Below are 53,619 nucleotides of genomic sequence, written 5' to 3'. Positions count from 1 at the left end.
CAAAACCGATTGACTCTGAATAATTGGTTTATCCATCGCTTTCGAAAATCCAGTAGATCAAAGAACAACAAATACTTAGCTATTTATCCCGGAAGATCAAATCCTTCGTACAGTACTGATGTAGAATGATGAATGCCAAATGTAAAAGTGGTTTCTGGCCCCGCCCTTTTACATTTAACATTCATCATTCTACATTTATTATTTATTATGAACAACCCGCCCCCGGTTTCGCACTTTCGCCAGCAGGGGCGCAAAGGTTCTCCGCTCAATCACCAGCATCGTGCCGACGTATAAAACAAAGAGTACGAGGTGATACGGTACGGAAATCCAGAGGTTGGAAATTTCGATTTGGGAAGCCAGATAGATCAATAGTCCCCCGCTGAACAGATAAATCAACGCCGACGACACATCGTAGGGAACCGGATAATGCTTTTCGCCCAGCAGGTAGCAGGTAACGCACATCACCACGCTCGATGCCAGATACGCTACGGCACAGCCCATGTAGCCCATCACCGGAATCAGCAACACATTGAGCAGCACCGTAATAGCCGCGCCCAGGGCAGTAATGAAAGTGCCGTAGGCGGTTTTATCGCTCAGCTTAAACCAGAATGAAATGTTGTAATAGACGCCCAGAACCAGATTGGCCAGCAGCAAAAGGGGTACGACGCTCAGCCCCTGCCGGTAGGTTTTCCCGATAAACAGCCCAATCCAGTCCAGATTCAAACTGATGCCAACCCAGATGATGACGCAGACAATGACAAACCATTTGTTGACGTCGGCCAGCAAACCGGGGGCGTTTTTGTCTTCGGCGCGGGAGAAAAAGAACGGGTCAGCCGCAAACTTGAACGATTGAATGGCGAGCGCCATAAAAACGGAGAGTTTATAACAGTTCCCGTAAATACCGAGGGCATCTTCCGACGTCAGGCCCGGATAAAAACCGTCTGGCAAAAGCGGGCGCAAAAACCAGCGATCCGTCAGCATATTGACATTACCGGCTAGCGCGGTCAGCATTAGTGGAAATGAATAAGCCAGTAAAAGCCGCACCTGCGGCTTGTCGAGCTGAAAACGAAACCCCGCAAACGTTTTCCACAACAGCGGAAAATACACCAGATTGGCGATCAGATTCGCCAGAAAAATGTAACCGGGTCCAACGGAAGGGTCGTAGAACAGATCAACGACGGGTTGCAGAAAAAGCAAATACTCGCCGTTGTAAATCTGCGGGCAGATCACCAGAAAGAAGACATTCAGCACGACATTGATCGCAATATTGATCAGTTTCGCTTTTACAAACTGCCGGGCCTGGTTTTCGACGCGAAGCCGGGCAAACGGAATCGATACAATCGCGTCCGTCGCCACAATCATCGCCACCCAGATAATGAACTTCTGCTGACCGGGGTAATTCAGTGCAGTAGCAATTTGGGGAGAGAAAAGCGCAATCAGGGCCGTTGCCACCAGGCTGACGGCCAGCACAATGCTCAAGGTTTCGTTAAAGACCTTCTGCTTGTCCTCTTTCTGGCGGGAAGCATACCGGAAAAAGGCGGTTTCGAGACTTAATGTATACACCAGCAGCAAGACTGGTACGTACGAAAACAATTCAACATTCGAAGACAGTTCGCCAGGACGCGGAAACACCCGCGTATGCAATGGAACCATCAACCAATACAGCATCCGCCCCAAGATGGTACTGACCCCATACAGAGCGGTATCGCTCGCCAATTTTTTAAATGCACTCATACGATTTCGTTCCCGCAAAGATAGGCGTTCCGGTAATACACTTTTGGTTTTTATACGAAGCTGGACCCAGGCGGTTTTTCTATCCCTAAATCCAGAACCAGCAGCCTTGCTTGAAAGGATTTTTGCAAAGAGAAATTCGGGTCAAACAGGCCTTTTTACAGAATTTAGGGCAGAAAATAAAACCTGAGCATTATTCTGAAAAATAATGCATCAATTTTTCATACCATAAACTATTTGCCCGACTCCGCCGTTTACTATTCAATTGCGTCTTTCAACAAAATCCTGCTGGCTTCCGGCGGGATTTTTCATTTCCTCAAATCCCCCTTTTTCCACCCCGATTTTGCCCCAATAAATTCAACTTCTCTTCGTTAAAATGTATAGCCAAGTGATAAATCGTTAACTTGGCGGCAATCACAGCATATTGTTACAGGATTTATATGAAAATCAGTACCTCCTATTCCCTGCTGGTGGCGCTGGGGTTGGCCATAGGGCTGGCTGGATGCAACTCTGCCATGCAGGTGTATAAAAAAGGCGTTCGACAATTCGAACAAGGGGAATACAACCTGGCCATTGAGAATTTGCAGAAAGCCGCCAACGGCAAAGGCGTCACCGACGTCGCCCGGCTGAATTATCTACTGGCGGAATCCTACCGCCTGTCGAACCGTTTCCCGCAAGCGGCACCGTTTTACCAGAAAGCCATCGAAGCCGGTATTCCGGAGATCAACGCCAAAATGTATTATGCCTACGCGCTCAAGGCGCAGGGCCGGTATCCGGAAGCGTTGGTGCAACTGGATCAGTATGTAGCCACCAAACCGTCCAGTAAAGTCAATCTGGAAAAAGCCCGGCGCGAAGCCGAAACCCTGCGGGCCATCGACCTCATCAGCCAGAAAAAAATTGCTTTCCAGCCTAAAAACATTGGTGCGCTGAACTCTCCGGGTTCCGAATATGCGCCGGTGGTTCGCGGAGACGAGCTGATTTTCACCTCATCGCGGAAAGAGAAGATTTACAAAAACAACGGCCAGCCGATGACCGGGCTTTATAAAATCAAGCTGGCACAGAAACCGGACGAAACCGGAAACAACCCGCAACTGTTCAGTTCCAACATTTTCAAAGACGACGCCAACGAAGGCACACCCGCGTTTTCGAAAGACGGAAAAATCATGATTTTTGCGCGGGGCAACAACGGAAAACGCAAAGGCGGTTTGGACGTCGACTTGTTTATCAGTCGGTTATCAACCGACAACGCCTGGAGCGAACCCCTGCGACTGCCCATCAGCGACTCAACCGCCTGGGACGGCAGCCCGGCGTTTTCGGCCGACGGCAAAACGCTCTATTTTGCTTCCAACCGCGCCGGAACTGTGGGCGGTATTGATCTGTATCGCACGAACATGGATGCGTCGGGCCGGTTCAGCCGCCCGGTCAACATGGGCCGTGACATCAATACGCCGGGTGACGAAATGTTTCCATATGTGGCCGAAGATGGCAAATTGTATTTTGCGTCCGATGGTCATCCCGGTTTAGGCAAGCTTGATATTTTCGTCGCAACCCGCTCGCAGGGCATCATTTCGGTGGAGAACCTGGGCGTACCAATCAATTCACCGGCGGATGATTTCGGGCTGTTTCTGGTCGAAGCCGACAAAGGCTATTTTGCCTCGAACCGCGAGGGCGGAAAGGGCGACGATGACATTTATTATTTCGACGACTCCGAATCGACCACCGAAAAACCGCCATTGGCTTCCACCCCACCGACCGAAGCGCCGAAACGGGTGCGCTATTTCATTGCAGGTACGGTTTCGGAAAACGCGTCTCCTCAGGCCCCCCTGGATTCCGCGACGGTTCGAATCATTGAAGAAGGCGTTGAAGCACCGATTGGCGAAGCGCTGACGGGCAACCCCGGTACGTATGGAAAATATCCGCTGAAGGAAGGAAAGGACTACACGATTCTGGTTGAACGGCCCGGTTATCTGACCAAGCGCGAACAGTTTACGATGCAGGGCCGGAGCATTCCGCCGATTTTCCTGAAAAAAGCCGAAACCGACACCACTTTTGAAGTACCGATTTTGCTCGACAAGGTAACGCTGGGCAAAACGTTTGTGCTCGAAAATATTTACTACGATCTGGATAAATACGCCATCCGCCCCGACGCGGCCGAGGAACTCGACAAGCTGGTGACCATTCTGAAAGACAATCCGACGCTGAAAATTGAGCTGAGTTCGCACACCGACGTTCGGGCCGCCGATGCCTACAACATCCGGCTGTCGCAAAACCGGGCCAAAGCCGCCGTCGATTACATCGTTTCCAAAGGAATTGAGGCCGAACGGATGATTGCCAAAGGCTACGGCGAAACGCAGCTCATTGTCAAAAACGCCAAAACGGAAGACGAACACCAGCGCAACCGCCGAACGGAGTTTAAGATCCTGAGTTTCTAAGTTTCAGGCCATTCCAAACAACGGGTTAAATTTCAAGTTTACGGTTTACGGTTTTTAGTTTACGGTGGCTGACGCATTCACATTTTGCTCGCGTCAGCCACCGTAAACCAAAAACCGTAAACCGTAAACTTTTTTGCTATGAAAAACGATAAGCTCCGGCAGTTCCTGGTTGTCTTCGTCATTATTTCGACCATCATCATGAACTACCTGTCGAACGCGTTGCCGTTTGGCGGACAGACCAACGCCCAGGTTTCCAATAAATACTTTACGGACTTCACACCCGCCGGTTTTGCCTTTGCCATCTGGGGGGTCATTTATCTGGGTTTACTGGGCTTTGCGGTTTATCAGGCCCTGCCGTCGCAACGGACCAATCCGCGTTTTCGAGCCATCGGCCCGCTGGTCATCCTGAATGGCGTGTTCAACAGCTTGTGGTTACCCATTTTCCAAAATGAGTGGCTTTTTGTTTCCGTTCTGTTCATTTCCGGTATTCTCTTTACGCTCTACGGCATCAACTTCGGCCTTCGGCTGAACGCAGCCGACGTGCCGACTGCCGAAAAATGGCTGGCCCGGGTTCCGTTTGGCCTGTATTTTGGATGGGTAACGGTCGCTACCATTGCCAACATCTGTGTCTGGCTGAAATCGACCGGCTGGGATGGTGGCGGTCTGGGCGGACCGGTCTGGGCGCAGATCCTGATTGCCGTTGGTCTGGCCATCGGGTTATTCGTCTTCAGCCGGTTGCGGAGTTTTTCGTACCTGCTGGTGTTCGTCTGGGCGTTTGCCGCCATTTCCGCCGGGCAACAGGGCAACGGTTCCGTATCGCTGGTCGCCGGAATTGGGGCCGGAATTGCCGCTCTTGTGTGGCTGGTCAGCTTTTTCCAACGGCCCAAAACGCCCGCGCACTCGTTTGGCTGAAACCTTCGAAACTTCGGACGGAACCTGTCAGGTTTTAGAAACCTGACAGGTTCCGTCCGAAGTTTCGAAGGTTTCAGCCGGTTTTTTTGCACGTTTGCGGCTATTGAACGATTTTTACAGCATGTCATGGAAACTACCCGCCGACCAGTTTAAATTTTCGCCCGACGACGACGATTTTCCCAACGTTTATTACTTCGTTCAGCAGTTTGGTATCTTCCCCAATCAGCTTATTTGCCGTCATCAGTTTGAAATAACCCTGCCTGATTTCCTGACCCAACAGCGATTCATCAAGGTTCACGAGCGCACGGATTTGTTTACCAAACAGGAGGAACATTCGTTCTGGTCACATCCCGAGGGGCTTTTGTTACGGTTGCACTACCTGCCCGCCATGAAGGCCTACTCGATGCTGGGTGGCTACAGCAGCCGCGAAGTGCTCGACCGGGTTCTGACTGGCCTGGATGCCTACAAGATTCCGGACCCGGACAATTCGCTGGGCAAGGTGGGGCTCATTACGCAACAGTACAACGAACTGATTGTGGAAGAAACCCAGTTGAAGCTGCTGCCGCTCGATCTGGAAAAACACTACAACGATGATTTGCAGCCCGTTTACGACAAGTTGATTCAACGGCTGAATACCAACAGCGAAAAAGGGCTGATCATCCTGCACGGCAAACCGGGAACGGGCAAAACCAACCTCATCCGCCACCTAACCACGCAGCTTTCCAAGCAGGTGCTGGTGTTGCCGCCCCAGTTGGTCGAAGTGATGACCCAACCCGGTTTTATTCCGTTTTTGCTCGAACAGCGCAACTCGATTCTGGTCATCGAAGAAGCAGAACAGGTGCTGATGGACCGTGAATCGGATGTTCGGAATGCCGCCGTTTCCAACCTGCTCAACCTGACCGACGGCTTGCTGGCCGACTGCCTGGCCATCCAGATCATCTGTACGTTCAATACCGACATCAAACGACTCGATCCGGCGCTGCTTCGGAAAGGGCGGCTCATTGCCCGCTACGAATTTGGCGAGCTGGCCGTCGACAAAGCCAACCGGCTGCTCGAAGAACGGGAACTGGCGTTCCGGACGGAACAACCCATGACCCTGGCCGATATTTATCACCTGGAAGAAGAAGTTCATTTCGCTAAAAAAACGAACCGGTCCATTGGTTTTTAACCCATGACGACGCACACGGTTTTTCTGCTGCTGGGCGCCAACCTGGGCGACCGGGCCGCGACCCTGCAACGGGCGCAGGAAGCGATTCAGATCGATCTGGGGCCGGTTTTAAAGCAATCAGCGCTCTACGAAACCGCAGCCTGGGGTGTTACAGACCAACCGGCTTTTCTGAATCAGGTGCTGAAAGTTCTGAGCGTGTTGCCGCCGGAAGAAATCCTGGAAAAAACCCAGGCCATCGAAACCCGTTTGGGCCGGGTTCGGCGCGAAAAGTGGGGCAGCCGCACCATCGACATCGATCTGTTGTATGTGGATGATGTGGTAATGACCACTGAAAAGCTGACCCTTCCTCACCCCTTCCTGTACGAAAGGCGGTTTACGCTGGTTCCGCTAGCGGAAATTGAACCCGAGTTTGTTCACCCGGTTTTTCAAAAAACCAATCGGCAGTTGCTGACGGAATGTGCAGACGAAGGCGAAGTTAAAGAATGGAAGTCCTAGCCTGTACCAATCCGGCAGTTACAAAAACCGCTTCGTTTACTCAATTACTTTAGGTACCTGAAAATAACTATCGGTCTTGTCGGGAGCGTTTTCCAGCGCCTGTTCGCGCGGAAGCTGATGACCGACGATGTCTTCGCGCAGAACGTTGATTTCGGCCGAAATGTGGGTCAATGGCTCAACACCGGTCGTATCGATTTCGTTGAGTTGCTCCATCCAGGTCAGCACCTCGTTCAGGCTGTCAATCAGGGGCTGCTCTTCTTCGGGCCGCACGTCAAGCCGGGCGAGGTGAGCGATTTTGTGCAGGGTTTCGTGATCGACTTTCATAGGCTATTCGTTTAATTCATAGCAACCCGGGCCGACTGGTTCATCAACGATTCGTCGATCACCCGGAAGGTTTCTTCTTTCAACCGTTCTACGTCGGTCTGGGTCAGTCCTTTCGTTTCGATGGGCGGATGAACCACCGCCCGGATGGGCCGCCAGTACATCCGCAGTTTCTTCTTTTCGGGGAAAACTTCGTGGTTATTCAGCAACGAAATCGGCACAATCGGCACCTGTTGCTGAACAGCCATCGTAAATGCACCATCCTTGAACGGATGGTGCATTTTGGGTGGTTGTTTGGACTTGATGCCGCCTTCCGGAAAAATCATGATGCTGCGGCCGCTTTTCAGCGTTCGGATGCCTTTCGACAGCGAATAGGCGCGGCTGTTGGCCTGACTCCGGTCAACCTGAATGTGCAGTTTGGCGAACATATACCCAAACAGCGGCACCCGTTTTACCTCGCTTTTTCCGATGAATGCGTAGAAATTCCGGATGATGACGCCCATCACCGCGATGTCCAGGTACGAAAAATGGTTGGCGCAAAACACGTACGTTTGCTTCGGATCAGGACGAAACCGGTAGTCGACCTGAATCGGCATGCCAATGATCCAGAAAAATAACCGCCCCCAGACGTAGTTGACTTTATGGGCGTACGGTTTCCATTCTTCCCGTTGCAGGAAGAGGAACATAAACGGAAACAGAACCAGAAACAGGGTCAGAAACCAGAAACCGCACCAGATCGTGTACAACATAGATCAATGCTTGAAATGCCGGACACCGGTGGTCACCATCGCCATCCCGCGCTGATTGCAGGCATCGATACTGTCCTTGTCGCGGATCGAACCGCCAGGCTGTACCACCGCCGAAATACCCGCTTCACCGGCAATCTCAACGCAGTCGGAAAACGGAAAAAACGCGTCTGACGCCATCACGGCCCCTTTCAGTTCGAAACCGAACGTTCGGGCTTTTTCAATCGCTTGCCGAAGTGCATCGACGCGACTGGTTTGGCCGACACCACTTGCCAGCAGTTGACCGTCATTCGCCAGGACAATTGTGTTCGATTTGGTGTGTTTGCAGATTTTCAGGGCAAATTCCAACGCCCGGAGTTCAGCTTCCGTGGGTGCTTTTTCCGTAACGGTTTTGAACTGGTCAGCTACTTCGGTCTGGCTGTCTTTGTCCTGTTCCAATACGCCGTTCAGCAGGGTCTTGAACATTTTTGGGCTGAATTCCACCGGTTTGCGTTTCAGCAGAATCCGGTTTTTCTTCGAACCGAGCAGTTTCAAGGCATCGTCATCGAATTCCGGCGCAATCAGGATTTCCATGAACAGTTTATTCAGTTCTTCCGCCGTTTCCAGGTCTACTTTGGCGTTGGTAATAATCACTCCACCAAACGCCGAAACCGGGTCGCAGGCCAGTGCGTTGAGATACGCTTCCTTCGCCGTGGGGGCCGTTGCAACACCGCAGGCGTTGGTGTGTTTGATGATCGCAAACGTTGTATCCGTAAATTCATCGATCAGGCTGACGCAGGCATCGACGTCCACCAGGTTATTGTACGATAATTCTTTGCCGTTTAACTGGTCGAACAGGGCGTTGAGATCGCCGTAAAAAGTAGCTTGCTGGTGCGGATTTTCACCGTAGCGCAGCGACTGCGCGGGAAGCTGGCGGAAATCATCGCTAGCCGTCGAACCCGCAAAATAGTGGTGAATGGCCGTGTCATACGACGACGTCATGGCAAAAGCTTCTTTGGCAAACCGCCGTCGGTCTTCCAGCTCCGTCGCGCCTTCCTTCTCCGTCAGCAGACTGACCACATCGGCGTACTGCCCGCGCGACGAGACGATCAGCACATCTTCGTAATTTTTGGCCGCAGCCCGAATCAGCGAAATACCGCCAATGTCGATCTTCTCGATGATGTCTTCGTCCGAAGCACCCGACGCAACGGTTTCTTCAAAGGGATAGAGATCAACCACCACCAGATCGATCGGGTTGATGTCGTGGCGGCTGGCCTGGGCCACGTCCTCGGCCAGATTCCGGCGGTAAAGAATACCGCCAAACACAACCGGATGGAGCGTTTTAACGCGACCACCGAAAATCGACGGATAGCCCGTAATGTCTTCCACGGCGGTTACGGGAATGCCCAGTTGTTCGATAAACGTCTGGGTTCCCCCCGTTGAATAGAGCAGCACGCCGTTCTGGTGCAGCAACCGAACCAGTGGCTCCAGCCCGTCTTTGTAATAAACTGAAATAAGCGCAGATTGAATGGTCTTCGACATAAAAAGAACTGTTTCTCTGATTACCTCTGGTGTTCTCTGATCAACTCTGTGGAACAGTTATCGAAGTTATTTCACAGAGTTGATCAGAGAACACCAGAGGTAATCAGAGTGTTAAATGTCCGCAAAGATAACCGAAAGGTTCGGAACGGAGACTTTTGATTGGAAAGGAGTTTGTAACTTTATAAAATTCTTTAGCGAAATCAGGTATGGTCACCGATGAAAAACCGCCGAAACCCATTCCGAAACTGAAGGGCATTCCTTTCGTGGGAAGCACCTTTGATTTTGCCCGCGATCCGCTGGGATTTTTGACGGGTTTGCAACGGCAATACGACCGGCTGGTACAATTCAAGGCCGTCGGCCGACTGATTACCCTCACCCTGACGCCCGAAGACGCCAAACACATTTTACAGGAAAATAATAAAAATTACGTCAAAAGCGCAGCTTACGACGTGCTGAAGATGTTTTTGGGCAACGGTTTGCTCAACAGCGAAGGGGATTTCTGGCGACGCCAACGGCGGCTAGCCCAACCGGCTTTTCATAAACAGCGGCTGGCGTTGCTGGTAGACGGTATGAACCACGAAACCACCGGGCTAATTTCGCAGTGGAAAAACCGGGATCTGACCGGGCCGATGCTGGTTTCGGAAGAAATGATGCACCTGGCGCTGGCTGTCGTGACCCGTTCGCTGTTCAGTTCGGACGTCAAAAACCACCTGGAAAACGTCTCGGAATCCATCACGATCATCATTCAAACCGCCTACAAGGAGCTTTTCAATTTCTTCCCGTTTACACGAAACTGGCCCACGCCCCGCACGATCCGCTACCGCCGGGCGGTTCGAAAAACAGAGGCCATTATCTATGAAATCATCGAAAGCCGCCGACGCCAACCGGCCGAAACCCGGCACGACGACCTGCTGGGCATGTTGATGGAAACCCGCGACGAAGACACCGGCGAACAAATGACCAACCAGCAATTGCGCGACGAAGTGACGACCATTTTTATGGCCGGTCACGAAACCACCGCCAACGCCCTGTCCTGGACATTTTACCTGCTGGCCACTCATCCGCATATTACCGAAAAATTACGTGAGGAAATAAACCGGGTTCTGGGACCCGACAATCTGCCGACCGTCGAGACCCTGCGCGAACTGACCTACACCACGCAGGTGATTCAGGAAACGATGCGGCTGTATCCACCGGCCTGGATTTTCGGCCGGCAACCACTGCATTCCGACCAGTTTGGCGACTACCGGGTCGAGGTTCCGGGGGCCGATGGAATGTTGATTTGCCCGTATCTCCTCCATCGCGATCCGCGTTACTGGGAAAACCCGGAAACGTTTGATCCGGAACACTTTCTTCCTGAGCAGGTTAAACTCCGGCCCACCTATGCCTATCTGCCATTTGGTGGAGGGCCGAGACTCTGCATTGGGAATAATTTTGCGATGATGGAGATGCAGATTGTGCTGACGTTGCTGATCCGCGACTTTGATTTTCAGCCGGTCGATCAGAAAATCGTGGAGCCGGAACCGGGCATAACGCTGCGTCCCAAAGGCGGTTTGCGGCTTCGGGTTCAGCCCCGCCCGAACACCGAATTGCCTGTGTCGTGAGATCGAATTGTACTTTTAGCCTGTTTTCCCTATTTTTGACCGTTTATTAGAAGCTGACAATCATTAACTCACACACGATGAGAGAAATACAATTCCGCGAAGCCCTTCGCGAAGCCATGGTAGAAGAAATGCGCCGGGACGAGAAGGTCTTTCTAATGGGTGAAGAAGTGGCTGAATACAATGGTGCTTACAAGGTCAGTCAGGGAATGCTCGACGAGTTTGGCCCGACGCGGGTCATCGATACGCCCATCGCTGAATTGGGTTTTGCGGGTATTGGCGTCGGTGCGGCCATGAACGGTTTGCGCCCCATCATCGAATTCATGACGTTCAACTTTTCGCTCGTTGCCATCGACCAGATCATCAACGGCTCGGCCAAAATCATGTCGATGTCGGGTGGTCAATATTCCAACCCCATCGTGTTCCGCGGACCGACGGGCAACGCCGGGATGCTGTCGTCGCAACACTCGCAAAACTTCGAAAACTGGTTTGCCAACACCTCCGGCTTGAAAGTGGTGGTTCCCTCGAATCCCTACGATGCCAAAGGACTGCTGAAAACAGCGATCCGCGACAACGATCCGGTTATTTTCATGGAGTCGGAACTGATGTACGGCGACAAAGGCCAGGTGCCGGAAGAAGAATACCTGATTCCGATTGGCAAAGCCGATATCAAGCGGGAAGGCAACGACGTCACCATCGTGTCGTTTGGTAAATTCATGAAAGTGGCACTGCAAGCCGCCGATGAACTGGCCGAGAAAGGCATTTCTGCGGAAGTGATCGACCTGCGTTCCGTTCGCCCGATCGATTACGCCACAATCATCAACTCCGTCAAGAAAACGAACCGGTGTGTGGTGGTGGAAGAAGCGTGGCCACTGGCGGCTATTTCGTCGGAACTGACCTACAACATTCAGCGAAACGCCTTCGATTACCTGGACGCGCCGGTGATTCGGGTCAACAGCCTGGATTTGCCGCTGCCGTATGCCCCCACACTGATCGAAGTGATTCTGCCCAACGTGAAACGGACGTTACAGGCCGTCGATGCAGTGATGTATAAGAAGTAATTTTCATTTGTTTAGATACAAAAAAACCGGAAGTTTCCTTCCGGTTTTTTTGTTGAATGGATAGTTCTACTGTTTATCCCACCAAACCCGGCTATCCTGGTTATCAGGACCCTGACGGGAAAGTGCCTCAGCCTGGTTTGCTTTATTCACCGATAGCTCGGAATCAGGATACGTGATGCGGTTGATAAAGTTCCCTTTGATCTCCTTGCCGGGATACGGATTGGGCGTCAGCTTTGGAAAACCGCTCCGCCGGAAATTAGCAAACACCTCCGGGCCATTCAGAAGCGACGCTACCCAGTATTGCGTGTTGATCTGTTCCAGACCATTGGCGGCCACATACGGGTTTTTCTGGAGATAAGCGGTAATGGCAGCCGCCGGAACTGCCGAGGTTGCATCGGCATCGCCCAACTGCTGCATGTGGGCCGTCACGCCAGCCGCGTAGTAATCGGCCGCGCTGCCGGTGATCCAGCCACGTTGGGCGGCTTCCGCCAGGAGCAAATTCGTTTGAGCGGCAGTCACCATAAACGTAGGCGCATCCAGCCTGCCCAGGCGCGTACGATCTAACTGCGAATAATCGTAGAAACTCGCCAGTTTGTCGGCAACAGCCTGCGCCGGAATCGTACCATTATCAAATCCCATCGGCATACCGATTTGCACCGCCGGATCGCGGTTAATCCGGGCTGCGGTTTGCTCGGCACCACTTTTGGCGCCAACATACCGCGCAGCAATCGACGCTAACCGGGGATCTTCGTTCGTCCGCAGGTAGTTTACAAAATACCGGGTCAGGTACAAATTGGCAGCCTCCGTCGAATTGAGCATCGTTCCTACCGGATTCTGGTAGTTGGCATTGTTGCGAATAAGTCCGTTATCGGCATTGGTCAGGATCACACCACCCGCTAAGGCTTTTACTGCCGTGGCCTGCGCCAGGGTCGGGTTCACTTTCGTAAGCCGCATCCCGGCCCGCAACAGAACGGAATTACCGAATTTCTTCCATTTCACGATGTTCCCACCATACACGATGTCTCCGGCTTCCGTAGGCTTGGCGGCATCCAGCGCTGCGGTTGCCTCCGTTAATTCCTTGATAATGTCGTCATAAATACTTTGCTGGGTATCGTATTTCGGTGTAATGTTGGCCTGCAGGAATCCCAGACCTGCTTCCTTGTAAGGAATGTCGCCGTAGGTGTCGGTCAGCACCATGAAAGCGTAAGCTTTCCAGATGCGGGCCATGTGGTAGAGATTCGTCCGGTTGGCATCATCTTTTGTTTTGGCAATAACATCCACCAGATACCGGATGACATCCCGGTAATACCGCTGCCAGATCCCCGTGTTGGGACCCGTGGGCCCCCGGTTGTCGACGTTAAAGTTTCCACCTGCCAAAACCCCGGAGTTGGGCGAAAAAATCTGCTGCACGATGGGATGCTCAAATACCATCGTCGATCCGGGGAAGGTGGTGTTGATCATCGCATTGTTAAACGTAAAAAGCGGATTGAGGGCCGTTGCTGCGGTCGGATTGACATTCAGTTCGTCGAACCCTTCCTCGCACCCGCTTGTGGTAAGTAGCAGGGCAATCAACGGGATGTATAAAGCTGTCTTTTTCATAATTTTCAGATTGAGGTATTCGGTTTACGGTTTTCAGTTTACGGTGGCTGGCGCACGCAAAGGTCGCTTGCGCCAGCCACCGTAAACTGAAAACCGAATACCGTAAACCGATTTAGAATCTTACATTAAGGTTGAAACCAATACTTCGGGTCGTGGGCAAGCCTGTTGATTCCAGACCAACCAGGTTATCCGAACTGAATCCGAACTGTTCGGGGTCGATGTTGGGAACCCATTTTTTCAGCAGCGCGACGTTGTTGGCCACTGCGCTCAACCGAACGCCTTTGATGAACAATTTGCTGGGTAACATTTTTGTAAAATCATAGCCCAGCGTGATCTGACGCAGTTTCCAGAAACCGGCATCGTAGACCACCTGCTCGCCCAGACTCTTCGAACGCCCGACCGAATAATAGTCCTGCACAAAAGCCCGAACCGTGTTGACCTCGCCCCTTTCGTTGACGCCAGCGCCCACCATCTTGTTGTCGGCTTCGCCCCGGCCCACCAGCGATTCTTTCTGCAAACCGTGCCGGTAGGTGTTGAGGTTGGTGCCCGAAATCATTTTCCCACCCAGTTTGAAATCGATCAGGAACGACAGATTGATGCCTTTATAGGTAAACGAGTTATTAATCCCGCCGATGTATTTGGGCAGGGCCGAACCAAACGAAATTGGGGCCGGCGTCCGAACCGGCAAGCCATCGCCCCCGTGCACAATCCGCCCCTGCGCATCGCGCACATACCCAAACGTGTACAATTGACCCAGCGGCTGACCGACGACATGGCGCAGGTCGCCCACGTAAATCCCGTTACCCACTACGATTTGCTCATTCGGAATGGTATCCGATAACAGCCGGAGCAGTTTGGTCTCGTTATATGAACCGTTTAGGGAAATATCCCAGGAGAAATCTTTCGTCCGGACCGGTGACACATTTAATAACACTTCAACCCCCCGGTTCCGGCTTTTCCCGCTGTTGATCAGTGTGTTGGTATAGCCGGATGCATCCGACGACTGGGCCGCCACGATCTGATCACTGGTGATTTTGTTGTAGTAAGCCAAATCCAGCCCCACGCGGTTATTGAACAGTTTCAGTTCAAGCCCCACTTCGGTTTCTGCCGTCCGGCTGGGCCGCAGCGTCGCACTCGGAACGGTGTTCGAGGTGATGTTGCCCACCGGCTGGCCTAAGCCCGCAGGATTGGGGAACAGGTTGGCACCCACGCTGTAGAACAGATTGTTGGAATACGGAGCCACGTCGCCATCGCTCCCCACTTCGGCATAAGCAGCCCGGACTTTCCCAAAATTAAGCCAGTTTGGCAGGTTGCTGAAAGCTTGGGAAAACACGAAACTACCCGTAATGGATGGGTATAAAACACTGCGGTTGGCCGGTGCCAGCGTCGAAAACCAGTCGTTCCGCGCCGTTACGTTCAGGTACAGAAAATCATTGAACGAAAATTCGGCCGCTCCGTAAAGCGAATTCACTTTCCGCTCGCTCAAACCGTAGGTCGGATCTTTTACCCGGCCGTTTTGCGGAATATAAAGCCCCCGAACGATAAAGTCGGTGACCAGTACGCTGTTCAGGTCACTCCGGCGGTACAACTGGTTCCCCCCCACGGTAAGATCGACACCAAACTTGCCAAAGGTTTTATTCGCTCCAATCAGGAAGTCAGCATTGATTTCGCGAAACCGGCGGGCTTCCTGTACGTAGGCCCCGTTCACAAAACCGGCGGGCGCGGCTGCCAGCGAAGCCTGACCTGTCGGGAAATTGTAGTCCTGATCCCGCGACCAGAAATCCTGCCCAACCCGGCCCTGCAGATACAACCAGTCCGTAAAGTTGTACCGGGCCGTCAGGTTACCCAGCAGCCGGTCGCGCCGAATGTTCTCAAATTTCTGTCCCAGCACAAAATACGGGTTGGTTCGGTTCTGAAACCGCGACCAGATGAATTCGTTGCCCGTTGCCGGATTGATCTGGTTGGCTTCCAACACATCGAGGGGCATCGAGTTCGACATGGTGTAAATCACCGTCGGCGTACTGTTGTCCTGCTGGGCAATCTGGGGCGGGTTTTTGTTGTACTCGTTGGAATAGTTGAGCGATCCCGTTACCGTCAGCTTCGGCGACAAGTTGTAGCTGAATCCGAGGTTGATGGTTTTGCGGTTGAACGAGTTGTTCGGAGTAATTCCCTTGTTGTCCATGTTGGAAACCGACAGGTTGAAACCGCCCCGGTCGCTGCCCGACGAAACGGAAACGGAGTTGGTCCAGGTGGAGCCGGTGCGGTAGAATTTCTTGATCCGGTCGCGAACGGGTACGTAGGGAACCGTAACACCGCCGAAAAGAACCTGCGTCTGTCCGTTGAATTTCTCGCCAAAACTCCACACCCCGGAAGTTGGGTTGGCCGCCGTGGGCCGGACCCCGTATTCTCCCTGCCCGTATTCATACTGAAAATCCGTAAAATCCAGGGGCGTGTCGGTCGTAAAGTTGGTATTATACACGACACCAATGCCCTGCCCGCTGCCCTTGGTTTTGGTCGTGATCATGATGACCCCGTCTTTGGCCCGCGAACCGTACAGAGCGGCTGCCGTACCTCCTTTCAGAACGGTCATGCCCTCGATGTCGTCCGGGTTGATGGACGAAAGTCCGTCGCCCCCGTCGGAGTAGTTCCGGTCGCGGCCAGCAATGGAGCCGTCGCTGCCCGTGTTGCCGTTGTTCTGGCCGAAGTTCGTGTTGTCGATGGGGACCCCATTGACCACGATCAGGGGTGAGTTCTGTCCGGAAAAAGAGGATTGGCCGCGAATCCGGATTTTGCTGGTACCGGCGGCACCTGTGCCTAAACTGGAGATGTTGACCCCGGCGACTTTGCCTTGCAGGGCGTTCATGAAATTAACGGTTCGGTTGGTCGTGATCTGTTCCGAGTTCACGTTGGCCGTGGCATACCCCAGCCGTTTGGATTCTTTTTTGATCCCGAGGGCCGTCACAACCACTTCGTTGAGGCTCTGGGAGCCTTCTTCGAGGGTCACGGTCAGAACCGTTTGATTGCCGACCGGAACCTCCCGGCCCTGGAAACCGATGGAACTGAAGACCAGAACCGCATTGGCCGGTACATTTAGAGCAAATTTTCCCGTGGCATCAGTCGTGGTTCCGAGGGTTGAGTTTTTGATCAGAACCGAAACCCCCGCGACGGGCTGCTGGTCTTTTCCGGAAAGCACCGTTCCGGTCACCCGCTGGTCTTGTGCCTGAGCGCCTGCTACCAACAGGACTCCCAGCCACACCATTAGCAAACTTCGTAGGAAAGTAGAATACTGCATAGGAAATGGTTTTTAAAATAAAGATGGGAAAGGCGTAAAATGGTAAAAGAGCAAGATTATATTGAATATACCCGCAATTCAGCCCAGATTATCGGTTTTTCTAAATTGCAGTAACTTTTAGGATATTACAAGGCATTTTTTAGATATTTTTCGCCAGCCAGTCAAAATTATACCGTTAGAATCCCTAATTTTCCTATGATTTTGTCCGGCAATTGCACTGATCGGCAAGCTCTGGGTGGATCGGGAATCCTTTTCTATCGCTGTTTGTTCGATTCCTCTAAAAAAAAAGACATAACCTTGTTTATTGAAATCTCTTTCTATTACTTTCCACCTGAATTCGCTTGCGAAAAAGTTAGTTTTCGGACAAGTTACCAGGTTATTTTATTAAGTAACATTGATTTATGGCGAGATTAATCATCATTGATGATGAAAAAAGCATCCGGGATGCGCTCCGTGACATTCTGGAATATGAAGGCTATGAAGTTGACGAGGCCAAAGACGGTGAGGAGGGACTGGATTTGATTAAACAGAATAGCTACGATGTAGCGCTTTGCGACATCAAGATGCCCAAAATGGACGGTCTTGAGTTGTTGCTGAAAGCCGCCGACGTTGGCAAAGGAACCCAGTTTATCATGATTTCGGCTTACGGCAACGTTGAAAATGCCGTCGAAGCCACCAAACGGGGGGCTTTTGACTTCATCATCAAACCGCCCGATTTGAATCGTCTGCTGGTCACGGTTCGCAATGCCATCGAAAAAGCCAAACTGGTGATGGAGACCAAAACCCTGAAACGGCGGATCTATAAACTCAACGAGATCGTGGGCGATTCCGACCCGATTCGCCGGGTTAAAGACACCATCGACCGCGTTGCTCCCACCGAAGCCCGGGTTCTGATTACCGGGGCCAACGGCTCCGGGAAAGAAATGGTCGCCAAGCAAATCCACGAAAAAGGAAGCCGTTCGGCCATGCCGCTAATCGAAGTCAATTGCGCTGCCATTCCGAGCGAACTCATTGAAAGTGAATTGTTTGGCCACGAAAAGGGAGCCTTTACCGGTGCCTCGGCCCGGCGTACCGGCAAATTTGAGCAGGCCGACGGTGGCACGCTGTTTCTGGACGAAATCGGGGATATGAGCCTCTCCGCTCAGGCCAAAGTGCTGCGGGCTCTGCAGGAAAGTAAAATTACCCGTGTGGGTGGGGATAAAGAAATCAAAATCAATGTCCGCGTGATTGCGGCCACCAACAAAGACCTCCGCAAAGAGATTCAGGAAGGCATGTTCCGCGAAGACCTTTTCCACCGGCTGAGCGTCATTCGCATCCACGTTCCTCCGCTGGCCGACCGGCGGGAAGACATTCCGCTGCTGGCCGATAAGTTTCTGCACGACATCGCGGAAGAGTACGGCGCGCAAGCCAAGGAAATCACACCGGATGCCATGGCCTATCTTCAGTCCCTGTCCTGGACCGGAAATGTCCGGGAATTACGCAATGTAGTCGAACGGCTGGTCATTCTGTGTGGTGACGAAATCAGCCGGAATGATGTCGAAATGTACGCCTGAAGCGGATCAAATCACCATCAAATTACAGCCCCGAATATCCGAATTATCAAACCGGCCGATGACCCGAAAGCCATCGGACACGCCTTTTTCATACTGACCCAAATCCTGGGTTTCAATAAAACTACAGGAATCCAGATTAGCCAGGTCGATTACGTTGATTCCTCCCGTCAGGCGTGTTGCGGAGGCTGATTGATCGTCTGGCAAAAGCTGAATGGAAAACGGGTCGTTCACATCCCGAAGCAGAACGCGGAGGGTGGATGACATTTGAAAAACCCCGTCCCCGGCCGAATAGGCCTGCGACAGTAATTCAGTCATTCCGTATTCCGAATGAACCGTCGATATGCCCAGCCGGGCCGTCAGCAGATCGTGGACTTCTTCGCGGAGCAACTCCTGCCGCCGGCCTTTCATCCCACCGGTTTCCATGACTACCAACTGGGGCAGGGACTTCAGAAACGAAAAATCCGTATCAGATTCGGCCCAGTCGAGTAGGGCAAACGTAACACCAATGAGCAGGATGTTGCGATCCGGCTCCGGATGGGCGGCCAGTTCCTGCAATGTAGCGGTCAGATCGGCGGTATTGTGCAGAAAAAAACCCGAAAATGCCGAGTCTGATTTCTGAATAAACCGCTGAACCATATACACTAACGACGAGTTATTTCGTTCAAGATAAGAAGGTAACAGGGCCAGAATGTGGAAGCGATCGAGCGGCCCGTAGCGGTTTTCAAAGATTTGCTGGCTGATGGTATCGTACAACGCCGGATCAGCAACAAAATGGCGACTGGTCACCACTCCCGTCGTACCGCTGCTTTCAAAGGCTAGCAAGTCTTCCAAAGACGGTTTTGCTGCGTCAGACAAGCGCGTCAGAACCGGGTGCTGTTTGAAAAAACCGATGGGGAGAAACGGAATTTGAGCGATGGTTCGTATCTTTTCAGGCTGAACGTTCAGGTGCTTCAGATACAAACTGTAAATGGGATTGAAAACAGCCTGATAGCGAAAAACCGCCAGTGCGAGCGAATCGAACCCGGAACGGTCGGTTGCAGCAAGCCGGATGATGCGGTTTCGGAGTTCCTGACGAATGCTTGAAGGCGACAAAGTAATGGTAGAAAGGGGCTTATTCATGAAAGGTAAGCCTGATAAATACAAATCTGGTAACGATTAGTTTATTAACACGATGTCTACGCGATTTATTCGGCAAGGCCTGTTTTTTTTAGGATTTTCAGCCCTTTTGATTGGCTGTCTGGAGCCCCCTGATTTTGACAACACGCCTAAAATAAGCTCCCCGTCGGTTACATCGTATCCGGCCTTCGACGATTTTTCCCAAATTCCCAAAGATTCACTGGTGATTACGGTTCAGTTTCAGGACGGTGACGGTGATCTGGGACTATCCGTGGATGAGCGAACCAAAGATTCTCTGAACTATCTGGAATGGGGAAATTATGAACTAAAAACCTACCGGTTTGTCAATGGCAAGTTCGAATACGTCGATCTACCGGTTCTCAACAAACTGTTTTTTCCCCGTTTGAAACCCGACAACAAGAACAGTCCGCTGGAGGGCAAACTGGATTTCTCCCAAAGCTTTCTGCGGTCGCGCAATACCCGCATGACGCCGGTCAAATTTGCCATCCGCATTCGGGACCGCCAGTTGCGCGTTAGTAACGTCGTGGAAACCGATACCATTTCTGTTCCCCTGAATTAAAACTATACGATTCGCAGTGCGTAACAACCGGTTCTACGCACTGCGAATCGTTTTGTGGCTCTCCAGGGCCGGTTCTTCGCCCACCACGGTTTCCCGCAGCAAAATCCGGAAGGTGGTTCCCTTGCCCACCTCGGAGTTTTTGACATACAGCCTGCCGTTGTGGTATTCTTCAATAATCCGTTTCGCCAGCGTCAGACCCAGGCCCCACCCCCGTTTTTTGGTGCTGTAACCGGGATTAAACACTTTTTGCATATTCGCTTTACTGATTCCTTTTCCCGTATCGGTGATGTCGATGGCAATTTCGTTGCGGGGCAGCGGCAACAACCGGATCGTCAGACTACCGATCCCGCCCATCGCATCAACGGCATTCTTACAGATGTTTTCAATGACCCACTCAAACAGCAACTTGTTGATTTTCACCTCCCGGCCATCGACCAGATAGTTTTCAACGTGCATTTTGACCTTCGTTGAAATCCGCTTTTCGAGGTAGGAAATAAATTGGTGGACGGTTTCGTACAGATCCTCCCGCTTCAGCGTCGGAATGGAGCCAATGCTGGAAAACCGGGTCGCAATCGTCTCCAGCCGGTTGACATCTTTCTCAATTTCATCGGCAATCGACTGATCCATTGCGGGATCGGTGCGAAAGTATTCGACCCAGGCCATCAGCGACGACAGCGGGGTACCCAACTGGTGAGCGGTTTCCTTCGCCAAACCCACCCAGACGCGGTTTTGCTCCGCCCTCCGGGCCGAACTGAACGCCAGATAAGCCAGAAAACCAAGGGCGATCATCACCGCAAGCTGAACGTACGGAAAAAACCGGAGTTGGGTCAGTAGAGAGGAATTGTGGTAATAAATGTAGCCGCGTTTCTTGTTGCCCATCTCAACCACAATGGGTCGATGCTCTTCTTTCATTTCCGCCAGATTTTCTTCCAATTCCAGTTCGATTTCATCGTCGGGAGTGCCCGGAAGAAAAGTAAAATTGTGAACGATAATTTTATCGTTCTCATCTACATAAATCGTCGGGACCTGGTTTTTTTCGTTAACAAAAATAATCTCCTGGGTAATGAACGTCATATCCTCGTTCGAATTCTCATCATAAGCCTTGACCAGGGCTTTGGCATACAGCCTAACGTAATTCTCCTCCCGTTCTTCCAGCCGTTCCACCAGTCGGTTGGTATAGAGCAGGGAAGCTGTACCGACTAAAAGCAGATTCAGGGCAACGACAATCTTCAGCGTGTTTCGCTGACCATAAATATCCAGTGACTTCAACATAGATTTCGGTTTGAAGCAACCTGACGCCGGTTTTCGGCGTATCGGGTGAAAATTATCATTTTATGGGCTGATTCTCATCATCAAATCACAACCGCTTCAGGTGGTAACTTCGCAACAGACTTACGTCATAACGCTCATTTTCAGCAATTCAATGTCCTTATTGCCCGTCTCACCGGAATAATATTGCAAATAGGATATAAAGAAGAGAACTTTGCAATAGTTTATAGAGGTTCTAAATAAGTAACTAGTAAACTGAATCTGTACCAACAGTGTTTTCTGTAAGAGAATTGTATCGTAATTTTGAGCATATTTTGAAAAGTAGCAATGCACGATTTCTTTCAATCAATTAGCCTTTCACATAAAACCGCCCCCCTGGCTGTCCGGGAGCTAATTGCATTAAATGAAGACGAGTCCAAGCAATTTCTGATCAAGCTTCGGGAGTTTTTTGGAGCCTCGGAATCGCTGGTTATTTCTACCTGCAACCGCACGGAGGTTTATTACACTTCCCCGCAAAATCTGAACCGGGAAATTGCCCGGTTGCTACTCACCGAAAAAGGAATAACCTCGACGGAAGATTACCTTCCCTATTTTCATTTTTTTGATACGCAGGCCGAATCCGTTCGGCATTTGTTCGAAGTCTGCACCGGCTTGCACTCGCAGGTCGTGGGCGACATGCAAATTCCGAATCAGGTCAAGCAAGCCTATCAATGGTCGGCCGACCTCGATATGGCGGGTCCTTTCCTGCACCGGCTGATGCACACCATCTTCTTTACCAACAAACGGGTAGCGCAGGAAACCAGTTTCCGCGACGGAGCCGCTTCGGTTTCGTATGCCGCCGTTGAATTGATTGAAGAACTGGTGGGAACCACCGGCTGCCCGGCAGGGCACGGCCCGGCTACGCCCTCGGTGTTGGTAGTTGGTCTGGGTGAAATTGGCGCGGACATCTGCGAAAACCTGGCCGCCCGCAAATTAAACCGCATTACACTCTGCAACCGCACCCGTTCCAAAGCCGATGCCCTGGCGGAGAAACACGCGTTCCGGGTGGCCGATATGGCCAATCTGACGGAGGAAATTGCCAAAGCGGACGTGATCATTGCGTCGGTTCTGGTTGAAAAACCGCTCATCACCACCGATTTGCTGGCCGGCTTAAACTCGCTGACGTTCAAATACTTCATTGATTTATCAGTTCCCCGGAGCATCGATACCAACATCGAGCAGATTCCGGGCGTGCTTTTGTATAACATCGACCACATCCGCAACCGGGCCGACGAAGCCCTGAGCCGCCGGATGGCGTCGATTCCGCAGGTTGAAGCCATCATCGATCAGTCAATTGCCGATTTCAACGACTGGTCGCGGGAAATGGTCGTTTCACCCACGATCAATAAATTCAAAAATGCGCTGGAGCAGATTCGAAAAGAAGAAATTGCCCGCCATTTGAAAAACATGACTGCCGAGGAATCCGAAAAAGTGGATAAGATTACGCGCAGCATCATGCAAAAAATCATGAAGTCACCGGTATTGCAACTCAAAGCCGCCTGCAAACGGGGCGAAGCCGATACCTTGATCGATGTGTTAACGGATTTGTTCGATCTGGAAAAACAACCCGCCGATGCATCCCAGAATTTTCACTAACCTATGATGAGCGTTCCTTAAGATCCCAAACGAAGCAATTGGTTTGGGATTTTTCGTTCACAGTATTCGGTTTACGGTTTTCAGTTTACGCCGGGCCGTCGTAAACTGAAAACCATAAACCGACCAACTATGTCCCGCTTTATCAATACGATTCTCCGCCTGTTTCTGATCGTCCTGCTGGTCGTTGGCCTGGTGGTGCTGTGGGAACAACTGCGGGGCTGGTCGGTTTTCAGCGGGTTGACGAAGAAAGAAGCTACCGTTCAGACGGTGGTTTTGCAGGAAGTGACTGAGTTAGGAAAACTCGAACTGGTTCAATACCGCTTCAAAGACATTGTCGAACACCAGTTTGTCCGGGAGTGGCTGCCCAACCCGAAAGCCGTGCTGATTGTGGAAGGCGAAGCGGTCGGTTGCCTGGATCTGACCAAAATAACCGCCGACGATATTACCGCTCAGGGCGACAGTTTGATCGTTCATCTACCCGACCCGGAAATCTGTTCCTACAAGATCAACCATAACCGCTCGCGGGTTTTCAATACGGAATACGCGTTTTTTGAGGAAGCCCAGTTGGTCAACGAAGCCTACCAGCGGGCCGAAACCCAAATCCGGCAGTCGGCACTGAACAGCGGTATTCTGGAACAAACCCGGCAGAACGCCGACAAAATTCTCAAACCGATGCTGGAGCGGATTTCAGGCAAAAAAGTGTTTCTGACGACCCGCATGAAAGCCACATTGCAGCCCCTTCGCTAAGACGTCAACAAATTGTCGTCAAATTCGTCTTTCAACAGTACCCCCGACAACCGCCGGGTTTTCATTTCGGTGAGCAGGTAAAGCAACTTTTGTACGGCGGCTTCGTACGGAAAGCCCTCGGGCCGGATGTTGGAGATGCAATTGCGCGATTCGTCGGTTAAACCGGGTTGCGGATGGAACGTCAGGTAGGCTCCCATGCTGTCGGGCGAGGTCAGGCCAGGCCGTTCGCCAATCAGCACCACAACGGTTTCGGCTTTGAGCGCATGGGCAATTTCGTCGCCAATCGCCACCCGCCCCTGTTCCACCAGACACAAAGGCGCCAGTGACCAGCCTAACGCCCGAACTTCTTCCGCTAATCGCGAAACGACCGCTCCTGCGTGCCGATTGATCGCCGTGGCGGATAAGCCATCGACGATTACAATACTGAGATCGACACCTGTCAGGTCTTCAAGACCTGACAGGTGTAAAAGGCTCTGCTCATTCAGTTTCCGACCCAAATCCGGGCGTTGCAGGTATTGTTGACGGTCAGCCGCCCGGCTATGAAGCGGCAAAACCGGCAGTTGAACGGTTTGCAATTGAGCCAGCAAGGCATCCCGCTCCAGTTCTGAATACACCGCATCCCGGGCGCGGGCGTGGTCGAGCTGAAAATCCAGCAGGGCGCGCGTGGGCAGGCTGTGGCCCGTACGTCCACGGGCGATGCGGGCGGAGGTGTGGCTTTGCAGAAACGCCCACGGATCGGGTTGGTCGGGCAGATGGCTCATAAACCGGCAGCTTGCAGTAAACGGTGGGTATTTTTAACCGGCATCAACTTTCCGTCGGCGTTCATCAATTCCATGCGCAAAAGCCAGGCTTCAAATTCCGGCGCGGGACGCAGGCGGCACAAATCCCGCAGATACAGCGCATCGTGAAACGACGTACTCTGGTAATGCAGCATCACGTCATCGGCACCGGGAATGCCCATGATAAAGTTAACGCCCGCGGTTCCGAGCAGGGTTAGCAGGGTGTCCATATCGTCCTGATCGGCCTCGGCGTGGTTCGTATAACAAATGTCGACGCCCATCGGCAACCCCAGCAGTTTTCCGCAGCAATGGTCTTCCAGACCGGCCCGAATAATCTGTTTCCCATTGTATAGATACTCCGGTCCGATAAAACCGACTACGGTATTGACCAGCAAAGGTTCAAAAAGCCGGGCCACGGCATACGCCCGAACCTCGCAGGTCTGCTGATCGACGCCATGGTGGGCATTGGCCGACAGCGCACTCCCCTGCCCCGTTTCAAAATACATGACGTTCTGACCCACGGTACCGCGTTTCAGGGCGCGGGTAGCTTCAAACCCTTCCCGGAGCAGGGCGGTATTGATCCCGAAGGAACTGTTAACGGCTTCCGTTCCGCCAATAGACTGAAACATCAGATCCACCGGCGCGCCCTGTTCGATAGCCTGAAGCGTGGTGGTAATATGGCTCAGCACACACGTTTGCGTCGGAATTTCTAACCGCTGCCGGATCTGGTCCATCATATCGACCAGCCGAACCACCGTCCGAACGTGATCGGTGGCCGGATTGATGCCAATCACCGCGTCTCCGCTGCCGTAGAACAAACCGTCTACGATACTGGCCGCAACGCCCCGGAAATCGTCGGTCGGGTGGTTGGGTTGCAGCCGGGTCGAAAACCGCCCTTTCAATCCGATGGTGTCCCGAAACCGGGTAATGACTTCGCACTTCGCCGAAACCGTAATCAAATCCTGATTCCGCATCAGCTTACTCACAGCCGCCACCATTTCCGGCGTCAGGCCCGGTTGAAGCTTGGTCAGCGTTTGCGCATCGACCTCGTCCGACAGCAGGTAGTTCCGCAGCTCGCCCACCGTCAGGCTTTTGATCGGGGCAAACGCATCGGCATCGTGCGTGTCCAGAATCAGCCGGGTAATTTCATCGGTTTCGTACGGAATCACGGCTTCGTTCAGGAACGTCGTCAGCGGCAGATCGGCCAGGGCCATCTGGGCCGCCACCCGCTCCTCGGCAGTTTGGGCCGCCACGCCCGCCAGTTGGTCGCCCGACCGGAGCGGGGTCGCTTTGGCCAGCAACGTTTTCAGGTCGTCGAAGTGATAGGTAAAGTTCCGAACGGTACAGCGGTAGGCCATAGTGGTAACAATTCCGAAAAGAGTTGTACGAAAACCGGGTATACGAAATCCCGGGGAATCCAAAATGGAATCTACTAACAAGCCCGGATAAGGCCAAGAAATCCAGGAATTTAATACACCGATAACCGTTTATAGGCGGGTCTTTTGTATGTTTGGCGATTGGTATTTTATCCGTTTTTGAAAAATGAAAGCATTTCAATTGGTGGTATTTGATATGGCTGGCACGACGGTTCGGGACCAGCACGAGGTGGAGCACTGTTTCGCCCGGGCGGCTTCCCAGACCGGTCTGATCGTCAGCGACGAACGCATTCTGGCCATGCAGGGCCTTTCCAAGCGGTTTGTTTTTGAAACCCTCTGGAAAGAGCAGTTGGGCCAGCCTACGCCCTCGGAACTGACGGCTAAAGTGGATCATTCCTACCAGCTTTTTACCGAAATCCTGGAAAATCATTACCGAACCCAACCCATTGTGCCAACGGAAGGCTGTCTCGAAACCTTCGATTTCCTGCGTAAACATGGCATCCGCATTGCGCTGACCACCGGTTTTTACCGCAAGGTGACTGATATTATTCTGGAAAAATTAGGCTGGCTGACCGGTCTGGACGAGCAGTATGTGGGCAATAGTCAAACCGTTATTCAGGCATCGATTGCCAGCGATGAGGTGGAACACGGTCGTCCACAGCCGCTAATGATTCAGAAAGCGATGCGGTTACTGGGCGTTTCTGACCCAAAGTCGGTCGTCAACGTTGGCGATACGCCTTCGGATCTGCAATCGGGAAGAGCCGCCGGGGTTGCCTTCAATCTGGGGGTCGTCAACGGCACCCACACCCGCGCCCAGCTCGAAGCCTACCCTCACGACCAGTTACTGGGATCGCTCGGTGATTTGCCGACCCTGCTCTCAGCCACGTCCTTTCAAAAACGGGCCAACGGTCTTAGTTTGTAATTCGTAATCCCTTTTTCTCTTGGCTTCTTTCGATTTCATCATCATCGGCTCCGGTATTCTGGGGACGTTTCATGCGCTCCATGCCGCCCGTGCCGGCAAGCGGGTTCTGGTTCTTGAAAAAGACAACCGCCCCGTCAGTGCCACCGTTCGGAATTTTGGGCAGGTCGTTCCGTCGGGTTTGAGTGGGCGCTGGTATCATTACGGGCGTCGCAGTCTGGAACTCTACCACGAAATTCAGCAGGAACACGACATTTCGGTCCGGAAAAACGGCTCGGTTTACGTGGCGTCGGATGCCGACGAGTGGCAACTGGCCAACGAATTATACGACCAGCGCCGGGCCGACGGCTACCCCTGCGAATTGTGGTCGCAGGCCCAGACGTTGGTAAAATACCCGGTTTTGCGGCCCGAATATGTCAAAGGGGCCGTGGTTTTTCCGGAAGAAGTCAGCGTCGAGCCGGATCTGATGATCTACAAGCTCATCGATTACGTGACGACGAAATACGCCAACGTAACGTATCGCAACAATGCCGCCGTGGTTGGCTGCGAATCGACGGGCAGCGGGGCAACGGTTCAACTGGCGAATGGTGAACGGTTTCAGGCTGAGAAGGTTTTGATCTGCAACGGCAGCGAATTTCGGTTGTTGTACCCCGACCTGTTTGCCGAAAGTGGGCTGGTGGTAAGCAAACTTCAGATGATGCAGACGGTTCCGATGCCGGAAATTGCCCTCCCCGGAAACATTCTGACGGGTCTGACCATCCGGCGGTATGAGTCGTTTGCCGATTGTCCGTCGTACGCCAGTCTCAAGACGCCGGAACACCTGGACGAGCTAAAAAAATGGGGCATTCACGTCTTGTTCAAACAGGCGCTCGACGGTTCCATCATCATCGGGGATTCGCACGAATACGCAACGGCGCTCCAGACCGACGACCTGGGGTTCGACACCAAAGACTATGTCAATCAATTGATTCTGGAGGAAGCCAGCCGCATTGTCAACTTCCCGGTGGATCGGATTCAACGGACCTGGGCCGGTTTTTACGCCCAGACCACACAGGAAATTTTCGAAGCCGATCTGGAAAACATTCACATCATCACCGGGATTGGCGGCAAAGGCATGACCTCCAGTGCCGGTTTTTCGGAAGAAACGATAAGGCGGTTGTTTCTGTGAGAATAAAGAGGAGAGACAAGAGAGCAAAGACCGTTTACATGCTAACTGTCTCTTGTCTTTATTCTCAGCTCTTTCCTCTCCGAAACAAAAAAAAGCAGGAAAGCCAATGGCCCGTTCCTGCTTTTTCAATTACTGAAAATGGAAATTCGTTATGCTTTTTGCTCTTCCGTTTCGGCGGTTGCAGATGGCATTTCGCCCGGAGTTTCTTCGGTGGTTGCTGCAACTTCCGTCGTTTCTTCCGCTTTTTTCTCAAAGGCTTCCGGCAGGTTTTTCCGCAGAATGGTATACCAGCCAATCATTTTCTTGACGTCCGACATATGCACCCGATCACGGTCGTATTCCGGCACCACTTCACCGATGAATTCGGCCAGTTCGGCATTCGATGCTGATTTTGGCGTAATCGGCAGGGTGTCTTCGTATTTTTCATAGATGGCCAGAAACACATCCGCCAGGGGCTTCGATTGTTCCTCGTCGTCGGTATAAATCGAGATGTCTTTCAGCACCGACACGCGCGCCGTTGGCCCGATCATGGTTTTTTCTTTCTTTTCGTCGAGCGACTCCACAATCACGCCAGTCCGGCTGGGTTTCATGATTCGGTATAAGCCGCTTTTGCCGGCAATATTTGCAATTTCTTTCAGCGCTTCCATGCTGCTTGTTTAATGGGTAACGGTCGATTTGATTTGGTTATTGCCAATTTTATGAAAAACTGAGGGGCAAAGATAGGGCTAATCGCCTGCACATAACAGCAACAGAGTGGATTTAGGCGATTTTAATCCCCTTCGATACGCCTGGGGTGTTGATCCCATTTATTGTCATTTCTTTGCCTTCATCTCCTCATAAAATTCTTTATTCAGTTGGTCGATATAGTCCAAAATTTCCTCTTTACCCCGGCTACTGACGGCTGATGAGACGAACATCGGCGGCAGTTCGTCCCACGTTTGTTTTAAGGTCTGACTGTATTTTTTTACCATCTGAGAAATGGCGTTCGTGCTGCTTTTTTCGTTTTTCGTGAAAATAATTACGAAGGGTAGTCCGCGTTCGCCCATTTTCGCCATAAACTCCAGATCGATCCGCTGCGGGTCAATGCGGCCATCGACCAGCACGAAAGTACAGATCAGATTCGGGCGTTCGGTCAGGTAGGCATCGATCATTTTCTCCCACTTTTCCCGCTCCCGCTGGGGTGCTTTCGCAAAACCGTAGCCCGGCAAATCGACCAGATACCAATCCGTATTGATGAGAAAATGGTTGATCAATTGCGTTTTTCCGGGCGTCTGCGAGGTTTTAGCCAGCTTGTGCCGGGTGGTCAGCATGTTGATGAGCGACGACTTTCCGACGTTCGAGCGACCGATGAAAGCGTATTCCGGTTTGTCGGGTTTCGGGCAGCGGGTCGGATCGGAATTACTAATTATAAATTCAGCCTGTTTTACTTCCATAATGGTTCAGAGAACAAGTTTAAAAACCGTCTTCCAGCCGCAAAGTTCGTAAAGAATTGAGAAGAGTACTATTCTATCCCCATATTGCATCAATCACAACGACTTATAATCGATATTTTTGCTTAAAATTGTACTACGAATGGGAGCATTTCCGGGAATTGGGAAACCAATTGAAATCCATTCGTCGTTATTCTTTCATCTGAACGAACCGCATACCGAATTATGAAAAATACAAGTCTGCTATCCGTCCTTGTTGCTCTGGCCCTGGTTTTGAATGCCTGCAACACCACCAGCTCGAAATCGGAAGGAGAAAAACCGGCCGTTAGCGAAAACGCGGCTGCGACTACAGCCGAAACCCCTCCAGCGGAGGCTACGGCCAGTGCAGAACCGGGTATTCAATTTACGGATGCCGCCTGGAAAACGCACCTGGCCAAGGCCAAAGCCGAAAATAAACTGGTTTTTCTGGATGCCTACACCAGTTGGTGCGGTCCCTGCAAAATGCTGCAAAAAAATGTCTTTACGCAGCCAACTGTCGGCGACTTTTTCAACAAAGAATTTATCAATGTAAAAGTTGATATGGAGAAAGGCGAAGGCCCGGATTTAGCCCTGCAATACCCGCTGGACGGTTATCCGACGCTGTTTTTCATCGACGGTGATGGCAAAGTTGTCAAGAAAGTACTGGGGTATATTTCCCCGGAGGAATTACTGGCGATTGGCAAGGGCGTGAAAGGCGGAAACGCGCTATAATCGCACGAACTTGTTGAACCCAAAAAAGCCGCAACAGATTTCGTTTGCGGCTTTTATTTTACCCGTCAGGTCGACCCAAACGGCGTCAGATCAGCCGGTAATGCATGGCCAGATCCTTCATAACGACCACATTATCTACTTTGAGTTTATCAAAAATCCGGGCTTTGTGCGTGCCAACGGTCGAGGTGTGAATATTCAGCGTATCGGCAATGTGGCTCACGGATTTCCCCCTCACCAGGTGATAGGCAATTTCGAGTTCCCGGTTTGATAACCGCCCAAACGGGTCCAATTCCTGGTTAAAGTGGCTGTCCTCCACCATCTGATCCATCAGTTCGGAACAGACATAAAGTTTGCCGAATAAAATGCGGTGAACCGCTTTCAGAATCTCCTGGTCTTCGGCCTGTTTGCTGACGTATCCCTTCACGCCCAGTTGCAGATACCGTTTGGCAAAAGCGTATTCAGTCATGATCGTGAAAATCATGATCGGCAAATCCGGTGCCGTGCTTCGGATGTTCTGAAGCAGGCTGAACGTATCGGTGTTGGGCATGTTGATGTCTGTCACCATTAGGTGATAGGTATTGTCCATGATTTTCCCGAAAGCCGCACTACCGTTTTTGGCCTCGTCGACCTCAATTGCGCCGTACTGTTCCTTCAAAAGGAGACGAATTCCCGAACGCACGATGGAATGATCGTCTACTAACAGAATCCTGTACATGGTTTTTCTGATCTAGTTCTTACCATCCGCCAGATAAGCTACCTCTACGGTTTCTTCTATGCATGATACCACCTTGGTGATTTGTTCACGGGTCAAATTAGAACCGGACGGCAAACATAAACCAGTCTTAAAGAGTCGATCAGATACACCGGATCCGTAAAAGGGCAACCCGGCAAAAACGGGTTGCTGGTGCATTGGTTTCCACAAAGGCCGCGCTTCAATCCGCCTTTCGGCCAATGCCAGTCGAATATCCTCAAAGGTAATCCCCCCTGACAGATCCGGATCAAGCGTGATGCAGGTTAACCAGCGGTTTGAAAAACAGGGGTCGGGTTCGGGCTGGAAAGCAAAGCCTGGCAGTTTGCTTAAATGCTCGAAATAATACGCGTAGTTGGCGCGTCGCTGCGCTACCCGGTCAGCCAGAATCCTCAGTTGCCCCCGCCCGATTCCGGCACAGACGTTGCTGATTCGGTAGTTGTAGCCAATGGACGAATGCTGGTAGTAAGGGGCCGGATCACGTGCTTGCGTAGCCAGAAACCGTGCCCTTTTAATCAGAGCCTCATCATCGGACAGCAACGCTCCTCCCCCCGATGTCGTAATGATTTTATTCCCGTTAAATGACAAAACCGCTAGCTTTCCAAAGCTACCACAAGGCTTATTTTTGTATGTTGAACCAAACGATTCAGCCGCATCTTCAACCAACGGTACTTCATAGTGATGGCATATTTTGAGCAGCGCATCGAGTTTGGCCGGCATACCGTACAGGTGAACCGCGATGACGGCTTTGGGGCGTTTTCCCCGCGCCAGGCGGTCTTTCAGCGCCATTTCGAGTGCATCCGGGCACATGTTCCAGGTATCGGCTTCGCTATCAATGAACACGGGGGTCGCTCCCTGATAGACAATCGGATTCGCACTGGCCGCAAAGGTAAACGACTGGCAGATCACTTCATCGCCGGGACCCACCCCCAACAATACCAGCGACAAATGCAAAGCTGATGTTCCGGACGACAACGCGGCAGCATGGGCGGCTCCGGTTTCGATGCACAGCTCCCGCTCGAACGCATCGATGTGTGGGCCAACGGGTGCGATCCAGTTAGCGGCAAAAGCTTCCTGAACATACTGCAGTTCGAGGTCACCGAGGTGGGGAGATGAAAGATAGATTTCTGGGATCATAGAAGTTTGTTATTTTTAATAACCTGGGCTGGATTGCCAACAACAACTGCATAATCAGGAACCGGGCGGGTAACAACAGAGCCTGCCCCGACAACGGCCCATTTACCAATGGACAGATTGGGACAGATCACTGCGCCAGCCCCGATAAAGGCACCGACATCAACCCGAATGCCCCCGCATAAAATTGCACCCGGAGCGATATGAACGAAATTACCCACCGTACAATCGTGATCGACGGATGCGCCGGTATTGATAATCACGTGATCACCGATTAGGCTATCCGCTTGTAGGATAGATCCATGCAGCACAACACAACCGGCTCCCAGTCTTACACCCGGATCAATTTGTGCTGACGGATGAACGGTGATTCCATACGAATGACTAATTCGTTGAGCCAGCCTGCATCGAATGGTGTTATCACCAATGGCTATTATCAACGGGTCGTTTGTCTTATAATCGGCCTGGTAAGGACCGATCACTGGAATATTCGACATTTCTTTTTTGCGGACATCATCGTCAAAAATGGCTTCAACACCTATTTTGTTGACCTGCAAACAACTGATGATTACCTTGGCATGGCCACTGGCTCCATACAATAACATGCTACCTTGTACCTTTAAATTCTTCCATGGTAACTGACGAAGCCGACGAAATACCGTCTGACTGTAACACTTTCTGAATAGTCATTGCCATGATTTTACAATCCAGTCCGAATGACCGATTGCTCACATACCATACATCGTATTCAAATTTCTTTTCCCACGATAGGGTGTTTCGGCCATTCACCTGCGCCCAACCCGTTATACCGGGCCGAACGGTATGCCGCCTGCGCTGATGATCGGTATACAGAGGCAGGTATTCGACCAGCAACGGGCGGGGTCCTATCAGGCTCATTTCACCCTTCAGAACATTCCAGAGCTGTGGCAATTCATCCAGGGATGTTTTTCGAACCAATCGGCCAATCGGCGTCAGGCGGTCAGCATCGGGCAACAAGCGACCATCCGGAGCACGCCTGTCGTTCATCGTTTTGAATTTAACCAACCAAAAAATTCGCTCATTTCGGCCCGGCCGGGCCTGAATAAAAAATGGATTTCCACCATTAGCCAGTGTCAGTGCAGGTAACAGCAAACACAGCGCAGGCAGCAGGGCCAGCAGAGCGATCGCTGATACGCTGATATCAATGAGACGTTTCCCGGCTTTCTGATACATTTTCAGTGCGTTGTGAGTAGTAAGCCTTTATTTTTTTCTATTCAAATGTCGTTTCCGTACGAATAGCCGTTCACCGGGAACCGGCCAGCCACACCTCACGGTTCAGCGGATGCCCCTGACTTGGTGAGGTTGTTGCAAAAGCAGTTTTTTCATAGCTAGATAAGACGTTTTTCGACCATCAATCGCTTGTATTCGATCAGCCATTGTTGCCATATCCATTGCTGGTCAAACCGTTCGACCATCAATTCGCGCGACTTCCGGCTGAATTTCTGACGCAGGTCGGTATCTTCATACAACCGCTTCATGGCCAGATAAAGAGACTCTTCATCCTTGGGTGGAACAATCAGTCCATTCACCTCCCGGGTCACGATCTCGTTGCATCCGTTGATATCCGTTACAATCATGGGTAATTCCATACAGGCGGCCTGCATTGGGACATTCGGAAACCCTTCCCGGTAACTCGGAAAAACCAGCGCATCGGCCATAGCCAAATAAGGACGTACGTCCGCCTGAAAACCGGTTATGATGATATCCCCGCGGTTTTTCAGGAGTTGTTCCGAATCGGGCGAAATCGGGTCCAGATCCGACTCAAATGGCCCGACCAACACCAACCGGATGTCCGGACAGGTATTTGCTAACCGCACGTAGGCCTGTATCAGCTCGTCAACTCCTTTTTGCCTAACAATGCGCCCTATGTAGATCCAGACAAACGTTTTTAACTGTATATTCCATTGATTCCGCACCGCTTGACCTTGCACACTCATCTCAACCGTTCGGTGAAAATGTCGGCTGTCGATACCGTTGCTGCTCCCGTGTCCGATTACTTTTAGTTTTTGAGGATTAGCATAGAGAACCTTTTCTATGTAGTTTCGTAACGCAATCGAATTGGGATAGATGCCTGTTGAACAAGCATACGTGAGTTGTTCTATCCTGATCAATACCTGTTTTAAAAATCCTTCGCGTTCCATGAGAGGCAAACCGGCAACGGTATGAAGCCGGATGGGAATTCCCGCGAACCAGCCAGCCAACATTCCGATCAAACCGGCTTTAGGGGTGTGCGTGTGAATAATGTCCGGACGCAGCCGCCGAAGGAGTCGGTATGCCACCCACAACGCTTTCAGGTCCTGTAGGGGAGTCAATTTTCGTGTCATCGGCACAATGTAGTGTGGGCAACCTTCCTGTTGCTCAAGTTCCCGCAGCATTGTGCCATCGGCGCTGCTCATCCAGACGGTAAACCCTTGCAATTTCATGTACCGCATCTGTCCCCGGAGTAGACTCTGAAGTGAAACCGGGACGGTTGTCATCCGCATCAGCTTAGTCATTTCTCACGGCTTTTCGATACCATACTTCCATTGCAAACAGAGAATACAGCATTTTAGCCCGTTTTTCAGCCGGAAATTTATCTGGCTGGTTGATCAGTTTACTGATAAATTCCCTTCGGATATACCGCTGTGCCAATTGTGGTTCCGCCAGATAGTCACAGACCACCGTTTTTAATTGTTTATCCATCCATTGTTTAAGTGGGACTTCAAATCCTCTTTTTGGTTGGTCAATCAATTTTTGAGGCAAATATTTTTTGGCCAGTTGACGCAGTAGATACTTTGTTGTGGTACCGTGAATCTTTAATGAATCCGGCAAGGTGGGTGCTAACTCTAATAAATCTTTAGCCAGAAAAGGACTTCGACCTTCGAGCGAGTGTGCCATTGTGGCGATATCCATTTTTACCAATAAATTGCCGGGCAAAATAGTCTGAAAATCTGCAACTTGCATTTGCTGCAATGAACTCAGTCCTGACATTCGTAGTCGATCTAGTGCTCCGGCCAGATCAGCCAGTGGCACAGGTTGGTAAAACGCTTCTGTATAGTTTTCAAAAACATCGGTCGTAGCTGACAAATAACGTTCAAGACCTGATTTTCGAGCCATATCCAGCATCCGAAACGCAAAATTATACCGGCTTTTTTTGTTAGTTGGATAAGGCAACGATCTGTAGAGCACATCGGCACTCCGCTGCACGACGCTGGGGAAATTGTTAAAGTCAAATCGAGCGGCTGGCACATAGCGCCGGTAACCGCCAAAGAGTTCATCAGCACCGTCACCGTTTAGAATGACCGTCAGGTGTTTCCTGGCTGCCTGCGCAACATAGTAGCTTGGAATGGCCGAACTATCCATGAACGGTTCACCATATCCGGCAATAATCCGTTCAATGTCATCCTGAAGCCGTTCGAATGATAGTCGCACTTCTTTATGCTTTGTCTGGTAGCGATCGGCAACCAGCCGGGCCAACGGAGCTTCATCGTACTCTCCATTGGCGAACGATACAGTGAACGACCGAATGCCTGGTTTGAATTGAGCTGCCATTGCGGTGATTAATCCACTGTCAATTCCTCCACTCAAGAATACACCTACCTCCAAATCGGAGCTATCGATCCGCTGATTAACTGCTTTTCGCAAACAGGTGTCTACCTGTTCAAGGGCCTCTGTCTCCAAAATAGGACGTACCTGTTGGGCAAAAGTAGTGATGTCCCACCACGACGAAATCGCCAAAGTCCCCGTTCTACAGTCAATCTCGGCATAGTGACCAGCTGGTAATTCCATAACATTGCAGTACGGCGTCTGTTGACCATATAGAAAACCGACCCGCAGATAACGGGCCAACGCTTGGTCGTCAACTGATAAGGGCAGATAAGCCGCCAGGGCGTTCAATTCAGAGCTGAATGCCAATTGATTGTTGTGCTGATAAACATACAGCGGTTTTTTACCCGCCCGATCACGAACCAACAATATCGTTTGGGCCTGGGTGTCATAGAGCGCAAACGCAAACATTCCATCCAGTTGATCCAGCATCTTCAACCCTAATAGTACAAAGAGATGAAGCAGCGTTTCAGTATCCGATGACGACTGACAGCTCAGGTTATACCGCTGACGTAAGTGTTTATGGTTGTAAATTTCTCCATTAAAAATGATGGTGTAAATACCGTAAGTCATTGGCTGGCGTCCACCCGGTGACAAATCCTGAATTGCCAGTCGGGCATGAAACAGATAGACATTATCCTGTCGCCAATCCCGTTGCTCGTCCGGCCCCCGATGCAATAAGCTGCCCCTCAGGTACGCTGGTGAATCATGGGGCCAGTTAACGGTTCCAAATATGCCGCACATAGAAACGAAGTAGTTTTAAACGAGACGATAGCGTCTGTCTACTTTTTAAAAAATACCCAGACAATCATAAAGCAAGGCACGCATAATTGCTTCTATAGAATAGGCATAGACCGACGAGAACAGTATATCAACCTCATTTCTTCCGGGCAAATTATAGTGTTACCCTCTTATGCCTCATTCAACCCCGTTCAAAAACCAATTATAAGTTTTTAACAGTCCTTCTTTCAGTGAGATTTCAGTTTGATATGAAAGTATTTTTCGACTTTTACATAAATCGGCAAGGCTATCTCGAACATCGCCTTTGCGTGGTTCTAAATACAATGGACTCAATTTTTTCTGGCCGATGGTACAGATTTCATCCCAAAGCTGATTCAATGAAATCCGTTCACCGACTGCGACGTTGAAAATTTCGTTGTAGGTCATCGCATTTTTGACCAACATGGCAAGCACATTTGCCTGTACTGCATTTTCTACAAAAGTAAAATCTCGGGTCTGTTCGCCATCGCCATGAATGACAGGAGCAGTATTGCCCTTGATGGCATGCATGAATAATGGAATTACGGCGGCATAGGGGCCATTTGGACTTTGCCGGGGTCCAAATATGTTAAAATACCGCAGGCCAATGGTTTCCATTTCATAAATCTTACCAAATACCCGCGCATATTGCTCATTAGCTGCTTTTGTAACTGCATAAGGTGAAAGCGGCCAGCCGATTTGATGTTCTGCTTTTGGAAGTGCCGGGCTATCGCCATATACAGAACTTGATGAAGCATAAACAAATCGTCGAATTCCGGCGTCTCTCGCTGCAATCAGCATATTCAAAAACCCAGTTACATTGACTTGATGCGTGCGCATGGGGTCATTAATGGAACGTGGGACAGAGCCAAGTGCAGCCTGATGCGAAATATGAGTAATGCCTTCACAGGCTAGCCGACAGGCGTCGGCATCGGCAATGTCACCTTCCAATAACTCAAAAGCCGGATGAGTTCTAAACTCTTCCAGATTATTCTTACACCCTGTACTGAAATTATCGAATACGCGGACCTTTCCGGCATTATGCTTCAGCAGATACTCAACCAGATTTGATCCAATGAAACCGGCTCCTCCAGTTATTAAAAATGCGTAATCGCTCAATGAGCTCTCGTAATAGGCGGTTTTATACATTCTCTATAGTCGTTCGTCGGCGATACCGGTTTTAAACATCTTTTTGAAGTAAATATATGTATGCTCAAGCAATTTAACTCAATAAAATAAACTGCACTCCGATAAAAAGTTAAGGAAACCGGTACACTAGACGTTTGGACAAGGGCATGATTCCGGTTCATAGCCTGTGTGTCAGATTGCGTTGAATCGATTGGGTCAGCATCTTTTGAGCATCGTCCAGTTCGTGCATGTGTAAGGGTCGATTTCGTCTCATCAACAACCAGTCTTCCTGTTTAAAGAAACTGAATAAGGTATACAATGCATCTTTTAATCTGGTAGCGATCAAGACTTGCGTCATTTTTTGTATACCCAGTTTATGGCGGTATTGTCTTCGAAGAATAGATCGTATCTGCGCAGAGGAATTCAGGTATTTCTTTTTATAGGGTATACCGATTTCCCGGTAAAACAGCAAGGGACGATCAATGATGGCAAATTGACTGGTCAAAAAAGTTCGCATCCAGAGTTCATAATCCTGAACTCGCGGAATTTGCTCATTGTAGGGATTTTTCAAAGACCAGCGACGGCGGGTGAGAACCGCAGGATGGATGATAGGGAATCCTGTGACAGCCTCACCCAACGTCTTAGGCATAGACGTTGATCCCCGGATACCCTGCAATCGGTTATTGAAGTCAATTGAATAGACAAACGAACTCACTAAATCTACCGTTCTATTCTCTTCCATGAAAGCAATTTGCATCTGAAGCCGGTCAATGGTCATAATATCGTCAGCATCCATGCGGGCGATATACGGACTTTTGGCCATCCGACAAATCTGATTGAGTCGGACGCTCTGATTACGGTTTTTACCATCCACAACGAGTTTTATTCGGGAATCGCTAAACGAACGGGCAATACCAACCGAGTTATCCGTCGACCCATCATCAACAATAAGCAATTCCCAATCCTGGAACGTTTGGTTCAAGACCGACTGAATGGTATCGGCCAGGTAGGGAGCAGCGTTATAAACCGGTAAGCCAACGGTAACCACAGGCATACAATTACCTCTTTTTGTTTAAAGTTGAATCCAGCCGGGATAAACCAGTTCATCCGACTTGATAAAAGTACCACGGTCATACACCCAATTCTTCGGAACAATGACCATTTTGTCGGCATGTTTGCTCAACCACGCAGCCCACCAGCTAAAGGTACTGTTGGGTATGATAAAATGATGGCAGAGTGTCATCAGGTGCAAATAGGTTCCAGCCCGTTCACCTGCATACTCGTCGCCTACATAAACCGTAGGACCATCAAACCGAAGATGGGCCCGGCACCAATCTATATCGTCGGAAAACACATAAAAGATTGGCGCTATCCCACGCTGTCGGATCATCTGTTCGGCTTGCTGGTAATAATCTCTCTGAATAATGTTATGACGCAAATTTGTCACAAAGTCACTCCGCCGTACATGAACACAAACCGATTGTTGTTGCTGGATGTCTTCAGCCAATCCGTTTGCAAACGAAGGAATAGGCTTTGCAAACTGTAATTCGGCTTTCAGTTCGTTTTCTACCGCCTGGAAATACTGAACAGATTGCCAATAACCGCTTAAATATAGATTCTTTCCTGCCTGCCTGATCCGGATGTCTTGCTGAAATGGTGTTTGCTCCTCAACATACCGCAGTGGACCAGACTGAATCAGTCGATTCAGAAACCGTTTCACGATCCGCCCTGGCAAAGAACCGCTGGTACCATACCTCCGTGAAATGAATGAAGTGGCCTCCGCAGGGTGAATAGAAAGTAGATCAAGGTCAAAATTTCTGTAAACTATATTCTGTCCTGTTACTTTCCGATTCATCAGGAATTGCCGATCGACAACCAGTTCGGTTTTGTGCTGGTGCGCAAGGCTTCTGCCCAACGCATATTGAAATAACTGATTTCCCAAACCACCTTTTAATTCAACAACAATCATAAAGGTATCAATTTTTCAGAACAGACTGTTCATCATTTTTTAGATGATTGGTTCTAATAAACATTCTTATAAGTAATAATTCCATAATAAGAATAAATCCACTTATCCTGATTAATTCGTTATTCATGAATGAGATAGCAATAGCATAATTAATAAAACAGTAATAGGAAACATATACTATATCCTTCGTTGCATTAGCTTTAGTATGAACGTAAGCAGCAATGGAACCAAAAGAAATCGCAGAAAAGAATACACCGGCCATACCTATATCTAAAGTTGCAGCGTCCAGGTACGTATAGACGTTGGTGTGGGGAATATAGGTATACTCCCGAATCAATGGTGGATAACGCTCGATTAAACCTATTTTTTTTAATAGATAACTGATAAAATCAATACTATACCAATTAATATCATAAAATGATTTATCCGGATAATCACCATTCAATATTGTTTCATAAGCCTTTACCCCTCCAAATAAATACAATTTAATGGTATTTAACAATTCCTGATCAATATCAGTTACCAGTAACGTAACTATCACAATTGGAGACACAAGATAGATAATTGTCAAATAGTAACTTTTACTCGAAAATTTAAAGTAAACACTACATGAAGTAATGATAGTGATTGCCCATGACAATATTGGTGCTCTTGTAAGCGTAACTACACACGTAAATAAGCCAATAAAGCAAATGCCTACCAAACTAAATTTACTTATAATTTTATCTTTATATCCTAGCATAGCAAGAGGAATATAAATAATAAAACATTTCGCAAAGAGTTGATAAAAAACAGTTGATTGCTCATCTAACAATTGCCTTCCTTCTACCCGTAATGCAACCAATCCAAGTTTGAAAAAATTCACTCCTCCAAGTAATGTATACAAAGAAATAATATTAACCAGTAAACTTGTACATACTAAAAAAACTATGGCTAGCTTTAATCTATTTTTTATCGGGGTAAAAACAACGGCAGTATCTTTTTTATTCGAAAAAATAAAAAAGGAAGGAATAAGAAACAACATCCACGCCAAATATAATACAAATAATGTGGTTATTTTAATATAATAAGTTGGCCCTGAAAGTTGAGAACCTATGATTAAAAGAAACCACAATAAAGAATAAATTTCGATATATCCCGTGTTGGTTACTCTTTTCTTTATGATGTAAATAAGCCCCCAAATAGCCAGTAAGAATAGTAGATTCAGGAAAAATACGATTATCATCTCCTTACTGATTGGTAAAACGAGTCATCATTGATTTGATGAAGAATTCAAAAAGGCGCATTTTTCTGATTATCCCTAAATGGAAAGTTGAGTAGTTGTGATATTTCCTTAACAGATAAGCCTCACTATCTACAAAAAAATTAAACGATTTTTGACTCAGCTTTCCGCGCTGGCTTCCGGTTGTCGCACCCTGAATATGGGGCACAATAACGCCACCGTGTAATAAGCATATTCTACCTTCTCTGCGAATCTGCTCCCCTAAAACTACCTCTTCCAGATATAAAAATGTCCCCTGATCCAATAATCCAATGTGGTGAAGAAAATCACTTTTCATCATGAATACAGCACCGTTTATACTTTCTACGGGGTACACGTTTTCACTATAGGGAACCAAATCGCGGTATATGAAACGATGATACCGCTGTCTGATAAACGGTAAACGGCGCAGGGTCGGGCTGTGGCAAACTACCAGCCAGCCAGGTGGCAGAATTCTTCTCACCTGAATCTGAAAACGAACGGGTACAGAATTTGAAGTGGTGTGGACAAGGGGTGAAATGGCAACGGCCTGGGACTGGCTTGCTAATGTTGTGCGCAGTGTTTTAATAGTGCCCGGTTCTGTCAGAAAAGCATCACTATTGATAAACAAATAGTAATCAGGATCAGGTAAATTTTCTATTCGGCCACAGCCGCGATTATTACCAGCGGAAAAACCTGCATTCTTTTCAAATCTTATTAAGTTAACTGAAGCAGGTAATTTCAACTTTAGTTCTTGATAATACTTTTCTAATGACCCATTATCAACTACCACAATGTGGCAGTCAGGCTCATTTTGTTGAAGTACATAATCAACACATTTTAGAGTAAGCTCTACGGTGTTGTAATTAAGTATAATTACTCTGACCATCATATGGAGTCTGCAAATACTATAAACACGTATAAAAAAGCAGTCATTACCACGTACAAATATCTTTCTGTTTGTTTAGATTTAAATTCTGGTTTAATAGAACACAATAGTACATCACTGGCCAAGTACCAACTGTAAGACATTAAAGCTGACATAAATGCGATTGTAGTCAATGGAACCTGATTTATTACCAGCAGCGACATTACGCCCGTTATCAGGCTAAACACCAGTATTGACATTACTAAAAAAAATTTCTGTTTCTGTAAAATCTTAAACATGCTAAATTGGATTAATTGTATCAATATATAGGGACCGATAGAACCGGCCAGATAGGCCAGATATAGTGTCGAATTCGAATAGTTTGGAATCAATTTATCAGCAATCCACTGTAATGGTATTATACAGATTAGCAGAACAGAAAATAAAACCGAAATAGTTTTCACTGATTTATCGTAATATATTTCAACAGAATGAGGATTAAACGCCATTTTTTGCATTAAAAAATTACTTATTGATACAACGAGTGTCAACACCACATTCAGTAGTGCCGATGCAAACGCATAATAGCCAAAGTCAGTTGCGGGATAATATCTTGAAATAAGTAATTTGTCAATGTTTTGAAAGCCTAGGAAAAGAAGGCCGGTAAGCAAGATTGGAAGTCCTACGCCAACCGATTTTCTGAAAGCGTAGAAAAACGTCTTAAAATGAAGATCTCTCCGGTCCATAAGCGGGCGTTGCTTTATCTCCCGGAATAGCAGGTACAGCATGGGGATTGCCACCACACCCAGTTGAATATTACTGAGTAAAAAAAGATCGATTGTTGCCAGATATCCGGCTCGGTAAAATAAAATGCCAAGGCAAAAACCAATCTGACCAAACAAGGTCAATACGGCACCGTAGTAAAACTTCTGAGCGCGATTAAAGTACGATTGGATCAAACCGATACTATTCTGTAGCAATATTTGATTTGCCAAGCAAATACTGTTTGTTAAAGAAATTTTTATCTGAGGAACTAGCTGGCTGTGCAATACGAGAACAACAATACCATAGAGTACGGTTTGCTGAATAAAAAAGTAGGCAAAATCGCGGTTGGCAGATTTCTGCCATTCTGATCGATCCCTGAAAATCCACTGAATGTTAATTCCGTCGGCAAACCCAAAATGGAAAAAACCGGAAAATGATGCGATCATTAGAAATAAGCGCCACGACCCGTATTGATCTGGGGTGACCTGTTCAGCCAAAAGATAATTAATGACTAACGTAACCAGAATACTGAGGCCTGTCAAGGCTATTAATTTGACAGGTGTCGTATCCCGATCTGATAACGCTATTTTTTTTACAATCCCAGCAAGCACGAGTTCTTTCTTCACAACCGGCTATCCACTTTATCCTTCTCTAACAACCCCTTCAGATCATAAATGACGGTTTTCTCATTTTGCAAAGCCGGATAATCCAGTTCCCGGAAGGGTTCATGTGCCACCGCCATGACAATGCCGTCGTAACGACCATCGGGCTGGCTAATCAGCCGAAAACCGTACTCCTTTTCAACCTCGTCGGCATTAGCCCACGGATCATGTACTTCGACCTGAATGCCATACTCGACCAACTCCCGGTAAATATCGATGACCCGTGAATTGCGGATGTCGGGACAGTTTTCTTTAAAGGTAATGCCCAATAACAAAACGCGCGAACCGTTGATCGTGTGCCCTTTCCGAATCATGAGTTTTACCAGTTTGCTGGCGACAAACACGCCCATGTTGTCATTGATGCGTCGTCCGGACAGAATTACCTGCGGGTAGTACCCCAGGCTTTCGGCCTTGTGAGCCAGGTAATACGGGTCCACTCCAATGCAGTGCCCTCCTACCAGACCCGGTTTGAATTTCAGAAAGTTCCATTTCGTTCCGGCGGCCTCCAGAACTTCCAGTGTGTCGATTCCCATTCGATCGAACATCAGTGCCAGTTCATTAACAAACGAAATGTTGACATCGCGCTGGGCATTTTCAATGGCTTTGCTGGCTTCGGCCACTTTGATCGACGTGGCCCTATGGGTTCCCGCCTGAATAATCGATGCGTATAATTGATCTACCACAAGGGCGATTTCCGGCGTCGATCCGGAGGTGACTTTCCGAATGGTGGTTAGCGTATGAACCTTGTCGCCCGGATTAATCCGTTCCGGTGAGTAACCGCAATAAAAATCGACGTTGTAGGTCAGTCCGGAGCCTTTTTCAAGAACTGGCACGCATTCTTCCTCCGTACAGCCCGGATAAACCGTCGATTCATAAATAACCAGATCTCCTTTTTTCAGGACCTTTCCAAGGTCGCGTGTTGCCCCCAGCAAAGGTCGTAAATCCGGTTTTTTATAGGCATCGACCGGAGTTGGAACCGTAACAATATAGACCGTACAACCGGCAATGTCGTCCAGATGGGACGAAAACCGCAGGCGGTTTGTTTGCCGAAGGGTTGTCTCATCCGTTTCCCGGGTTCGGTCGTAACCGCCATGCAATTCGTCGATCCTGCGCTCATCGATGTCATACCCGACGACGTCGTATTGCTTTCCAAATTCCAGTGCCAGTGGTAAACCCACGTACCCTAAACCAACAATTGCAATGCGTACCGAATCCATGATTTTATAGTCTCGCTTATCTTTCTATTGACAGAGGTTGCCAATCTATATGTCGTACCAGTGCAATCCCTATACCAAAAAGCCCGCCCATCAAAACCGCCACCAACACCATGATGGTCCGACGCGGTTCGCTCCGTTTGGTAGGAACTTGGGCAGGCTCCAGCATTTTCAAAATAGGGGTCTCTTCCTGTATTTTGATTCGGGTTTGTTCATATTGCTGGGTAATGGTACTGTATAAACCCTGCGCTAATTCAAATTCTGCCTGCAAACGGCGCTCTTCAATCGTTCCAATCTCCGTAACCATATACCGGTGCTGGTCCTTGTAAGCTGACAGATTGACCATCGCCCGGTCATACCGTTGTTTGGCTTCCCGAAACCGCTCTGAAAGAAATTTCAGATCGGAACGGGTTTTCTCAGTCCGGTAATGAATCACATAGCGGGTCAAATAATCGATTGCCCGTTGACTAACCTGAGCCGCAACTTCGGCATCCGGCATTTTTACCCGAATGATAATAACCCCGGATTGTTTATCTAAATCGGATAAAATGCGCTCTTTCGTATCCTTGATCAATTGCTCCTGATCCCGCGTCAGACGCAGCGCCTGCCGGTCGTCAATCAATTGAGGAACCGGAAACGACTTCCGGTCCAAAAACCGATCGGTCCACGAAAAAGACTCCTGAGTCAGGAAAGCCGCTAAGGTAGTATATTTGCTTTTTTTAACCGTCGTGACGGACTGATTCAGCAAATATAAAATGAAAGGAGTGCTTTTCAGCACATCCGGATAGAGGTCCGGCCGGATGGCTTCCGTGTTACTAACCCCTTCCAGGTTGATTCCCGCCAATTCGGCTAATGCCCCAAACCGCTTTAAATTCAAGGCCGACCGTGCCTGCAATTCCGGCATCACCCGAACCTCCGATGTGTATTCAAAAGGACTCAATAGGGCCATGATAACGCCCATGCCCCCAAACAAAAAAGCGATGAGCAGGACAGAGGCTTTCTGATGCCACACCGCAACCAAAGCCCACTCGGGATCCAGGTGTGAAGGTTGCCGGATATTCCGAGCCTCGATCGGCAGCAAAGTTATATACTTTTTCATTAAAATAGCCGGATAATGGTTAGCACCACCGCTGCCAGTGATGTAATGCCCGTCATCACGGCCACCCGCTCGGGAGCCGACAGTTTGCTCTCCGACCGGGGCGGTCGAACCGGCACCATGATGTCCATTCCAGGCTCTGGGTCCGGGTAAAACCGCAAGCCCAGAAACTCTTTGGTTCGTTTCACTTTTCCATTCGCATAAACGACGTACACCTTTTTGCGGAACGCTTTGGACGTAAATCCTCCTGAGCCGCTGATGTAGGATTTTATCGACTTGGACTGATTGAAATCAATAACGGCCGGATTAAGCACTTCGCCCCGAATTCGCACCAATTCCGTTTTTCTGGGAATGTGAATAGAATCTCCTTTCAGCAGCAGGAGGTTTCCCGTGTCAAAGGGCTTTTTAATAATCTCCTGAATATCAACTGATAGAAGTTCTCCGTTGCGAACAAACCGGGTTGCTTTCAGATACGCTTCCGGACGAAGCCCCCCGGCACGGGCAATCAATTCCGTAATGCGTTCGGATTTGTCCCGAATCGGATACTGACCCGGATAAGGAACTTCGCCGGTAATGATGACGGATTTCTGTGATTCATACCGGGGTAATGTTCGTACAAACACCTCATCGAACGGAAAAAGAACAAACCGGGCGTCCGCTTCGGTGAGTTTGAGTTGATCGTTCAGTTCAAACTGAAAAAGCCGGATACTTTGGTTGCCGGGCAGGTCGGTAGTGTCTTTCCGGACCCGTCGGGCAATTTCGATTCGGGTGGCGGTTGCTCCATCGGAAAAACCACCCGCCAGAATAATCAGGTTGGCGACGCTCATGCTGTCGGCATAATCGAACACGTTGGGTTTATTGACAGCGCCATGAATACGCACAGTTCGGCGTTCCCTTAATTCGCCGTAAGAGGCCACCGAAACAACGTCTTCCCGCTGTAGGCTGATGTCATTGATTTCTCCGCGCATCAGTTTACCCAGATCAACCGCGATGAGTTCAGGGTCCAGATTATTCCGCAGGCGCCGGATCGTTGCCCGGTTCAGAAACGCATCTTCCCGCAATCCTTCGGCAGTGGCAATCAATTGCCGCACGGTATAACTGCTCTGCAACGCGTAAACCCCGGGCCGAAATACGGCCCCGCTGATCGTCACCCGGTTTTCGTAGCGATTGATAATAGCCCCCACGGAATAGACATCACCGCGCTGCGGCACAAAATACGGTATGTCAGCGGAGGGAATCGTCACGATTTGCCGTTCTTTGGCCGTATTCCGGTGCAACGTTAATGACGCCGTGTACGCTTTATCCGTCAAACCGCCCGCAAAAGCCAGCACATTCTTCAGTAATTCTCCGCTCCGAACTTCGTAAATAGCCGGTTGTTTTACTTCACCCGTCAGCTCAATCCGCGTATCGTAGTGGTTTACAAAAACGATGTCCTGGTCCTGCAGCCTGATGTTATCTTTCTGATCGGCGCGAAGTAAAAAGTCGTATACATCCAGCGTGCGAATCAGCCGGTTTCCCCGATACACGCGAATGTCACGAAACGAACCCCGATCAGGATCGGGACCTCCGGCTACGTAAAGCGCGTTGAATACCGTCGCCAGCGAAGACAAGGTATACGTTCCGGGTTGCACAACCTGTCCGAGCAGCGTGACTTTAATGCTTCGGATACTTCCCAGGCTGATGGTCGCAAAAACGCCACTTCCTTTGGCATTCAAACCGGCATACACCTGACGCAGCCGTCCGACAATCCGTTGTTCGGCTTGCTCAATGGTCAATCCGTTGACATAAACCGGACTTAAATTTTCTAACTTGATGGCCCCCTCAGGACTGACTTTGAGCCGGTAATTTTGCTGTGCGTTCCCATATACGTCGATAATCAGCTCATCTTCCGGGCCGATTTGGTAGTTCCTCGGCGTAGGAATCCGCAGATTGGGTTCAAAAGTCAAATTAGCGGACGAAAACAGGCTGGTTCCGAAAACCGGTGGGTTGCGCCTGATGGTGTCTTCACGCGAAACAGAAACCGTGCTAAGAGACGTTTTATCGAGTTGTTCGCGCCCAACCTGAGCAGGCGTTAATTGAATCGGTGCCGGTGTTCGCTCCAGTGCATTGATGCGCTCCCGCATTTTTCTTACATCCGTCGGTGTGTAGCCACGTGACGCGGCTAATTGCTCAATCTGGGTTTCAGATAAACCGCTGCTCTTCGCTTGCCCGACAAACTGGCGAACCTGCTCGTCCGTCAATTCGCTTACCTTTTGCGCAAAGGCTGGCGTTGTACTGGTGAATAACTGAAATAAAATGAACAGGCCCATCGTCTGGCCCAATACGCTACGTTTCTTCGTACCGATTAAATGCACGTTGTGAATAATTGAATGACTGAAATACTGCACCAAAGAAAAAAGGCGAAGATTAAATTCGGCAGGTAGAAACTAAATACCTCATTATAAATAAGATACTGACGGAAAAGATAGCCGGTCTTTCTCCGGATCCGTTCTCTCCCAAGCCTACCTTTCATAACCGACTCTATTGAGACGCAAAAAGCCCCGAAAGGTTACACCTTCGGGGCTTTTTTTATTGTTTTTTAAACGAACTCCTTACGGAACCAGGCGCAGTTCAACCCGGCGGTTTTTCGTCAGACCGGCACGGGAGTTGTCACCGATGGGTTTGAACGATCCGAAGTAGTCGATGATAATGCGGTTGGCATCATTCAGACCTTGTTTCACCAGGTAGTTCTTGACGGCTTCAACACGACGGCGCGACAGCGCGATGTTGTACCGGTCAGAAGCACGGCGGTCAGCGTGACCCGACAGTTGCAGGCGGCATTGCGTTTTGTTCAGCAATTCAACCACTTTGTTCAGCATGTCGTAGTACTGCGGCTTGATGATGTTTTTATCGGTGTCGAAAGCGACGTTGGTCAGGATTTCGGCACAGGCAATACCCGGCAGAGCAGCACTTACGTACTTATCGAAGTCGATGGCTTCACCCGCACCGGAGACGATGCTACCAGCCGGCGTGTTAGGCTGACGGTCGAAGTAATCCGAAACACCGTCATTATCTGTATCCATTAGCAAACGGGGGTCGATGTCTTTAGGCCGGTTGGCTTTGGCTACCGAGTCGATTTGCTCCAGCGTCAGGATGACCGGCGGTTTGATCAGATTGCGAGGATCGGTCCAGCGGAGGTGATACGTCCCTTTGGTCGTGTCGTACTCGTATTTGCCGTTCACTTTTTGAACCTTGATCGCGTTTTTGCCTAGTTTGTAGGTAACCGATACGGCTGCGTAACCCCACTTGTCCAGGTTCGATTCCCCTTTCCGTTCGAAAGCGTTGTCAAATTGACCGCGGGTGCCGAACTGATCGAAGTAACTGGAGCTGTTTCCCCCGATGGTGGCATCGAGCCGGTCGGTGTTGACGTTTGAAAACCGGAAGTCCAGACCCACATCGAAACGGGAGCTAACTTCGTAGTTAACAGCCAGACCAACAGGAATCACCCAGTCTTTTTCGTATTTGGCCTCACGCAGGATGCCATCGCCATTGTTGGTTTTGGTCCAGCGACGCACACGGCCGGTTCCTAACTCGTAGGCGGTTGACTTAAAGAACATGACACCCAAACCGGTGTAGGCATCAACTTTCCAGCGCTTCATTTTATTGATACCAAACAGCAGACTTTTCAGGTTCACACTTCCCGTCAGGTCGGTTTGGATGAAGTTTGATCGAAAATAAGAATAATAGAGCCGGCGCTTCATACCGACTAAATTACCGAATTGCCCATCGAGCTGGAGGCCAAACAGGTGAGACAATTGCTTCCCGACGGCCACGCCAAAGAACGCCGACTTACGTTCGTTGTAGCTGTCAAATCCGGTTTTCGAAACCGGATAGAAGTCATATTCCCTCAGGTCTCCAAAGAATTGAGTGGGTCCGCCCATGACAGAAACTGACCAGGTGTTCAGTTTTGCAGGACCTTCATACGAGGCTTTCGGGTTATACTGGGCACTGGCACCTGTCGCTGCCAGAAGAGCCAGTCCCATTGCCCTTACGAACAGGGATACTTTTTTCATACTTATCAGGTTATTGTTTGACAGTTAATAAACCATTGAGTGTGGTGAAACAACTTGTGTCGGTTACTTTAGCCGGTCGTTTTATGCAACTTTCAACGCTTTGCCGCAAAACTATAGATTTTCGCTTAGTTTACAAACAAGACACTGGTAGTTTACAAACAAGTTACCGTCCGCTTTGTTCAATTCATACGGTTTCGTTTTACCGGCACAAGAAAAACAGGATTTGGCTACCATCAAAGGCGTTGCATCAGTTTTTTTGACATTGTCGACTTCCATTTCACGAAATTACCGGTATTGATCTCCTGCCGGGCCTCTTTCACTAACCATAAATAAAAGGTAAGGTTTTGAAGACTCGCAATTTGTGCGCCTAAAATTTCTTCTGACCTGATTAAGTGCCTTAAATACGCTTTAGAGTAACAAGTCCCGGCATAACCGCCCAACTCCGCATCGATCGGGCTAAAATCATCTTTCCACCGTTCATTCTTGATATTGATGATCCCCTGGGTGGTAAATACAACCCCGTGCCGGGCATTCCGCGTGGGCATCACACAGTCGAACATATCGATGCCCAGGGCGATGGCTTCCAGGATGTTTTCGGGCGTTCCGACCCCCATTAGATACCGGGGTTTATCAGACGGCAAAATGGCGTTGACCTGCTCAATGGTTGTATACATTTCCTCCGCCGGCTCGCCCACCGCCAGCCCGCCGATGGCGTTTCCGTCCCGCTGCTGTTCGGCCACAAATTCGGCCGACTGCTGCCGGAGGTCCTTGTACGTACTCCCCTGAACGATAGGAAATAAGGTTTGCTGATAGCCATATTTCCCTTCCGTTGCATCAAACCGGTCAATGCAGCGGGTCAGCCAGCGGTGCGTCATTTCCATCGACGCCCGGGCGTAGCCATACTCGCACGGATACGGTGTGCATTCGTCGAACGCCATGATGATGTCGGCCCCGATGATTCGTTGAATATCCATAACACCTTCCGGCGTAAACACATGTTTGGAACCATCGATGTGCGACTTAAACGTGACGCCCTCTTCTTTTATTTTCCGGGTGTTGGACAACGAATACACCTGATACCCTCCGCTGTCGGTCAGAATCGGACGGTCCCAGCCATTAAACCGGTGCAGTCCGCCGGCTTTTTCCAGAATGTCGAGACCGGGACGCAAATACAAATGGTAGGTGTTTCCCAGAATAATTTCCGCTTTGACGTCCGCTACCAATTCGCGCTGGTGAACCGCTTTCACCGTTCCAGCCGTTCCAACGGGCATAAAAATGGGCGTTTCAATCAACCCGTGGTCGGTGGTGATGAGTCCCGTTCGCGCCTTTGAGTGGGGATCGGTTGTCTGTAGGGTAAATTGCATGATGGGTCGCTTTACGATCTTTTGCCTGCAAAGGTGGAAAGTCCGGCGACCAAAATCAAAATATGTATATTTGCCACCGTATTCCAATTTGGCCTTGCGGCCCTTTATTTCCGTCGTTTCGTGGTCTTTATCGTGCTGGTTGTGTGTTTATTATCTGTGGGCATACAACTTCTTTATATTCTCGGTATTTTTTCGCGACTGGCTTTCTACTCCGACCCGGACGAAAGCGGGTCGCCGGACGGTGCGGCTTCGCTCAAACTGCTGGCCGCCCCCCCTGCCGTCGATCCGCCGGTAAGCATCATCGTATGTGCGTGGAATGAACTGGAAAACCTGCGGACGTTGCTGCCCCTGCTCGATGACCAGATCTATCCGGATTTTGAAGTGCTGGTGATGGACGACCGGTCGAGCGACGGCACGAAAGAGTTTCTGGAAAAAGCCGCCGACCGTTTCGAGCACGTCCGGGTCATCCGGATCGACCGGGAACATGATCATGTGACGCCCAAAAAATACGCTCTGACCACCGGCATTCGCAGTGCTGCCCACGACCTCATTCTGCTGACCGACGCCGACTGCCAACCGGCGGGCGACTATTGGCTCGCGGGCATGGTGACACAAATGGACCGGCCGAACAAAGAAATTGTGCTGGGTTTTGGCCCCTACAAACGCCGGAAAAAGCACGGCTGGATCAACCGGCTGATCCGTTACGAAACCCTGTTTACGGCGGTTCAATACCTGTCGATGGCACTGGCGGGCCTGCCGTATATGGGCGTGGGGCGAAATCTGATGTACCGTCGGAAATTGTTTCTGGAAAACAAAGGATTTTATTCCCACATCCGGGTGTTGGGGGGCGACGACGATTTGTTTATCAACGAAGTAGCCACCGCCCGAAACGTTGCAATTAGTGTGCATCCGGCTACCTTTACGTATTCGAAGCCAAAGGAGACCTTTGCCGAATGGTGGCACCAGAAACAGCGGCATTTGTCGGTGGGCAAGCATTACAAAACCCGCAACAAATTCCTGTTGGGGCTTTTGTCCCTCTCCCACGTGCTGACCTGGCTAACGGGGCCCATCATCGCTCTGATCACCCTGATTACGGTTTTGCAATCCGGTCTGTCCGGTATGCTGAGCCAACCCGACGGCCAACTGTTGCTCATCGCCAGCGGATTGTTTGGATTCCGGTTGCTGGTTTTCTGGGCCATCGTCGGGCGGATCAGCTACCGGCTGGGCCACACCGTCGACTGGATGGCCATACCAGTTCTGGATCTGACGATGGGAATTTATTACGGTATCATGGGTGTTGTGACCCTGCGACCACGGCGTAAAAACCGCATTATGAAGTGGAAATAGAATGATGAATGATGAACGATGGATGATGAACGGTGGACGACTAAGATCAGTTGTGCCAGCCATTCATCATTCATCATTCATCGTTCATCGTTCATAATTCATACCTACTTTTGGACCTGATTAAAAAATACTTTCCCGACTTAACCGCGCGGCAACTGGAGCAGTTCGCGGCATTGGACGACTTATACCGGCACTGGAACGCCCAGATCAACGTTGTTTCGCGGCAGGATATCGACTCTCTATACGAGAAACACGTGCTGCATTCGCTCGGCATTGCCAAAGTCATTCAGTTTGTACCCGGCACCGAAATTCTGGACGTTGGCACGGGGGGCGGCTTTCCAGGGATTCCGCTGGCGATTCTGTTTCCGCTCGTCGATTTCCATCTGGTCGACAGCATTGGCAAAAAAATCAAGGTGGTGACGGAAATCAGTTCGGCACTGGGCCTCACCAACGTGAAGGCGGAGCAGGCCCGGGTGGAGCACCTGGAATCCACCTATGATTTTGTGGTCAGCCGGGCGGTAACGCGCCTGCAACCGTTCATGGGCTGGGTGCGCTACAAGATTCTGAAAACCGGCAACAATAAACTTCGGAATGGGGTTTTGTACCTGAAAGGCGGAGATGTCAGCGAGGAGCTGGCCGAAGTGCAGGAGAAGCACCGGATTTACGAATTATCCACGTATTTTGACGAACCGTTTTTCGAAACCAAGAAGGTCATTTATCTACCCAAATAATCGTTCAACAGTTGGGGCGTTCCCGACGCAAAGGCTATGGCAGAAGTTTTCAAATCCAGCGGTTTCAAAGATCCCATCAACCGCGACGTTGTTGAATTCAACGACAAGGGGGTAACATTCCGCGTCAACAAATTGATTGGCGGCACCGACAGTTTTGTTTTTTACGGCGATATTTCGGGCGTAGAGATCGACAATGGGCTGTTTTTTTCCACCATCCGGATCATTCCGCGGGCCCGGCCCGAAATTATCATCAAGAATTTTACGCGGGGTGACGCCCGCCAGATCAAGGAGTTAATTCTGACGCGGGTGCCGACCTTGGGCTCTTCGGCGGTCTAAAGCGAAAGTTCTTGTGGATTTTTGCAGAAAATGTTTGCAAGAGTTCTTCCGGACACTTACTTTTGCACCCACAAAACACTCCCGAATAGCTCAGTCGGTTAGAGCATCTGACTGTTAATCAGAGGGTCGCTGGTTCGAGCCCAGCTTCGGGAGCTTTGAATAGCAGCCACTTACAAACCCAAATTTGTAAGTGGCTTTTTATTTGCGCAAAACTTCAGCATTTGATACGCCCCCCTGCCTGCTCCCGCTCCCGTTTGCGGATCAAGTACAAAAGTTGTGGAGTGCGTTGCATTTTTTTAGGTTTGTATTTTTCATCAAACCTGACCGTCTTGGAGAGTTTCCTGCCTTTAGTCGAATACCTGTTACCCGATTTTATCGTAG

General features: G+C 49.9%; 45 protein-coding genes and 1 tRNA gene. 17 read left to right on the top strand and 29 right to left on the bottom strand.

Translation table 11 applies throughout. The features are described 5' to 3' along the window. Nucleotides 1–198: 198 nt before the first annotated feature. The gene (locus ACS5NO_RS32650; protein WP_439418992.1) at nucleotides 199–1,734 is read right to left on the bottom strand and encodes a polysaccharide biosynthesis protein; all 1,536 of its coding nucleotides are present in this window, start codon (nucleotides 1,732–1,734) and stop codon (nucleotides 199–201) included. Between the two features lie 437 nt (nucleotides 1,735–2,171). Between ACS5NO_RS32650 and ACS5NO_RS32645 the strand changes: the two genes are divergently transcribed. From ACS5NO_RS32645 to folK, 4 genes are all read left to right on the top strand, one after another. Continuing rightward, nucleotides 2,172–4,163 carry a CHU_0125 family OmpA-like outer membrane integrity protein gene (locus ACS5NO_RS32645; protein ID WP_439418991.1) on the top strand — a complete coding sequence of 664 codons (1,992 nt, stop codon included), beginning with the start codon at nucleotides 2,172–2,174 and terminating at the stop codon, nucleotides 4,161–4,163. A gap of 138 nt (nucleotides 4,164–4,301) precedes the next feature. Continuing rightward, entirely contained in the window at nucleotides 4,302–5,075 is a 774-nt protein-coding gene (locus ACS5NO_RS32640; RefSeq protein WP_150878983.1) for a TspO-related membrane protein, read from the top strand. Between the two features lie 121 nt (nucleotides 5,076–5,196). Next, nucleotides 5,197–6,243 carry an AAA family ATPase gene (locus tag ACS5NO_RS32635; protein WP_439418990.1) on the top strand — a complete coding sequence of 349 codons (1,047 nt, stop codon included), beginning with the start codon at nucleotides 5,197–5,199 and terminating at the stop codon, nucleotides 6,241–6,243. Between the two features lie 3 nt (nucleotides 6,244–6,246). Next, nucleotides 6,247–6,738, top strand: coding sequence for a 2-amino-4-hydroxy-6-hydroxymethyldihydropteridine diphosphokinase (gene folK / locus ACS5NO_RS32630; RefSeq protein WP_439418989.1), 492 nt, complete (start codon nucleotides 6,247–6,249; stop codon nucleotides 6,736–6,738). Between the two features lie 36 nt (nucleotides 6,739–6,774). Here the strand turns inward: folK and gatC are convergent, their stop codons facing one another. Genes gatC through purH form a run of 3 tightly spaced genes read right to left on the bottom strand, consistent with a single transcriptional unit; the run spans nucleotide 6,775 to nucleotide 9,326 of the window. After that, a complete protein-coding gene (gatC, locus tag ACS5NO_RS32625) occupies nucleotides 6,775–7,062 on the bottom strand; it encodes an Asp-tRNA(Asn)/Glu-tRNA(Gln) amidotransferase subunit GatC (protein WP_439418988.1) in 288 nt (95 codons plus the stop codon). An 11-nt stretch (nucleotides 7,063–7,073) separates the two neighbouring features. Next, nucleotides 7,074–7,808: a lysophospholipid acyltransferase family protein gene (locus ACS5NO_RS32620; RefSeq protein WP_150878991.1), complete on the bottom strand. Its 735-nt coding sequence runs from the start codon at nucleotides 7,806–7,808 to the stop codon at nucleotides 7,074–7,076. A gap of 3 nt (nucleotides 7,809–7,811) precedes the next feature. After that, nucleotides 7,812–9,326 (bottom strand): bifunctional phosphoribosylaminoimidazolecarboxamide formyltransferase/IMP cyclohydrolase, encoded by a 1,515-nt coding sequence (purH, locus tag ACS5NO_RS32615; protein WP_439418987.1) that lies wholly within the window; start codon nucleotides 9,324–9,326, stop codon nucleotides 7,812–7,814. 206 nt (nucleotides 9,327–9,532) lie between these two features. Between purH and ACS5NO_RS32610 the strand changes: the two genes are divergently transcribed. Together ACS5NO_RS32610 and ACS5NO_RS32605 are read left to right on the top strand one after the other, a co-directional pair. Beyond that, on the top strand, nucleotides 9,533–10,930 hold the full coding sequence (locus ACS5NO_RS32610) for a cytochrome P450 (RefSeq protein WP_439418986.1): 1,398 nt from the start codon (nucleotides 9,533–9,535) through the stop codon (nucleotides 10,928–10,930). Between the two features lie 77 nt (nucleotides 10,931–11,007). After that, nucleotides 11,008–11,988: a pyruvate dehydrogenase complex E1 component subunit beta gene (locus tag ACS5NO_RS32605; RefSeq protein WP_439418985.1), complete on the top strand. Its 981-nt coding sequence runs from the start codon at nucleotides 11,008–11,010 to the stop codon at nucleotides 11,986–11,988. A 66-nt stretch (nucleotides 11,989–12,054) separates the two neighbouring features. On the opposite strand, the gene ACS5NO_RS32600 is transcribed toward ACS5NO_RS32605, so the two are convergent. Beyond that, nucleotides 12,055–13,587 (bottom strand): SusD/RagB family nutrient-binding outer membrane lipoprotein, encoded by a 1,533-nt coding sequence (locus ACS5NO_RS32600; protein WP_439418984.1) that lies wholly within the window; start codon nucleotides 13,585–13,587, stop codon nucleotides 12,055–12,057. A gap of 112 nt (nucleotides 13,588–13,699) precedes the next feature. Continuing rightward, the gene (locus ACS5NO_RS32595) at nucleotides 13,700–16,846 is read right to left on the bottom strand and encodes a SusC/RagA family TonB-linked outer membrane protein (RefSeq protein ID WP_439418993.1); all 3,147 of its coding nucleotides are present in this window, start codon (nucleotides 16,844–16,846) and stop codon (nucleotides 13,700–13,702) included. Between the two features lie 434 nt (nucleotides 16,847–17,280). On the opposite strand from ACS5NO_RS32595, the gene ACS5NO_RS32590 reads away from it, so the two are divergent. Further along, complete coding sequence (locus ACS5NO_RS32590) at nucleotides 17,281–18,432, top strand: sigma-54-dependent transcriptional regulator (protein ID WP_439418983.1); 1,152 nt, start codon at nucleotides 17,281–17,283, stop codon at nucleotides 18,430–18,432. A gap of 6 nt (nucleotides 18,433–18,438) precedes the next feature. Here the strand turns inward: ACS5NO_RS32590 and ACS5NO_RS32585 are convergent, their stop codons facing one another. Then, complete coding sequence (locus ACS5NO_RS32585; protein ID WP_439418982.1) at nucleotides 18,439–19,551, bottom strand: LuxE/PaaK family acyltransferase; 1,113 nt, start codon at nucleotides 19,549–19,551, stop codon at nucleotides 18,439–18,441. A 52-nt stretch (nucleotides 19,552–19,603) separates the two neighbouring features. Between ACS5NO_RS32585 and ACS5NO_RS32580 the strand changes: the two genes are divergently transcribed. Then, on the top strand, nucleotides 19,604–20,128 hold the full coding sequence (locus tag ACS5NO_RS32580; protein ID WP_138993522.1) for a hypothetical protein: 525 nt from the start codon (nucleotides 19,604–19,606) through the stop codon (nucleotides 20,126–20,128). 33 nt (nucleotides 20,129–20,161) lie between these two features. On the opposite strand, the gene ACS5NO_RS32575 is transcribed toward ACS5NO_RS32580, so the two are convergent. Then, nucleotides 20,162–21,400, bottom strand: coding sequence for a sensor histidine kinase (locus ACS5NO_RS32575; RefSeq protein ID WP_439418981.1), 1,239 nt, complete (start codon nucleotides 21,398–21,400; stop codon nucleotides 20,162–20,164). A gap of 324 nt (nucleotides 21,401–21,724) precedes the next feature. On the opposite strand from ACS5NO_RS32575, the gene hemA reads away from it, so the two are divergent. Both hemA and ACS5NO_RS32565 read left to right on the top strand, forming a co-directional pair. Beyond that, nucleotides 21,725–23,032: a glutamyl-tRNA reductase gene (hemA, locus tag ACS5NO_RS32570; protein WP_439418980.1), complete on the top strand. Its 1,308-nt coding sequence runs from the start codon at nucleotides 21,725–21,727 to the stop codon at nucleotides 23,030–23,032. Between the two features lie 129 nt (nucleotides 23,033–23,161). Next, a complete protein-coding gene (locus tag ACS5NO_RS32565) occupies nucleotides 23,162–23,779 on the top strand; it encodes a DUF4230 domain-containing protein (protein WP_439418979.1) in 618 nt (205 codons plus the stop codon). On the opposite strand, the gene eutC is transcribed toward ACS5NO_RS32565, so the two are convergent. Both eutC and ACS5NO_RS32555 read right to left on the bottom strand, forming a co-directional pair. After that, on the bottom strand, nucleotides 23,776–24,540 hold the full coding sequence (eutC, locus tag ACS5NO_RS32560) for an ethanolamine ammonia-lyase subunit EutC (protein ID WP_439418978.1): 765 nt from the start codon (nucleotides 24,538–24,540) through the stop codon (nucleotides 23,776–23,778). The genes ACS5NO_RS32565 and eutC overlap by 4 nt on opposite strands. Further along, entirely contained in the window at nucleotides 24,537–25,916 is a 1,380-nt protein-coding gene (locus tag ACS5NO_RS32555; protein ID WP_439418977.1) for an ethanolamine ammonia-lyase subunit EutB, read from the bottom strand. The genes eutC and ACS5NO_RS32555 overlap by 4 nt, the downstream gene beginning before the upstream one ends. A gap of 184 nt (nucleotides 25,917–26,100) precedes the next feature. Here ACS5NO_RS32555 and ACS5NO_RS32550 point away from each other — a divergent pair, with 184 nt between their 5' ends. Both ACS5NO_RS32550 and ACS5NO_RS32545 read left to right on the top strand, forming a co-directional pair. After that, nucleotides 26,101–26,856, top strand: coding sequence for an HAD family hydrolase (locus ACS5NO_RS32550; protein ID WP_439418976.1), 756 nt, complete (start codon nucleotides 26,101–26,103; stop codon nucleotides 26,854–26,856). A gap of 19 nt (nucleotides 26,857–26,875) precedes the next feature. Then, nucleotides 26,876–28,021: a TIGR03364 family FAD-dependent oxidoreductase gene (locus ACS5NO_RS32545; protein ID WP_439418975.1), complete on the top strand. Its 1,146-nt coding sequence runs from the start codon at nucleotides 26,876–26,878 to the stop codon at nucleotides 28,019–28,021. A 149-nt stretch (nucleotides 28,022–28,170) separates the two neighbouring features. Here ACS5NO_RS32545 and ACS5NO_RS32540 read toward each other — a convergent pair whose 3' ends face one another. Together ACS5NO_RS32540 and yihA are read right to left on the bottom strand one after the other, a co-directional pair. Continuing rightward, nucleotides 28,171–28,668, bottom strand: coding sequence for a DUF5606 family protein (locus tag ACS5NO_RS32540; RefSeq protein WP_439418974.1), 498 nt, complete (start codon nucleotides 28,666–28,668; stop codon nucleotides 28,171–28,173). A gap of 165 nt (nucleotides 28,669–28,833) precedes the next feature. Beyond that, the gene (yihA, locus tag ACS5NO_RS32535; RefSeq protein WP_138993506.1) at nucleotides 28,834–29,454 is read right to left on the bottom strand and encodes a ribosome biogenesis GTP-binding protein YihA/YsxC; all 621 of its coding nucleotides are present in this window, start codon (nucleotides 29,452–29,454) and stop codon (nucleotides 28,834–28,836) included. Between the two features lie 222 nt (nucleotides 29,455–29,676). On the opposite strand from yihA, the gene ACS5NO_RS32530 reads away from it, so the two are divergent. Next, on the top strand, nucleotides 29,677–30,201 hold the full coding sequence (locus ACS5NO_RS32530) for a thioredoxin family protein (protein WP_439418973.1): 525 nt from the start codon (nucleotides 29,677–29,679) through the stop codon (nucleotides 30,199–30,201). An 85-nt stretch (nucleotides 30,202–30,286) separates the two neighbouring features. Here the strand turns inward: ACS5NO_RS32530 and ACS5NO_RS32525 are convergent, their stop codons facing one another. From ACS5NO_RS32525 to tgt, 17 genes are all read right to left on the bottom strand, one after another. Further along, nucleotides 30,287–30,916, bottom strand: a complete 630-nt coding sequence (locus ACS5NO_RS32525) for a response regulator (RefSeq protein ID WP_439418972.1) — start codon at nucleotides 30,914–30,916, stop codon at nucleotides 30,287–30,289. Between the two features lie 12 nt (nucleotides 30,917–30,928). Then, entirely contained in the window at nucleotides 30,929–32,086 is a 1,158-nt protein-coding gene (locus tag ACS5NO_RS32520; RefSeq protein ID WP_439418971.1) for a DegT/DnrJ/EryC1/StrS family aminotransferase, read from the bottom strand. Beyond that, nucleotides 32,083–32,688: an acetyltransferase gene (locus ACS5NO_RS32515; protein ID WP_439418970.1), complete on the bottom strand. Its 606-nt coding sequence runs from the start codon at nucleotides 32,686–32,688 to the stop codon at nucleotides 32,083–32,085. The genes ACS5NO_RS32520 and ACS5NO_RS32515 overlap by 4 nt, the downstream gene beginning before the upstream one ends. A gap of 1 nt (nucleotide 32,689) precedes the next feature. Next, nucleotides 32,690–33,295: a sugar transferase gene (locus ACS5NO_RS32510; protein WP_439418969.1), complete on the bottom strand. Its 606-nt coding sequence runs from the start codon at nucleotides 33,293–33,295 to the stop codon at nucleotides 32,690–32,692. Nucleotides 33,296–33,450: 155 nt separating this feature from the next. Continuing rightward, nucleotides 33,451–34,617: a glycosyltransferase family 4 protein gene (locus ACS5NO_RS32505; RefSeq protein WP_439418968.1), complete on the bottom strand. Its 1,167-nt coding sequence runs from the start codon at nucleotides 34,615–34,617 to the stop codon at nucleotides 33,451–33,453. Beyond that, entirely contained in the window at nucleotides 34,610–36,451 is a 1,842-nt protein-coding gene (gene asnB, locus ACS5NO_RS32500; RefSeq protein WP_439418967.1) for an asparagine synthase (glutamine-hydrolyzing), read from the bottom strand. Before asnB ends, ACS5NO_RS32505 begins: the two co-directional genes overlap by 8 nt. Nucleotides 36,452–36,625: 174 nt before the next feature. Continuing rightward, nucleotides 36,626–37,615 (bottom strand): SDR family oxidoreductase, encoded by a 990-nt coding sequence (locus ACS5NO_RS32495; RefSeq protein ID WP_439418966.1) that lies wholly within the window; start codon nucleotides 37,613–37,615, stop codon nucleotides 36,626–36,628. Between the two features lie 157 nt (nucleotides 37,616–37,772). Further along, nucleotides 37,773–38,648 (bottom strand): glycosyltransferase family 2 protein, encoded by an 876-nt coding sequence (locus ACS5NO_RS32490; protein WP_439418965.1) that lies wholly within the window; start codon nucleotides 38,646–38,648, stop codon nucleotides 37,773–37,775. An 18-nt stretch (nucleotides 38,649–38,666) separates the two neighbouring features. Next, a complete protein-coding gene (locus ACS5NO_RS32485) occupies nucleotides 38,667–39,563 on the bottom strand; it encodes an alpha-1,2-fucosyltransferase (RefSeq protein ID WP_439418964.1) in 897 nt (298 codons plus the stop codon). 7 nt (nucleotides 39,564–39,570) lie between these two features. After that, nucleotides 39,571–40,788 carry an O-antigen polymerase gene (locus ACS5NO_RS32480; protein WP_439418963.1) on the bottom strand — a complete coding sequence of 406 codons (1,218 nt, stop codon included), beginning with the start codon at nucleotides 40,786–40,788 and terminating at the stop codon, nucleotides 39,571–39,573. A gap of 4 nt (nucleotides 40,789–40,792) precedes the next feature. After that, nucleotides 40,793–41,695, bottom strand: a complete 903-nt coding sequence (locus ACS5NO_RS32475; protein ID WP_439418962.1) for a glycosyltransferase family 2 protein — start codon at nucleotides 41,693–41,695, stop codon at nucleotides 40,793–40,795. Further along, a complete protein-coding gene (locus tag ACS5NO_RS32470; RefSeq protein ID WP_439418961.1) occupies nucleotides 41,692–43,062 on the bottom strand; it encodes an oligosaccharide flippase family protein in 1,371 nt (456 codons plus the stop codon). Before ACS5NO_RS32470 ends, ACS5NO_RS32475 begins: the two co-directional genes overlap by 4 nt. Then, nucleotides 43,059–44,315 carry a nucleotide sugar dehydrogenase gene (locus tag ACS5NO_RS32465; protein ID WP_439418960.1) on the bottom strand — a complete coding sequence of 419 codons (1,257 nt, stop codon included), beginning with the start codon at nucleotides 44,313–44,315 and terminating at the stop codon, nucleotides 43,059–43,061. The genes ACS5NO_RS32470 and ACS5NO_RS32465 overlap by 4 nt, the downstream gene beginning before the upstream one ends. A gap of 16 nt (nucleotides 44,316–44,331) precedes the next feature. Then, nucleotides 44,332–45,411 carry a GNVR domain-containing protein gene (locus ACS5NO_RS32460; protein WP_439418959.1) on the bottom strand — a complete coding sequence of 360 codons (1,080 nt, stop codon included), beginning with the start codon at nucleotides 45,409–45,411 and terminating at the stop codon, nucleotides 44,332–44,334. Beyond that, nucleotides 45,411–47,762, bottom strand: coding sequence for an SLBB domain-containing protein (locus ACS5NO_RS32455; protein ID WP_439418958.1), 2,352 nt, complete (start codon nucleotides 47,760–47,762; stop codon nucleotides 45,411–45,413). Before ACS5NO_RS32455 ends, ACS5NO_RS32460 begins: the two co-directional genes overlap by 1 nt. 237 nt (nucleotides 47,763–47,999) lie before the next feature. After that, nucleotides 48,000–49,460, bottom strand: coding sequence for an OmpA family protein (locus ACS5NO_RS32450; RefSeq protein WP_165840956.1), 1,461 nt, complete (start codon nucleotides 49,458–49,460; stop codon nucleotides 48,000–48,002). Between the two features lie 233 nt (nucleotides 49,461–49,693). Beyond that, the gene (tgt, locus tag ACS5NO_RS32445) at nucleotides 49,694–50,824 is read right to left on the bottom strand and encodes a tRNA guanosine(34) transglycosylase Tgt (RefSeq protein ID WP_439418957.1); all 1,131 of its coding nucleotides are present in this window, start codon (nucleotides 50,822–50,824) and stop codon (nucleotides 49,694–49,696) included. 156 nt (nucleotides 50,825–50,980) lie between these two features. Here tgt and ACS5NO_RS32440 point away from each other — a divergent pair, with 156 nt between their 5' ends. From ACS5NO_RS32440 to ACS5NO_RS32425, 4 genes are all read left to right on the top strand, one after another. Then, nucleotides 50,981–52,171, top strand: a complete 1,191-nt coding sequence (locus ACS5NO_RS32440) for a glycosyltransferase (RefSeq protein ID WP_439418956.1) — start codon at nucleotides 50,981–50,983, stop codon at nucleotides 52,169–52,171. A gap of 110 nt (nucleotides 52,172–52,281) precedes the next feature. Further along, entirely contained in the window at nucleotides 52,282–52,902 is a 621-nt protein-coding gene (rsmG, locus tag ACS5NO_RS32435; RefSeq protein WP_439418955.1) for a 16S rRNA (guanine(527)-N(7))-methyltransferase RsmG, read from the top strand. A 36-nt stretch (nucleotides 52,903–52,938) separates the two neighbouring features. Continuing rightward, entirely contained in the window at nucleotides 52,939–53,238 is a 300-nt protein-coding gene (locus tag ACS5NO_RS32430) for a PH domain-containing protein (RefSeq protein ID WP_114407125.1), read from the top strand. Nucleotides 53,239–53,317: 79 nt separating this feature from the next. Beyond that, nucleotides 53,318–53,391 (top strand) — tRNA-Asn (locus tag ACS5NO_RS32425). The last annotated feature ends 228 nt before the right edge of the window (nucleotides 53,392–53,619 follow it).

The organism is Larkinella fluvii (assembly GCF_051857545.1).
Taxonomy (GTDB): Bacteria; Bacteroidota; Bacteroidia; order Cytophagales; family Spirosomataceae; genus Larkinella.
Note: the sequence above shows the minus strand (reverse complement) of the source record. Positions and strands in the feature narration are given on the sequence as shown.

What these genes read in the sequence shown, in the direction of transcription:
- ACS5NO_RS32520 (WP_439418971.1), bottom strand. Translation starts at nt 32,086, where the DNA reads ATGATCCCAGAAATCTATCTTTCATCTCCCCACCTCGGTGACCTCGAA.
- ACS5NO_RS32645 (WP_439418991.1), top strand. Translation starts at nt 2,172, where the DNA reads ATGAAAATCAGTACCTCCTATTCCCTGCTGGTGGCGCTGGGGTTGGCC.
- eutC (WP_439418978.1), bottom strand. Translation starts at nt 24,540, where the DNA reads ATGAGCCATCTGCCCGACCAACCCGATCCGTGGGCGTTTCTGCAAAGC.
- yihA (WP_138993506.1), bottom strand. Translation starts at nt 29,454, where the DNA reads ATGGAAGTAAAACAGGCTGAATTTATAATTAGTAATTCCGATCCGACC.
- folK (WP_439418989.1), top strand. Translation starts at nt 6,247, where the DNA reads ATGACGACGCACACGGTTTTTCTGCTGCTGGGCGCCAACCTGGGCGAC.
- ACS5NO_RS32635 (WP_439418990.1), top strand. Translation starts at nt 5,197, where the DNA reads ATGTCATGGAAACTACCCGCCGACCAGTTTAAATTTTCGCCCGACGAC.
- ACS5NO_RS32550 (WP_439418976.1), top strand. Translation starts at nt 26,101, where the DNA reads ATGAAAGCATTTCAATTGGTGGTATTTGATATGGCTGGCACGACGGTT.
- ACS5NO_RS32510 (WP_439418969.1), bottom strand. Translation starts at nt 33,295, where the DNA reads ATGTATCAGAAAGCCGGGAAACGTCTCATTGATATCAGCGTATCAGCG.
- ACS5NO_RS32525 (WP_439418972.1), bottom strand. Translation starts at nt 30,916, where the DNA reads ATGTACAGGATTCTGTTAGTAGACGATCATTCCATCGTGCGTTCGGGA.
- hemA (WP_439418980.1), top strand. Translation starts at nt 21,725, where the DNA reads ATGCACGATTTCTTTCAATCAATTAGCCTTTCACATAAAACCGCCCCC.
- ACS5NO_RS32580 (WP_138993522.1), top strand. Translation starts at nt 19,604, where the DNA reads ATGTCTACGCGATTTATTCGGCAAGGCCTGTTTTTTTTAGGATTTTCA.
- ACS5NO_RS32650 (WP_439418992.1), bottom strand. Translation starts at nt 1,734, where the DNA reads ATGAGTGCATTTAAAAAATTGGCGAGCGATACCGCTCTGTATGGGGTC.
- ACS5NO_RS32465 (WP_439418960.1), bottom strand. Translation starts at nt 44,315, where the DNA reads ATGGATTCGGTACGCATTGCAATTGTTGGTTTAGGGTACGTGGGTTTA.
- ACS5NO_RS32555 (WP_439418977.1), bottom strand. Translation starts at nt 25,916, where the DNA reads ATGGCCTACCGCTGTACCGTTCGGAACTTTACCTATCACTTCGACGAC.
- ACS5NO_RS32575 (WP_439418981.1), bottom strand. Translation starts at nt 21,400, where the DNA reads ATGTTGAAGTCACTGGATATTTATGGTCAGCGAAACACGCTGAAGATT.
- ACS5NO_RS32460 (WP_439418959.1), bottom strand. Translation starts at nt 45,411, where the DNA reads ATGAAAAAGTATATAACTTTGCTGCCGATCGAGGCTCGGAATATCCGG.
- ACS5NO_RS32505 (WP_439418968.1), bottom strand. Translation starts at nt 34,617, where the DNA reads ATGACTAAGCTGATGCGGATGACAACCGTCCCGGTTTCACTTCAGAGT.
- ACS5NO_RS32620 (WP_150878991.1), bottom strand. Translation starts at nt 7,808, where the DNA reads ATGTTGTACACGATCTGGTGCGGTTTCTGGTTTCTGACCCTGTTTCTG.
- ACS5NO_RS32490 (WP_439418965.1), bottom strand. Translation starts at nt 38,648, where the DNA reads ATGCCTGTGGTTACCGTTGGCTTACCGGTTTATAACGCTGCTCCCTAC.
- ACS5NO_RS32590 (WP_439418983.1), top strand. Translation starts at nt 17,281, where the DNA reads ATGGCGAGATTAATCATCATTGATGATGAAAAAAGCATCCGGGATGCG.
- tgt (WP_439418957.1), bottom strand. Translation starts at nt 50,824, where the DNA reads ATGCAATTTACCCTACAGACAACCGATCCCCACTCAAAGGCGCGAACG.
- ACS5NO_RS32495 (WP_439418966.1), bottom strand. Translation starts at nt 37,615, where the DNA reads ATGTATAAAACCGCCTATTACGAGAGCTCATTGAGCGATTACGCATTT.
- ACS5NO_RS32515 (WP_439418970.1), bottom strand. Translation starts at nt 32,688, where the DNA reads ATGTTATTGTATGGAGCCAGTGGCCATGCCAAGGTAATCATCAGTTGT.
- ACS5NO_RS32430 (WP_114407125.1), top strand. Translation starts at nt 52,939, where the DNA reads ATGGCAGAAGTTTTCAAATCCAGCGGTTTCAAAGATCCCATCAACCGC.
- ACS5NO_RS32450 (WP_165840956.1), bottom strand. Translation starts at nt 49,460, where the DNA reads ATGAAAAAAGTATCCCTGTTCGTAAGGGCAATGGGACTGGCTCTTCTG.
- asnB (WP_439418967.1), bottom strand. Translation starts at nt 36,451, where the DNA reads ATGTGCGGCATATTTGGAACCGTTAACTGGCCCCATGATTCACCAGCG.
- ACS5NO_RS32485 (WP_439418964.1), bottom strand. Translation starts at nt 39,563, where the DNA reads ATGATTGTTGTTGAATTAAAAGGTGGTTTGGGAAATCAGTTATTTCAA.
- gatC (WP_439418988.1), bottom strand. Translation starts at nt 7,062, where the DNA reads ATGAAAGTCGATCACGAAACCCTGCACAAAATCGCTCACCTCGCCCGG.
- ACS5NO_RS32640 (WP_150878983.1), top strand. Translation starts at nt 4,302, where the DNA reads ATGAAAAACGATAAGCTCCGGCAGTTCCTGGTTGTCTTCGTCATTATT.
- ACS5NO_RS32530 (WP_439418973.1), top strand. Translation starts at nt 29,677, where the DNA reads ATGAAAAATACAAGTCTGCTATCCGTCCTTGTTGCTCTGGCCCTGGTT.
- purH (WP_439418987.1), bottom strand. Translation starts at nt 9,326, where the DNA reads ATGTCGAAGACCATTCAATCTGCGCTTATTTCAGTTTATTACAAAGAC.
- ACS5NO_RS32605 (WP_439418985.1), top strand. Translation starts at nt 11,008, where the DNA reads ATGAGAGAAATACAATTCCGCGAAGCCCTTCGCGAAGCCATGGTAGAA.
- ACS5NO_RS32475 (WP_439418962.1), bottom strand. Translation starts at nt 41,695, where the DNA reads ATGATGGTCAGAGTAATTATACTTAATTACAACACCGTAGAGCTTACT.
- ACS5NO_RS32540 (WP_439418974.1), bottom strand. Translation starts at nt 28,668, where the DNA reads ATGGAAGCGCTGAAAGAAATTGCAAATATTGCCGGCAAAAGCGGCTTA.
- ACS5NO_RS32565 (WP_439418979.1), top strand. Translation starts at nt 23,162, where the DNA reads ATGTCCCGCTTTATCAATACGATTCTCCGCCTGTTTCTGATCGTCCTG.
- ACS5NO_RS32595 (WP_439418993.1), bottom strand. Translation starts at nt 16,846, where the DNA reads ATGGTGTGGCTGGGAGTCCTGTTGGTAGCAGGCGCTCAGGCACAAGAC.
- ACS5NO_RS32480 (WP_439418963.1), bottom strand. Translation starts at nt 40,788, where the DNA reads ATGATAATCGTATTTTTCCTGAATCTACTATTCTTACTGGCTATTTGG.
- ACS5NO_RS32600 (WP_439418984.1), bottom strand. Translation starts at nt 13,587, where the DNA reads ATGAAAAAGACAGCTTTATACATCCCGTTGATTGCCCTGCTACTTACC.
- ACS5NO_RS32585 (WP_439418982.1), bottom strand. Translation starts at nt 19,551, where the DNA reads ATGAATAAGCCCCTTTCTACCATTACTTTGTCGCCTTCAAGCATTCGT.
- ACS5NO_RS32610 (WP_439418986.1), top strand. Translation starts at nt 9,533, where the DNA reads ATGGTCACCGATGAAAAACCGCCGAAACCCATTCCGAAACTGAAGGGC.